This is a genomic window from Acinetobacter sp. ANC_7682, assembly GCF_056779795.1.
The window spans coordinates 1-55057 of sequence record NZ_JBWYIQ010000020.1 but is presented as its reverse complement, the minus strand read 5'-3'; the positions used below and the strand labels follow the sequence as shown (position 1 = coordinate 55057).

Genomic DNA, 55057 nt, shown 5'->3' with positions numbered 1-55057 from the left:
AGTGAAACCTCTTAGCGCTGATGGTAGTGTGGGGTTACCCATGTGAGAGTAAGTCATCGCCAGCTCATTATTCTAAACACCCCCTTCAATACAAGGGGGTGTTTTTTTATATCAAAAAATTGAATTTGAAAATAATTAAACCCTTGTAATTAAATAAGAAGCTCCATTCAGTTAATTTATGCCAAAAGATTGATGATTCTTGCAATTAAAAAAACAACAATAAATGTCAGTATGCCTATGAGGATTTAAATAATTTCAGGGACATAGTTGATGCAATACAATCCGATCTATTACACAGATGAACACTTTGCATTTGCAGATGCAGTAAAAAAATTTGTAGAAAAAGAAATTATTCCCTATGTAAATGAGTGGGATGAAGCCGAATCTTTTCCACGAGAACTCTACAAAAAAGCTGCAGAAGTTGGATTGATGGCATCAGGTTTTGATGAAAAATACGGTGGTATCCCTGATACAGATGCATTCTATACTTTATTGGGGTGTGTGGAGTTGGCAAAGGCTGCATCAGGAGGTTTAATCGCTTCATTACTTTCACATATGATCGGTGCACCGCCAATCAATCGCTTTGCAAGTGAAGAGGTGAAAGCAGAGGTTTTGCCACAAATCTTATCAGGTGAGAAGATTTCGGCATTAGCAATAACAGAACCGGGAGGGGGGTCTGATGTTGCAGCACTTAAAACAAAAGCAGTAAAAGAAGGTGATTACTATGTAGTCAGTGGCGAAAAAACCTTTATTACTTCTGGTATTCGCGCTGATTACTATACCGTTGCCGTTCGAACTGATCCTGAAGGAAAAGGACCCAATGGTATCTCAATGCTACTGATTGATGCCCATACACCAGGTATTACAAAAACGAAGTTAGATAAAATGGGATGGTGGGCTTCTGATACCGCTCATCTACACTTCGATCAAGTTAAAGTGCCTGCAAGAAATTTGATTGGTCCTGAGAATATGGGTTTCTTTGTTATCATGAATAACTTCAATATGGAACGTTTTTTCTTGGCTGCGAGTAGTTATGGTTATGCAAAAGTTTGTTATGAAGAAGCTCTAGATTGGGCTCAACAGCGACGTACTTTTGGTAAACGCTTGGTAGATCATCAAGTTGTTCGTCATAAATTGGTAGATATGGCAACACGTTTACAAACGACTCGCGCTTTACTTGAAGATACGGCATATAAAATGGGTCGTCCTGAACTTCAAGGGAATGAAATGATTGCACAAATTTGTATGCTCAAAAACGTAGCAACGCAAACTATGCAATTCTGTGCTGATGCAGCCGTTCAAACACTAGGTGGCATGGGCTTTATGCGTGGCATGAAATCTGAACGTATATATCGCGAAGTTAAAGTGAATATGATAGGCGGTGGAGCTGAGGAAATTATGAAAGATTTGGCAAGCCGACAGCTGGGCTTCTAAAAGAAATAAAAAGGTGGATTAAGCCACCTTTTTTAATTGATCAGATATAAAGTTAAGCATTCATTGCCATATCCCAGACGATATTGGTTAACTCATCAAGTGACATTTTCCCTTCTGGATTGTACCAAGTTACGGTCCAAGCGATTGACCCACCAATCAGTCTTCGCCAGATAAAAGGATCGTGCTTAATTTTGCCTTTGTCATGTAATACCTTGATGACACTCAGCCATATTCCTTCATAATCATTTCTTAATTTTAATAGTTTCTTCTGATTTTCCTCAGAAAGTGAAAACCATTCATAGACCAATACAGCCATAGCGGAACCTGTATCCCCAGAGATCGCATCGAGTTCAGCTTTAATCAGAGCCTTGAGTTGTTGCTCTGGATGGTCTGAAGTGGATATGGCACTTTCAAGGCAAGCGTGATTGTAAATGATGGTTTGTTCCATCACATGCGCCAAAATATCGTCTTTAGTTTTGAAATGATGAAATAAACTTCCAGATTGGATACCAATAAACTGAGCGAGTTCACGAACAGTGGTTTTGGCATAACCTTGTTTATGGAATAAATAAGCTGCCCCCAAAAGTAAACGACCACGTGGTGTATCGTCAAAGCAGGCTATTGGTTGAATTTGGTCAATAGAGGTCGCGATCATCTTGTTATTTTATCCTATTTTGTTTTCTAAACGCGTTGCTTCCATGCAAATTTTAGCGCAATAAGCAGATTTGCAAATAATAATAACATTTTGCACTTTACAAACCAAGCGCTTGCTTGGTAGATTAAGCTCAAATTCTAAACAGAATAATGAGATGGTTATGACAAATATTCAGGACGAACAAAAAATTGTAAAAATTGGCTGTGCTTCAGGTTTCTGGGGAGATACCAACACAGCTGCATTTCAATTGGTACACATGTCGGATATTAACTATTTAGTATTTGATTATCTTTCAGAAATCACCATGTCTATCATGGCAAAAGCCAAAATGAAAGATCCTTCTCATGGATATGCATTGGACTTTGTTAGTCGTGTTATGACACCGCTCATCAAAAAAATTGCGGACAAGAAAATCAAAGTTGTAAGTAATGCTGGCGGTGTAAATCCATTGGCATGCCGTGATGCACTTCAAGAAGTGATCAAAAATGCTGGTTTAGATTTGAAAGTTGCGGTGGTACTTGGTGATGATTTAATGGATCAGCACGTTGAACTTCAAAAACAAAATATAAAAGAAATGTTTAATGGTGAGGATCTTCCTCCACATATCGCAAGTAGTAATGCTTATTTGGGTGCTGTAGGGATTCGTGATGCTCTGGATTTAGGTGCAGACATTGTGATCACAGGTCGAGTGGTGGATTCGGCTGTGGTGATTGGGCCTTTATTGCACGAATACAAATGGGATTTAAGCGATTACGACAAATTGGCACAGGCGGCACTTGCAGGTCACGTGATTGAGTGTGGTGCACAGTGTACTGGCGGTAACTTCACAGATTGGCGTTTGGTTGAAGGCTTTGACAACATGGGCTTCCCTATTGTTGAAGTGAAAGCAGATTCATCATTTATCGTCACTAAACCAAATGGTACAGGTGGTTTAGTTTCTACAGGTACTGTGGGCGAGCAAATTGTGTATGAAATTGGTCATCCACAAGCTTATTTATTGCCTGATGTAACGGCTGATTTTAGCCAAGTAAAACTTGAACAAGTAGGCGAGCACCGTGTATTGGTGACAGGTGCAAAAGGTACAGCACCGACACAACATTACAAAGTCAGCACAACCTATCCTGATGGTAACCGTGTGTTGGTGAGTTTCTTACTTGCAGGCCAAGATGCAGAAGAAAAAGCTTATGCAGTATCAAATGCCATTTTAAATAAAGTTGAGCGTGTAATGGCACTGCGTTCGATTCCACCATTTACTGAAAAATCAATTGAGATTTTAGGTACAGAAACAACGTATGGCTCAAATCGTCGTGTGCAAAAACCTCGTGAAGTTGTGGTGAAAATTGCCGTTAAACATATGTTTAAAGAAGCATGTATGTTCTTTGCATCTGAGATTGCGCAAGCTTCAACAGGTATGGCACCTGCATTAACAGGGATTGTGGGTGGTCGTCCAAAACCATCTCCAGTGATTAAATTATTTTCGTTCTTGGTAGAAAAATCGAAATTAAATATCGAAGTGGATATCAATGGCGAGCGTCATAAAGTTGATGTTCCGCATGGTGAAGCACCACAAGAAATCCCAACCATTCCAGCAGGTGAAGTGGCAACTTTAACTGGTAACGAAATTGAAGTGCCATTGGTTGAAGTGGCACATGCACGTAGTGGTGACAAAGGTAATTACAGCAATATCGGTGTGCTTGCACGTAAACCAGAATTCTTACCTTGGATTCGTGCATCTTTAACGGAAGCCAATGTTGCTGAATATATGAAGCATGTATTTGAAGGCGGTGAAGGTGGCGAAGTTCGTCGCTATGAATTGCCGGGTTTAAATGCACTTAACTTCTTGTTAATTGATGCACTTGGCGGTGGTGGTGTTGCAAGTTTACGTATTGACCCACAAGGTAAAGCCTTTGCACAGCAATTGTTAGATATGCCAGTGAAAGTGCCAGCAGATTTACTGTAAGCACAGATTTGGGCATCGAGACGGTGCCCAATTCAAAATAATTTACATCAATTAAAAATGGAAATATGCGCAATGGGTTATCAATCAATTTTTAGAAATGATGCATTCGCTGGCAAAGTCGTGATTGTCACAGGTGGTGGCTCGGGCATTGGTCGTTGTACGGCGCATGAGCTTGCATCACTTGGTGCGCAAGTGGTGATTACAGGTCGTAAGATCGAAAAACTTGAAAAAGTGATTGCTGAAATCACTGAAGACGGTGGTCACGCACATGGCATCGTGTGTGATAACCGCGAAGAAGTACAAGTGAAAAACATGATTGCGGAGGTGATCGAAAAGTTCGGTCGCATCGATGGTTTAGTCAATAATGCAGGTGGTCAGTTCCCATCAACATTAGAAAGTATTTCTGCCAATGGTTTTGATGCGGTCATCCGTAATAACTTACATTCGACCTTCTATCTTATGCGTGAAGCCTATAACCAGTGGATGGCAAAAAATGGTGGAGCCATCGTCAATATGGCAGCAGATATGTGGGGCGGTATGCCGGGTATGGGGCACTCAGGTGCAGCACGTTCAGGTGTTCATAACCTGACCAAAACGGCTGCGGTGGAATGGGGCAAATCAGGTGTGCGGGTAAACTGTGTGGCACCGGGTTGGATTATCTCATCAGGGATGGATACCTATTCAGGCCCTGTCGCAGAATTCATTATCCCTAACCTTTCTAGCAATGTGCCTTTACAACGTATGGGAACAGAGTCGGAAGTATCTTCGGCGATTGTTTATCTATTATCTGACGCTGCTAACTTTGTTTCAGGGATGACAGTACGTATTGATGGTGCGGCTTCACAAGGTACACGCGTATTCCCATTATCATCTGCAGAAAATAGTGAGTCTTATAACGGCTTCCACCGTGCATTTATTCCAGATGTACTAAAGAAAAAAGACGAAAAGAATTAATCCAGATTATAAGGAACAAGGAGGAAACGGAATGGCAGTGATTCAGTCCGAAGTTGCAGTAGGAAGCGAAGTATTTGAACAGAATAAAGCGAAATTGCTCGAGCAAATCGAAGAGATTCGAGCGATTCAAAAAAGTGCGCTAGATCGTTCTTATAAAGCTAAGCCTAAGTTTGATAAAAAAGGAAAGATTTTACCGCATGAGCGTGTACGTATGTTGCTCGATGCAGATTCTCCATTTGTAGAGTTGTGTGGTCTTGTGGGTTACAAGATGCATGATGATAAAGATGGTTCAGAAGCAGGTGGCGGGATCATTGCAGGGATTGGTTTTGTAAATGGTACACGTTGTATGGTGGCTGCCAATAACAGTGCGATCAAAGGCGGTACGATTGCCCCAATGGGTGTACACAAAAGCCTTCGTTTACACCAAATTGCGTTAGAGCAAAAATTACCAATCATTACTTTAGCAGAAAGTGGTGGTGCAAACTTAAACTACGCAGCAGAAGTATTTACTGCCGGTGGTACAACATTTGCCAACCAAGCACGTTTATCTGCAAAAGGGATTCCACAAGTTTCTGTAGTCCATGGTAACGCAACAGCAGGTGGAGCATACCAACCGGGTTTATCTGATTACGTAATTACGGTACGTAAGCAAACCGAAATGTTGCTTGCAGGGCCGCCATTATTATTGGCTGCAACAGGTGAAGTGGCGACTGCTGAAGAATTGGGTGGTGCAGAAATGCATGCGCAAGTGGCAGGTACAGCAGAATACTTGGCAGAAAATGATGCTGATGGTATCCGTATCGCACGTGAAATATTTAAGCATTTAAACTGGAAAGAACAAGTGAAACTTGATATTCCAGAATATAAAGAGCCACGTTACTCGGCAGATGAGTTACTTGGCATCATTCCATCAGATCCAAAACAACCTTTGGATATGAAAGAAATCATTGCTCGTATTGTTGATGATTCTGATTTCTTCGAATTTAAAAATGAGTATGACTCACATACGGTATGTGGTTGGTCGCAAATTGGTGGTATGCATTTAGGCATCATTACCAATAATGGCCCAATTACCCCACAAGGTGCAGCAAAAGCAGCGCAGTTTATTCAGTTATGTGAACAAACACGTCGCCCAATTTTATTCTTGCATAACACCACAGGCTTTATGGTGGGTACAGATGCAGAACAAAACGGCATCATTAAACATGGTTCTAAACTGATCCAAGCTGTTGCGAATTCTACAGTGCCGAAGATTTCGATCATTGCACATGGTTCATACGGTGCTGGTAACTATGCAATGTGTGGTCGTCCACTTGGCCCACAATTTATCTTCTCATGGCCGAACTCTCGTGTTGCGGTGATGGGTGGTGCGCAAGCTGGTAAGGTACTTCGTATTGTTGCAGAGGCGAAACAACGTGAATCTGGCATGGAGCCCAATGAGCAAATGTTGGACTTCTTAGAACAATCAACAGCAATGAAATTAGAGTCACAATCTACAGCGCTATTTAATACTGCAATGTTGCATGATGATGGCATTATCGACCCACGTGATACACGTAAATTGCTGATTTTCTTATTGCAAACGATTAATGAATCACAAGCACGTGAACTAAATCCAACACGTTTTGGTGTACCAAGATTCTAATCAATCCCTCTTGCGGAATATATTCCTCATCCCTTTAAAAAGTGAGGAATACCCCCTCTTTTTAAAGAGGTGAGAAGCATGGATTCGCAAGGTAGATTAAAGATTAAAAAACAAATATTGAAATTTTAAGGAAGACAAAAAATGAAATTTACTGAAGAACATGAAGCGCTACGCCGTACAACACGTCAATTTGTAGAAAACGAAATCAACCCATTTACAGCAGAATGGGAAAAAGCGGGTCGATTCCCAATCCACGAAGTATTCAAAAAAATGGGTGATTTGGGTTTATTGGGTATCTGTAAACCTGAAGAAAACGGTGGTTTGGCACTCGATTATTCTTATAACCTTGTTGTTGCAGAAGAGTTAGGTCGTATCAACGTGGGTGGTGTTGCACTTGCGATGGGTGTACAAACTGATATGGCAACACCTGCGATTGCTCGTTTTGGTTCTAAAGAATTACGCGATGAGTTTTTAACACCAGCAGTTGCAGGTGAAAAAGTTGCAGCGATTGCGGTATCTGAAGTCCAAGCAGGTTCTGACGTTGCAGCACTTAAAACTACAGCTGTAAAAGATGGTGATGACTACATTATTAATGGTCACAAAATGTGGATTACGAACTCGCTTCAAGCAGACTTTTTCTGTTTGTTAGCGAATACCTCTGACGGTAAGCCACACTTTAATAAGTCAATGATTGTGGTTCCAGCAAACACACCGGGGATTACATTCTCTGAGCCATTAGATAAATTAGGTATGCGTTCTAGTACCACTGCACAAGTATTCTTTGACAACGTACGTGTGCCACAACGTAACTTAGTGGGTCAAGAAGGCATGGGATTTATGATGCAAATGCTTCAGTTCCAAGAAGAGCGTATGTGGGGGGCTGCAAACGCAATGGGCGGAATGTTGCAATGTATCGAAAAAACAATTCAATACACGAAAGAGCGTACCACATTTGGTCAGCCGTTAATTGACAACCAATATATCCATTTCCGTTTTGCCGAATTAATGACTGAAATTGAAGCGCTGAAAGCATTAACCTATCGTGCTTGCCAATTACATATCGAAGGCGAAAACGTAACGCAAATGGCGTCTATGGCAAAACTGAAAGCAGGTCGTTTAACACGTGAAGTTGCAGATAGCTGCTTACAATTCTGGGGTGGTAATGGCTTTATGGCAGACAACCCAGCAGCACAATTCTACCGTGATGGTCGTTTAGTTTCGATCGGTGGTGGTGCAGACGAAATCATGCTTGGCATTATCTGTAAGATGATGGACATCCTTCCTGGTAAGAAAAAATAAGCAGGAGATCTGATATGACATTATCAAGCTCAATTGCCAATTTAGAAGTTGATGGCAGCATCATCCTAGAGCAAGACGGTGGCATCTTAACTTTATGGTTAAACCATCCTGAAAGCCGTAATGCCATGAGCCTAAAAATGGTGGAATCCATTCAGGCTGTATTTACAGCAATTAAAGATGATGTGTCTGTACGTGCTGTAATTTTGCGTGGTAAAGGTGGTCATTTCTGTGCAGGTGGAAACATCAAAGATATGGCGGGTATCCGTGCTAAAGCCATGGAAGTCGGCAATAACACACCTTATACCGATTTTAACCGTACCTTTGGTGCAATGATTGAGCAAGTCGATCAAGCACCACAAACTGTAGTTGCTGTACTAGAAGGTGCGGTACTTGGCGGTGGTTTTGGTTTGGCATGTGTCTCTGATGTTGCAATTGCGCATGCGGAAGCACAATTTGGCTTACCTGAAACTGGCTTAGGGATTTTACCTGCACAAATCGCACCGTTTGTGGTGACACGTGTGGGCTTAACTCAAGCACGTCGTTTAGCCTTATTAGGTATGCGCTTTAAGGGTCAAACCGCTTTAGAGGTGGGGATTGTGCATCAAGTGGTTGCAGATGAAGTTGAACTTGCATCAGCACTTGAAGAAACCATTACCCAAATTAAACGCTGTGCGCCATTGGCATCGCGTGCAACCAAAGCATTATTACATCGTACCACCAAAGAAGAATTGGGGCCGTTACTTGATGATGCAGCACGTCAATTTGCAGATGCCGTGGCAAGTGCAGAAGGCATGGAAGGTACTATGGCGTTTATCCAAAAACGCCAACCAAGCTGGGCAGAATAAACCACATTCCAACGCCTGTATGAATGTGAATTAAAAAGGATACGCTCCTCAAGATCAGAGGAGCCTAAAAAATTGGTGGAACTATGGCGTTTACAAAAGTATTAGTTGCAAACCGTGGTGAAATTGCTGCTCGTGTGATGCGTACAGCAAAAGCCTTAGGTTACGAAACCGTTGCTGTGTATTCTGATGCCGACAAAAATGCGCGTCACGTACAAGTCGCAGATGAAGCGGTTTATATTGGCCCTTCAAAAGTATCAGAATCTTATTTATCGATTCCAAATATTATCGCAGCGTGTAAGAAAACGGGCGCAGATGCTGTGCATCCGGGCTATGGTTTCTTATCTGAAAATACAGATTTTGCCGCAGCATGTGCAGAAAATGGTATTACCTTTATTGGTCCGCCAGCAGGTGCGATTGAACTCATGGGTAGCAAGCGTTTGTCTAAAATCGCCATGATTGAAGCAGGCGTACCATGTGTACCGGGTTATGAGGGCGACCAACAAGACATCGACTTTTTAGCAGATCAAGCGAAAAAAGTAGGTTTCCCATTGATGGTGAAAGCATCAGCAGGTGGTGGTGGACGTGGTATGCGTCTTGTACATCAAGAAGCTGATTTGCTTGAAGCGTTAAAAACTGCCCGTTCTGAAGCAGAAAATGCGTTCGGTTCGGGTGAGCTGATTATCGAGAAAGCAGTGATTGCGCCTCGCCATGTAGAAATCCAAGTCTTTGGTGATACACATGGCAACTACGTGTATTTATTTGAACGTGATTGCTCGATTCAACGTCGTCACCAAAAAGTGGTTGAAGAAGCACCATGTCCAGTATTGACACAAGAAACACGTCAAGCCATGGGTGATGCCGCAGTTGCCGCAGCCAAAGCTTGTAACTATGTGGGTGCAGGTACGGTTGAATTCTTACTAGATCAATCAGGTGAGTTTTATTTCTTAGAAATGAACACACGTTTGCAAGTAGAGCATCCTGTAACAGAGATGATTACAGGTCTTGATCTTGTGGAATGGCAGCTTCGTGTGGCAAACGGTGAAACATTACCGCTCAAGCAAGAAGAATTGACTATGAATGGTCATGCCATTGAAGTGCGTTTATATGCAGAAGACCCACGCCAAGACTTCTTACCACAAACAGGCAAAGTATTGCGTTGGCAACCTTCGGATTTAGAAGGCGTACGTATCGATCACGGTATGATGCCAACTGATGAAGTTAGCCCATTCTACGATCCAATGGTGGCTAAAATCATCGTACATGGCAAAACACGTACCGATGCGATTCGTTTACTTGCACGTGCTGTAAATGATTCTGTACTGTTAGGTGTAAACAGTAATAAGGAGTTTTTAGTTAACTTATTACGTCATCCACTTGTGGTGGAGGGTGATGTGAACACTGGTTTTATTCAACAGCATTTCCAAAGTGATGTGAGTTTGAATAAACAGAGTCTAAATTTAGAAAGCTTAGCATTGATTGCAGCGTTGTTGATAAATGCATCTGCGCAAACAGATTGGAACACAGGAGTTTCTTCAGCATTACCACTGAAACTTCGATATGATGATCAAAAGTTAGATCTCATTGTGCATCGTGATGGTCGTTCAGTGAGTGTTGAAACCTGTGGTGAAAGCCAGTCGATTGAGGTTGTAGCGCAAAATACACAGCAATTGATTTATAGCATTAATGGAATTCGACGTCGAATCGACTATGTTCTTGATGGTAATTTTGTTTATTTAGATCGCGCGAATGGCAACGTCATGGTGGAAAATATTACCTATTTACCACCTGAGACTGCCGATGTGGCAGGGGATGGTAAAATTCGTGCCCCAATGGATGGTGCAATTATAAATGTCATTGCTCAACCTGGAGAGCGTGTAACTAAAGGACAAACATTATTGATTCTTGAAGCGATGAAAATCCAACAGCAAATTAAGTCAGATGTGGACGGTGTTGTGGGTGAAATCGTAGGACAAGTTGGTCAGCAAGTGAAAAAACGTCAAATCTTGATGAATATTGAGGTTGATGCTGAATAAGCAATAAAAAAAAGCCATCTAAAGATGGCTTTTTTTATGACCAGATTTATGCAAATACTGTTTGTACGGCACAGTAAAGCACCCAAAGAATTGCAATCGCAACTACAGGTTCTAAAACTTTTGCCCAAGTTGGTGTAGCCACTACTTCTGGCTCAGCAACATCGTGGTGATCATGTTGAACTTGATTGACCATGTCATGAAACTCCTTCATCGTTTGGTCTAATGATATCTCTTCTTGAATGACAGGTTGAGAACCAATCAACTCATTTAGGTTATTTGTTAGCCAAACCCAATCTTTTGCTTTACCAGAGAGATGTTCAACTTGACCCTGAAGTAATTCATTCATGCCTTGTAGTTGATAATGACCTGTTACATCAAGCTGTTTAAGTTCATTAAGCTGTAAGGTCAAAATCTCTGATGTCGCAGTTTCAAGTTCTTGATGAGACAGCGTAGACTGATTATGTTGAGATGTTGTCAAATGCCGTGCGACTTCTTGAATATAAAGTTGGTCAGCGGCATGAATTTCTTGGTAGATTTTTTTTTCGTCTTTACGCCATAGGCTGATGAGTTTGCCTAAAGCTAAGATATTTAATTCATTGAGATATTCATGCCGTTGTTCAGCTGGATACTGTTTCAACAGCTGAGGCTTTTGAATTTTGGTCTGCTCAACAAAATATTGTACTAAATCAAAAGCCATTCAACTCTCCTGTAAGTTTTTTCAATCCAAAATTCTTAAACTCGGTTTTTTCTTTGGTGCTTCATTTTCTTGATTTTGTTGCTGTTTAGATTCTATCGGATTTTCATCCGTTTGTGCATTGGCATATTCATCAGGATCAAAGAATAATCCTTGACCATTTTCTTTTGCATATAACCCGAGTACAGCATTGATTGGCACATAAATATCTTTGGAAACACCACCAAAACGTGCAGAAAAGGTAATCGCTTCATTGCTCATGTGTAGTTGATGCACAGCATGTGGCACGATATTTAAAACAATCTGACCGTCTTGAACGAACTGTGTAGGTACATCGGTATAAGGTTGTGTGGCATCTACCAGTAGATATGGGGTGAGATTGTTATCGCAAATCCATTCATAAATCGCACGTGCTAAATACGGGCGAGTTGGACTTAATTTGATTTCTTGATCAGACATGTGACTCACTCTTTTGCTTTTTTAAGCGGATTTTAATTCAGGACTATAACGATTTTTTTCCTGAACCGTCATGGACTTAATGAAGGCTGGACGACTGAAAACACGCTGGCAATATAAATAAAACGGGCGGCATTGTTGCTTTGGAAGCTCAATACCCATCGTTCTTAACCGTATAAAAATCGGTGCCAACATGCAATCTAAAATTGTAAATTGTTCAGACATGAAATAAGGATAGTGCTGAAACAAAGGTGTCAGCGAGATAAGCGTATCTTTTAACTTTTTTTGGGCTGCCTTTTGTGCGTCAACATCAAGTGTGTCTGGGTGGCGCAACATATCATCTGCAAGTTTTAACCAGTCATTTTCAAAACGCCATATATATTGGCGTTGTTCTGCACGTGGAGCAGGAGCATCTGAATATAACTTATTCTGACGATAGCGATCATCTAAATATTCAGAAATGATGGATGTATTGAAAAGTTTTAACTCATTTTCAATCATCATCGGGAGTCGATTGTATGGATTTAAACTCGCAAGATCCTCGTTGTCTTCGTCGATAATAAATAAATTGTGTTTAATTTGTTTTTCTGCCAGTAAGAAGCGAATCCAATGCGATCGAAAGTCATCTGCATGACTATAAATGGTGATGCCTTGTAATGGGGTGGTTTCGACTGACATATTCCAATCAAAGTATTAATGAATAGATAAGGATACTAAAAAAGCACGCTAAAATCATCGTTTAATGAGCGATGCATATTAAAACACTTGGATTTTATATTGATTCGTATTTATGTCTGGAACGTTTTTTATTAACTTCTATCCTTGCATTGTTGAAATTCAATCTTTAACTTTTTTATCCAAAGCGATGTAAAAAGCCGATCTTTAAATCGGCCTTGTGCACTAATGTATGATTCCACTCCACCATTGACGGACGTCGCGATTGTTAGTTAATGCACTTGTGTCGCCAGGTCTAAGTTTATAGCCACACTTGTAAACCACTGAGAATTTTTGACCTAAAGATCGATGTACCAGACTATTATTTTGTACAGGATATCCATCTGAGCATCCAACTAACTCTAATGCTTTATTTATGTTTTCATATGAAGACATTAATCTTTGTATAGGTCCATCACAAACATGCTTACCCGTATTGGATTGCCAGCACACGGCTAAAGCATCTATTGATTGTGAGTTATTTGCTTGTGCAATATTGGATGTACCGAATATTGTAGCGGCTACGGCGAATGATAAACATATTTCCCTATTTAACATTTTTATCCTCTTAATTTAAAAAACTGCATGAAAGTATTTTTTAATGAAGTTATAAAAGTTAACAATCCTCAAATTGGGATAGATGATTAAGCATATGTTTGTTTAAGTCAGTCAAAATAGAGCAATAAAAACTAGCGTCTTTTTATTGATATCAGAGTTTAATATTCATTTTAAAGTATCGTGTACGACTGATTTTCATGAGTAAGGGAAAATATAAAGATGAAAAAAAACCTTGGCATAAGCCAAGGTTTTTTTGTCCGAATTCGGAAAACGAATTAACGTTTAGAGAATTGTGGACGTTTACGAGCTTTACGTAAACCAAGTTTCTTACGTTCAACTTCACGAGCATCACGAGTAACGAAGCCAGCTTGACGAAGAGCAGGTTTTAAAGTTTCGTCAGCAGCGATCAATGCACGAGTAATACCGTGACGGATTGCGCCAGCTTGACCACCGATACCACCACCAGCAACAGTGATGTAAAGGTCATATTTCTCAGTAGCATCTAAAAGCTCAAGTGGTTGACGTACAACCATACGAGCAGTTTCACGACCGAAGTATTGTTCTAAAGAACGGTTGTTAATAACGAGTTTACCAGTACCAGCAGATAGGAAAACACGTGCAGTTGCGGTCTTACGGCGACCTGTACCATAGTTAGTAGCCATGTGCTGTATCCCTTAGATGTCCAAAACTTGTGGCTGTTGAGCTGTGTGAGGATGCTCAGCACCAGCATACACTTTCATTTTCTTGATCATAGCATAACCAAGAGGACCTTTTGGCAACATGCCTTTTACAGCACGTTGGAAGATTTCTTCTGGCTTGTGAGCAACTAATTTTTCAAAGTTAGTTTCACGGATACCACCAGGGAAACCAGTGTGGCGATAGTATTTCTTATCAAGTGACTTATTACCAGTTACTTGAACTTGCTCAGCATTGATAATTACGATGTAATCACCAGTGTCAACGTGAGGAGTATAAGAAGTTTTGTGCTTACCGCGTAAACGACGTGCGATTTCAGTCGCAAGACGACCTAAAGTTTTGCCAGAAGCATCAACAACGTACCAGTCGTGTTGAACTTCAGCTGGCTTAGCGCTGAGAGTTTTCATTAACCACTACCTATTATAGTTGGTTTGGACGGTGGAATCTGTCCAAACAAAAAGGAGAGCGAATTCTAGCGGAAAAACACTAGAACCACAATCAAAATATTAAGATTTCGAGGAGCATATTCTATTTAATTTAGATTGAAAAGTATAGCGGTTTATTTAATCAATTTCTTTTAGAATGAGGAAATAATCATAATAATAGCTCGGAGTTTTGATGAGTTCATTAAATAATAATGATCGTTTCTCTCCTCCTGTTCATCATTCAGATTTATCTTCACGCCATGATCAAATCAAAGTGAGCAAGGTGACGAAATTTTTGACCGGATTTTTATTCATTTTTCTCGGAATATATTTAGCGTTAGGCATGGTGTTTGGCACTATTTATGGAATCGATGTTTTAAGTGTCATTCTTATATATTCAATGTATGCACATTTTATGATTTTCCCTTGGATCATCTATTTAATCGGTGGCTTTGGTTTCTTGTGCATTAAAGATTCAGCATTTTATTCAGCGCGTTCAACGATTGGACGGATTCTTTTGTTGGGTTTGTTCTTCGTCATCGTGATTGTATGTGTATCCGAAGTCGCTCATGCTTTTGGTCTATTAGATGCAAGATTTCGTATGGATTGGCGCTAAAAGACTCAAAAGAACGATTAAAAAAATCAGAGGGCTAAGATTTTACCATTTTGGTATTGTTGAACATCGTACATTCGATCTGTATTAAAATAATAAAAATCCTTGAATGATGATAGTTATGCTTCCTTTGTATGTCACCAGCGGTGAGCCTGCTGGAATTGGTCCTGATATCTGTTTAAGCCTTGCGCAACGTTTGGATGAGCGTCCACTCGTCGTGCTTGCTGATATACAAATGCTCAATCAACGTGCAGAAAAACTTCATCTTGAAGTTGAAGTGATTGAGTATCAAGGGCAACAAACATCGTCAAAAGTGGGTCAGCTTTATGTGGAACATATTCCTTTAAATGAAAGAGTAGTACTGGGTGAGTTAAATGCTCAAAATGCGAGTTATGTCTTAGAGCAACTCCGCCGTTCTGCAGATTATGCGATGTCAGGTAAAAGCGTTGGCGTGGCGACAGCACCTGTACAAAAGTCAGTGATTAATGAGGCAGGTATTCATTTCAGTGGTCACACTGAGTTTTACCAAGAGTTTGCTGGTGTGTTACGCGTGGTCATGATGCTGGCAACCAAAACCTTACGTGTTGCACTTGCAACCACGCACTTACCCCTTCGTGCGGTTGCGGATGCGATTACAGCTGAGCGCTTGCATCAGGTCATCGAAATCCTGATTCATGATTTAAAATCAAAATTTAAAATCGAATCTCCCAAAATTTTGGTGTGCGGTTTAAATCCTCATGCAGGTGAAGATGGTTATTTAGGAGTGGAGGAGATCGAAGTGATTAATCCTGTACTTGAACGCTATCGTGCGCAAGGGATAGACATGAGTTTATGTCTGCCTGCAGATACCTTATTTACACCAGAAAATTTAAAAGATGCCGATGCAGTTTTAGCCATGTATCACGATCAGGGATTACCTGTGTTAAAATCGCAAGGATTTGGTGAAGCCATTAATATTACTTTGGGCTTGCCGTTTATTCGCACCTCTGTCGATCATGGCACAGCACTCTCCCTCGCAGGTACTGGACTTGCGAAAAGCTCGAGCTTACATGTGGCTGTGGACTTAGCGCTCGATTTAGCGCGTCAGTGATCTTGTCTTAATTACACGTTGGAAATCTTTATGTATCAGATTAATGCCTTAAACCCGAAAGATGAAGGGCATCACACGCGTAAGCGTTTTGGTCAAAACTTCTTACATGACCAACGTGTCATTGCCAAAATTGTGCGTTCGGTGAACCCGCGTACTGGTGACAATATTGTTGAAATTGGTCCAGGTCTTGCCGCTTTAACATCGCCTTTAATTGGTGAATGTGATGCTTTGACTGTCATTGAATTAGACCGTGATTTAGCAGCTGGATTACCCGGTCGTGTACCGCATCCTGAACGTTTAACTATTGTGGAAACTGATGCCTTACGCTACGATTTCACTGAACTGTTTGATGGTCGTCCGTTGCGTGTTGTCGGTAACTTACCTTATAACATTTCTACACCTTTGTTATTTCATCTCTTAGAGTTTGGTGACAAAGTCAAAGACATGCACTTTATGTTGCAAAAAGAAGTGGTCGATCGTATTACGGCATCACCAAATACCAAAGAATATGGTCGTTTATCAGTCATGATTCAGTATTACTGTAAACCAACATTCTTGTTTGAAGTGCCACCTGGTTCGTTCAACCCACCACCCAAAGTAACTTCTGCGGTATTTCGCTTAGAGCCGTATGATGTAAAACCAATAGTGGCGAAGAATGAAAAAGCCTTGGCACGTTTAGTCTCCCATGTATTTACACAACGCCGTAAGACACTTCGCAACAGTTTAAAAGGCATGTTGCAAGAGGAAGGATTTGAAAAAGCTGGTGTTGATCCAATGGCGCGTCCAGAAACATTAACACTTGCTCAATTTGTTGCACTTGCAGATCAAATGGTAGATGCATAAATGGCTGGTGAAAACATTCGATATAATTACGTGATTGGTGATGTTCAGGGCTGTTTTGAAGCTTTGAAAATGTTACTCAAGGAAATCAAATTTGATCCTGATCAGGATTTTTTATGGTTTGCGGGTGATTTAGTCGCACGTGGTGAAAACTCGATTGGCGCTTTACGTTTTATCAAGAAACTGGTCGATCGAGGCGTTGCTGCGACAGTCTTGGGTAATCATGATTTGACCTTGTTAGCGGGCGCAAGGGGCATTAAAGAGATTAAAGAGAAAGACAATACTCGTGATGTGATTGATGCGATTGACAGTGATGATTTAATCGACTGGTTACGCAAACAACCCTTATGTTTATGTCCAAATGAAAATATTGTCATTACACATGCGGGTATTCCACATATTTGGACAGTAGAGCAAGTGAAACAGTTTGCTCAAGAGGTTGAAGCGGTTATTGCGCATGATGATTTTGATGTTCTGGATGCATTTTTGAAAGAAATGTATGGTAAAGAACCTACATTATGGTCAGATGATTTAACAGGACATGAGCGCTTACGATGTATTGTTAATTATCTAACCCGTATGCGTTTGACTGATCCAGAGGGACGACTCGAATTTAGTTTTAAAGATGCTTTAGATGAGCCGATGCCAGCTGGCTATCAGCCATGGTTTGAATATGAGTCAAAAGCTGCCCAAACTCATCAAGTCATTTTTGGACATTGGGCTGCCTTACAGGGCAAAACAATATCTGAGCATATTCAGAATGTTGACGGTGGTTGTGTCTGGGGCAATCAATTAATGGCGTATCGTCTTGAAGATCAGCAAATGTTTGCTGTTGATAATCCTATGTTTGCATAGAATCTACTTTTGGTCGTTTTCGTCTAATAAAAAAGCCACTCATCAGTGGCTTTTTTATTTTCAGTTGTGGGTATATCAAGAGGTCGCTTTTAAAAAGTAAATAAAAGTAGGGAGCCAAACGGCTGTAAACGTTGCATTTACCGCCATACCAAATGCAGCATAACGACCAGCTACACTGCCTCGTTGCCAAGCTTGAGCTGTCCCAATTGCATGGGCTGCTAAACCGAGTGCTAAGCCTGAGGCACGCTCATCATTAATATGACGTAGTATGAGTGGTGAAAAAGCTGCGCCAATCACACCAGATAAAATGACGATTAGAATGGCTAAGCTAATTGGTGCATGGAGTAAGGTCGCAATATTAATTGCGATTGGTGTTGTCACTGCACGTGTAGCGAAAGCCATAATGGTCGAATCTGCCATATGCAGTAGATACGCTAAGCCCATAGGCAATGCGACAGCACTGACACTAGCAAACACTAATATTCCTAAAATGCCTTTTAGTGGTAAATCGTCATAACGCATCGCTGCAAGTGGGATCGCGAGAGCCACTGTGACGTATCCTAATAAATGATCAAAAATCGGATTGACATCTTTCATGTAGTGATCATAAGGAATACCAATAATCAGTAAGATGACGATCACAAAGAACATCCCGAACACAATGACAGGAATCTGTGGTACGACACGGTTACAGGGTTTTGAAATTAAATAGGCGAATAACGTAATAGCAAAGCCGATTAAAATTGCGAGCATATTTCTCTCCTATAACCAGCGTTTTGCCATTTTGGCGTAAACCCAAAGTGGAATAAGTGTACTTAACGTGAGTACGAGTAAAAAAAGAGGAATTTCTTTACCCATATGAACCAACATAACCAATGCCCCAGCACTAATTGGTAAAAATGCGAAAGCACTTTCTTTCATGATTTTATTATTTACATCGACAACTCTGGTTGGAAGAGTGCCAAATCTACGCCAAGCAAACAGTACAAATAGTAAGGAAAGCAACCCGACAAGATTGCCCAGTTCGGGATGATTCAATTGAGTCATAAGCCAAACTGAACCTTCTCGGAAGCCAATAATAAGCACTATGGTGCCAATCCATGCTGGCCAATCTATCGTTTTCATCCACTGCATCATGATTATACTTTTAACATTATTTATCACGTTTTAACTGATTTATGATTTGATTTCAAACTCTTCTAAAGGTCTTTTAAATTGTTGCGCCTTATCACCAAGAATTTGATCAATTGGTAAATGTGCTTGTTTTATAAGTTGCTCTAATTTATGTGGCGCAATTTGAATATTTAAAATCAAATGACCTAGATCATCATAATGTTCAGACTGAATCACATTTAATTCATACAGTTGATTGCGTAATTTGCCATATTCAGGTCTGAGTGTGAGTTCAAATTGTTGTATTTGCCCCATTAAACACTCTTGAACGGCTTGTCGCAGTAAATCTAAACCTTGACTTGAGTGTGCTGAAACATAGACTCGATCAGGCAAATTGGGAGAAGCATAAATGATTTTAGGTTCTTCACCCGTTTGATCAATTTTGTTGTATACGCGTAGTATTGGCACTTGAGCCCCAATTTCTTTTAGGACTTTTTCAACAGCATCAATTTGCTCAAGCTTTTCTGGACTATTTGAATCGATAACATGTAAAAGCAAAGTCGCCTCAAGTGTTTCTTCAAGGGTAGCTTTGAATGACTCTACTAATGAGTGTGCAAGATTGCGAACGAATCCGACTGTGTCAGCCAAGACCAATGTTCCAATGCCATCCCAATTTAATCTTCTTAAAGTTGGGTCAAGTGTTGCGAACAATTGATCTGCTGCATACACATCACTTTCAGCAAGAATATTAAATAGGGTGGATTTCCCTGCGTTGGTATAACCGACTAGAGACACTGTTGGAATAGACGCTTTTTGACGCGCTGCACGACCTTGAATTCGTGTTTGGCGGACTTTTTCAAGTTTGTCTTTGAGCTGGGTTATGCGGAGACGAAGTAAACGACGATCTGTTTCTAATTGTGTTTCACCTGGACCACGTAAACCAATACCACCTTTTTGGCCATCTAAGCCCATGCGACCACCCACTAAACGTGAAGCGAGATGGTCTAACTGAGCCAATTCAACTTGTAGTTTACCTTCATGTGTTCGTGCGCGTTGTGCAAAAATATCTAAGATAAGGCGAGTACGATCAATAACACGACATTGAATAACACGCTCGAGATTACGTTCTTGAGATGGTGTGAGGGAATGATCGAAAATGACAATATCAGCTTCTACCGCTGCAACAAATTCGGCGATTTCTTCAGCTTTACCCGAACCAATAAAAAATTTAGGGTCAGGTTTAATACGTTGAGCTTGTATATGTTCAAGAATTTCTGCACCAGCAGATTTGGCCAATAAACGAAATTCTTCTTGATCAAGATCTTCTAATATTTGGACATTAACACTCACCAAGACCGCACGTTCATTTGCTTGATTTTGTCCAGTAACTTCCACTCAGCTAACACTCCACATCAAAACTCTAGTGTAGAGGAAATTGAACAATTGAGGGAAATAGATTTAAATTAACCTAAAGCAGTTTTGAACATGAGTATAAACGCCAGCATAAATAAAAAGACGCCACTGACAATTGATGCCAATGAGAAGAGTGCCGACCAGATGGGAATGACTTGATTTGATGATTGAGTTGGAGTTTGCATAATTTTTCAATCTATAAATTCGATTTAAAAATTGTATTTTATTGGGTGTTTGAATTGAAATTGAATTTTCAAATCTATGTATACGGTTTTTATAATCAATGCATCTCTGGTGAGCTCAGTATAGAATGGAGCTATAGTGGATAACGCCTGTTATTATTTAGTGAAATAATTTATGACAACATTAACGCCTAAAAAACTCAATTTATTTTCAAAAACAGCGCTATATAGCCAAAAAATCATCTCAGGTACTGCTGCTGTCACTGAAGGGTTTTATTTAATTTTTAGGCATCAAATGTATAAAAATCCGAATAATCCAAACAATACTCGCTATGTACAACATTTTTGCCGTCGCTTATGCAAAGTTTTTAATATCGATTTACAAGTGCATGGCAACATTCCTCGTGAACCCGCATTATGGGTGAGCAATCATATCTCTTGGTTAGATATTCCTGTATTGGGTTCGAGTGCGCGTGTATTTTTCTTAGCAAAAGCAGAAATTGAAAATTGGCCGATTTTTGGGAAACTTGCCAAGGGGGGTGGAACACTGTTCATTAAACGAGGTTCAGGAGATTCGGTCCGTATTAAAGAGCAAATCACGGAATTTTTGAAGCAAAATATCCCTGTCTTATTTTTTCCAGAAGCAACCACGACTGATGGAACCAAGGTCAAAAAAGTGCATGGAAGAATTTTAGCTGCAGCTATCGAGGCTCAAAAACCAGTGCAAGTTTGTTTAATCTGTTATGTCAATCAAGAGGGGGAGTTAGATCAGGTTGCTCCCTTCATTGGAAATATCGGATTTGCCGCGCATCTCAAAGCGGTATTGGAAATGCCTCAAGTCGTTGCACATTTAACAGCCTTGCCCACGATTGATGTTACTGGGCATACAGTAGAAAGCTTAACGAGAGAAGTGCAACTCAGAATGCAGGAAGGATTGGAAGCATTACATCAAAAAGTACTCAAAGCTTAATCAGTAGAAGCAAAGCAGGGATGATGATGATCCCTGCTTTTTACATGAATCCTTCGATTGGCAACCACGAGATAACTTTCAAGCTTGCTTTTTGCCACCATTTCATTTTTGGTTCTTTGGTATAGATTTTAATACCTTCAGGTGTCGCTTGTTTCCAATTAATATTATTTTGTGAATCTAGAACTAATTTATAAGCATATTTTTTTAGGTTCTGATCCATGGTTTTATGGACAGCTTGCGCTAGGGGCTGGCTGTTTAAAATGACGCCAATTTCAGTATTTAAATTGGCTGAACGTGGATCAAAATTAAATGATCCGATAAATACTTGCTTATCATCCAAAGCCATCATTTTTGCATGCAGGCTTGAGCGACTCAGCCCTTTAAGGCTCACTTTGGACTGCTTAGAAATTTCAATATTATTTTTATTTTGGAATTCTTCTGGCAAAGCAGGGAGGAACTCATATAACTCTACGCCGTTTTGCAGTAAATCTTGTCGGTATTTCGCATAAAACGCATGTACAAGTGCAACATCATTGGCTTTAAAAGAGTTGGTCAGTACGCGAACTTTAATACCATCTTGTGCGATCGCACTTAAGCGTTGCTCACCCTTGCGTTCAGGAACGAAGTAAGCGGAAATGATATCGACACTTTTTTCTGGTTTCTCTAAGCGTTCAACCAGTTGAAAGTTGAGATGTTCCTCTTTCTTTGCTTTCGCTTTGATTTTTTCTGGTGAATCTTTGATGACTTCTGCTTTCACCCAATCCAGCTTAATTTCTTGATTGAGCCAACGATCAAAATCATGAGATTCACGAGTAATTTCAACATAACTACGTACAGCACCATCATCAAAGTGTTCTTGCAGTTGCTGTTTTAAACCGTCATAGCGCAATGTATATTGTTGATGATTGACAATATTTTTAACTGGATAGGCATATCCATGATTCCAGTACTCATCAAATGAGTGTGTAATATCACTTACTGCATGACCGACAAGCATGACATCGACATCTGAAAATTGATATCGGTCACTGACATTGTAGTATTGATTACTCATATTTCGGCCGCCAATCAGGGTAATTTGATTGTCAGCTGTAAACGTTTTGTTGTGCATCCGTCGATTGATACGTTTCAGATCCAAAATCATATCAACGGGTCTAAGGCGTCGGAATTTATAAGGATTGAATAACTTTACGTCAATGTTTTGATGTTGATCCAGCGCGAGATAAATACTTTCCATCGTCTTAGCGTTATTGTCATCCATTAACAATCTGACTTTTACACCACGATCAGCAGCTTGAATGATTTTATAAAGAGCCAATGCACCTACACGGTCGTTATCCCAAATGTAATATTGAAGGTCGAGTGTTTTCTCAGCTTTCTCAATTAATTGAAAACGTGCAGCTATCGCTTCGATTGGATCATATAAAACATGAAAACCTGTTAATTCAGGATTCTTAATTTTCAAAGGTTCGACAATTTGCGCCAATGAAGTGTCATGAGTGTCGATGTCGTACGCATATTGAGGTGCAATAGCTTGTTGAGTAGGTAAAGTTGAGCATGCAGGTAAAGCAAGAACCAAACATGAACTCATGATGAAGCGCATTTTAAAAGATGTTCTCTTTTGGCGATTCAATTGTTGAGATTGATTCTTTTTCATGTGATTTGCTTGCATAATCTATTCTTTGAACTCAGTGTGCTAAAGTATAAAGAGCACCATTTAAAAGATAAATGAACCACTCAGATTATTCGTCTGATTTAATGAAAGAGATTGAATATGTGGACAACAAATAACATCCTTGCTGCGTTCTATATTATTTTCTCGCTCTTCGCTATTTGGGGAGTCACGCAAGCATGGATGAGCCAATCTCGAACTGAAACCATACATCCATTTAAAGCCTTTGTTCATCTCTTGGCATTTTATCTTTCTTATTTACTTGTTCCGTTGTGGTTTTTTAGTATTTTTGCTACTTGGCAAGGTATATTTTCATTGCATGAAGGTGTGTTTATTTTCTTGTTGAGCAGTGTATTGATTTATGCACGTTTCATTGAGCCACATCGTGTAGTAGTGAATAACCTGAGTTACAAGTTAAGTTCGGCGCAACCCTTTAAACATCCGATTAAAGTGGCATTAATTGCAGACTTACATATTGGATTGTTTTCTGGGCATGAAAGACAACTGAAAATTATCGTGAATAAGATTAATCAAGCTCAACCAGATTTAGTAGTTGTGGCAGGAGATTGGACCTATGAACCAGAAAATAAGCTGGCAGAAGAGCTCCGAGTATTAAGAGAAATTCAAGCGCCTGTCTATTCTGTGAATGGTAATCATGATGAGCAATATCCAGGTCCACCAATTCAGGCATTATTAAAAGATGCGCTAGCTTCAAATCAGGTGATGGATATTGAAGGTAAGATTGTTGAGTTTGATGAGTTTAGATTGATTGGTGTGGGGGATTTGTGGGCAGGTAAGGCTGACATGCGGGATATGCCTGATTTACCACAAGATAAGCCGTGGTTAATTCTGTCACATAATCCGGATACGGTGGATATGGTGCCAAAATTGCCAACTCATCCGTTGATGTTGTCAGGGCATACACATGGGGGACAAGTGGAGCTTCCGTGGTTGACAGATTACATCATGAAAAAAGTATCTATCTTGGGTCATAAACGTGGTTTATATAAGCATGAACATGCCAATGTTTATGTGTCCGTAGGTACTGGCATGGTAGGTGTTCCATTCAGATTCAGAGTACCACCGATGATTGATATCATTGAGCTCAGCTAATAAAAAAACCGGCTTAAGCCGGTTTTTTTATTAGCTGAAAGCATCAAATTTGATTATTCACATCATCATGTTTCGTTTCGCGAATCATCAGGAAAGCAATCAGTGAAAGGATTGATGCAGCCGTCAAATAATAGCCTACTGCAGACAAACCATATTCAGTTGCTAATTTCGTTGCAATCAAAGGTGCGAAAGATGCACCAAAAATACCAGCAAGGTTAAATGTTAACGCTGAACCAGTATAACGCACCGATGTCGGGAAGATTTCTGAAAGTACCGTACCGATTGGACCATAGGTTAAGCCCATAATCGCAAGACCAATACATAAGAATAAGAACACAATCAGTGTGCTTCCTGACTCCAACATGTCCGCAAAGAAAATACCAAAAATAGCAGAAATTACACACACCGCAATCGAAGTGGTTTTACGACCGAACTTTTCCGCAAAAATTGCAGAAAGGGGAATAAATGCTGCAAAACAAAGCGTTGCAACCAACTGAAGTTGTAGGAACTCTTCACGAGAGTAACCTAATTGTTTTGTACCCCATTGCAATGCAAATACGGTGGTTAAGTAAAAAACTACGAAAGTACAAATGGCTGCAATCGTTCCGAGTACAAGCATTTTTGAATGCTTTTTAAAAACTTGTACAAAAGGGACATTCACTTCTTTTTGTTTATCCAGCACGTTTTGGAATGCTGGCGTTTCATGCAACTTTAAGCGAATCCACAAGCCTACAATCACCAATAAGGCACTTGAAATAAATGGAATACGCCATCCCCATGACATGAATGCTTCTTCACTCATGAATGCCCCAAGCGTAAGGAAAGAGCCTGTGGCAAGGATGAAGCCGATTGGTGCACCAAGTTGAGGGAACATACCGTACCAAGCACGTTTGCCTTCTGGCGCATTTTCAGTTGCGAGTAGAACTGCACCTGACCATTCGCCACCTAAACCTAAGCCCTGACCTAATCGGCACAAAGCTAAAAGTAAGGGTGCCACAATGCCAATTTGCGCATAGGTTGGAAGTAAACCAATCGCAACGGTAGAAAGTCCCATGGTTAGCAAGGCTGCCACTAAGGTTGCTTTACGACCGATTCGATCTCCCAAATGACCGAATAGTGCGGCGCCGATAGGACGTGCGATGAATGCGATTGCAAAAGTTGCTAATGATTGAATCGTTGCTGTCATAGGATCTGTACTTGTTGGAAAGAACAAGTAGGGGAAAATAATGACTGCAGCTGTTGCGTAAATATAAAAATCGAAGAACTCGATGGTTGTACCAACGAGACTTGCAGTTAATACCCGAGTTTTAGAGTTTGCGGGTTGAGCTTGTTGTGATGCTGTATTAGACGCCATGAGAGACCTTACACTTACTAAAAATAAAAAACTTAGATTTAATAGCGTAATCTTTTTAAAAAAGGCGTAATTTCTTAAAAAAATACGAAATACCAACTCGCTCTACGGTGTTAGGGTTGCTAGACGATGTAGTTGAAGTGGTTATAGCACGTAAAGATAAATAGACAAGAAATGTGATCCTGCACCTATCAATACAAAAATATGCCAGATAGCGTGAGTGTATCTTACCTTTTTTAAAGCATAAAACAATGCGCCTATGGTGTAAGCAAGGCCACCAATTATAAGCAAGGTTAAACTTTGATCAGATAAATATGTGCGCATATCATCAATCACAAGTAATGCTAACCATCCCATTGCGAGATAGGCAAAAAGCGATATTTTTTGAAAATGGTGAATAAACACCAATTTGAATAAAGTCCCAATCGCCGCAATTGCCCAAAGCGCAATTAATAAATAGTGAGCTTTTTGCGTTGGTAAAGCTATAGATAGAAAAGGCGTGTATGTTCCTGCGATGAGATAATAAATAGCCGTGTGGTCCAATTTTTTAAACCAACCCCGACGCTCAGGTGTTTCCGCAAAATGATAAAGACTAGACGCAGTAAAGAGTAGAACTAAACTAAGTCCATAGACCCAAAGCCCGATCCATTGTGCCATAGGATAAGCAGCACCTTTTATAATCAATAAAATGGCACCGATGACGGCCAAGACAGCACCAATGGCATGACTGATGAAATTAATTTTTTCTTCTAATGGATCATACGAAGCAGGAGATGCTTTCATTGTTCACTTACACATTTAATTATACATCTGTATCGTAATTGAATTTTGCTTTTCGCGTAAGACGCATTAAAATTTAATAGCATTTCTTTTTTTGGCACTGTTTATGACCGTTTCGGCATCCTCCACACCGCAAGAGCAACAATTTCTTGAAGCATTTCATCAAGCATTAGCTTCTCAGCGTTTTGATCGTATGATTCTGAGTCAGTATCAGGGCGAGATAGAAGCTTTAGAGAAGATGACTTTACGCATGATTCGATTACAAGATGAATGGATGCTGAATGTTCTGTATCGCTTTAAAACTCAAGATGTGACCAAAAATTTTCCAATTGATGAAGCTGATCCGTTGGTGAGTAAATTGGTCAGTGAATGCAAACAAGCCAATCTTTTTACATTGGACAGCGAGTTACAGCTCAAGAAAAATAAGAAAAAAGCGATCTTAACTCAAAGTAAAAAGGCTTCAGTCTCCAAGATCATTGAAAAATCACACGACCGTCAAAAACACCGTTTTGTTGAGCAAGAAAGTTATTTTCTTCAACCGTTGGGTATTACGGATCAAAAAGAACAAATTATTCCAAGCATGGCGCGTAAGTGGAAACAGATTAATAAATTTGTTGAGATTTGCTCAGGCGCATTAAACCAAATTCAAGTTGATCAGCAGCTCAACGTTGTCGATTTTGGCTCAGGTAAAGGTTATCTCACCTTTGCACTGTATGACTACTTACAAAAAAATGATTATAATCCTTATGTTACAGGTGTGGAACTGAACGAGAAAATGGTTCAATTCTGTCAAGATGTTGCCCGTAAATCAGATTTTAAGCATTTAGATTTTTTCCAAGGAGATGTACGAACTTACTCGCCTGAAAAACTCGATGTCATGATTGCGTTGCATGCCTGTGATGTAGCAACTGATTTTGCGATTCATACCGGTATTCGATTGAATGCGCAAATGATTATGTGCGCGCCGTGCTGCCACAAAGAGTTGAGACCTCAAATGCAAAGTCCCTCTGTATTAAAACCAATGTTGCAGTTTGGTATTCATGAGGGGCAACAAGCTGAAATGCTGACAGATACAATTCGAGCGCTATTGTTAAAAGCCTATGGTTACGAGACTAAAGTTTTTGAATTTGTGGCTTTGGAACATACCAGCAAAAATAAAATGATTTTAGCCACCAAGCGCAAAGATTTGAATGCACCAGATCAGCAAGTGTTAGATCAAATAATTGCATTAAAAAATATGTATGGTATTCAAAAGCACTCATTAGAGTTGCTTCTAAAAGGAGAGTGGGAGCAACAAAATATTGGTGAAAAGTGCTAACACACCTTTGGGAATTAACACATGAGTAATGTCTTCGATGTTCAAGTAGGTTCATGGTCGCAATTAAAGTGCTACGCGATGCAGATACGAGAGCAAGTATTTATTCTGGAACAACAAATTTCACCTGAAGACGAATGGGATATGGAAGATGAGACATCGATTCATTTCGTTGTTTTCCATGAAGGTGAGGCAATCGCCACGGCTCGACTACTTCAAAACCATAGTATTGGAAGGGTAGCAGTCATAAAGGCTTATCGAGGAAAAGGTGTTGGGTTTGAGCTCATGAAATTTATAATTGAGTTTGCTCAAAGGGAAAAGCGACCAACCTTGAATCTTTCTGCTCAAGTTCATGCATTACCATTTTATCAACGTTTAGGGTTTGAGCCCCAAGGTAAGGAATACTTAGATTGTGGTATTCCTCATGTTTATATGACGATGCAGCTTGAATAAAAAAACGGAGCCAATGCTCCGTTTTTTCATCACAAAATCAATGACTATGTGAACTTGATTCACCATCATGTGTATGACTATGTTCGCCCATTGCTGCGTGTTCTTCTTCAGTCATATTGTGTCCAGTTGCACTAGCTTGAGCAGCTTTGTTGGCTTCGATTTTTGCTGCTGCTTCTTCAGACATCACAGGTGATGCTTTGAATGCATGATGTTCACTGGTTTCTGTTCGTTGTTTACTTGGCATATAGTCAGGTTCATTTTCAATGGCTACATAGAAAATCACCATAAATATAATACTTAAAATGATCGCGATAATTAGCGCTTTCCAACCCCAAGGAGATTTTTCTGGTGAAGAATGATCAGTCATAATGCTATACCAAGTTGGGTAAAATGAATCTGAGAATATGTTACTTTATAACACATATTTATCGACAAGACCGAAAAAAACCTCTCCTAAGAGAGGTTTTTAATTTATATCAATCAGATTGATTGACCAGACTGAACTTTGTCCTTGAGGAGTTGAGGTGCTTTAAAACGCTCACCATACTTCGCTTCAAGCTGATTCGCGCGCTCAAGCGCTTGTGCGAGTCCATATTGATTGAGGAACTGTAAAGCGCCGCCAGTCCAAGGGGCGAATCCTATGCCAAAAATAGAACCGATATTTCCATCAATGACAGACTCTAAAACACCCTCTTCAAGACAACGTAAGGTATCTAAAGATTGCACAAACAAGAAGCGATCAATCATTTCTTGCTCAGAAATATCAGTCTCTTTCGTCCAATGGTTTAAACCATCCCAAAGGTATTTTTTACCACTTTCAGGATATTCATAAAAACCAGCACCAGCAGCTTTCCCTTTACGCCCAAACTCATGGATCATTTGCTTTAAAACATCTTCAGCAGGGGAGTGTGGTAAATCTTTGCCTTCAGCCTGAAGCGCTTTACGCGTTTCGTTGGTCACATGCTCAGACAAGGTTAATGCGACTTCATCTTGGATTGCTAATGGACCGACTGGCATACCTGCTTTTAAAGCAGCCATTTCAATTTTGGCTGGATGTACTCCCTCAGCCAGTAAACGCAAACCTTCGTTGACAAAAGTACCAAATACGCGGCTGGTGAAGAAACCACGACTATCATTCACAACGATAGGTGTTTTTCCAATTTGTTGAACATAATCATAGGCTTTAGCTAGTGTCTCAGCTGAAGTCTCTTTACCTTTAATAATTTCAACCAACTGCATTTTATCAACAGGGCTAAAGAAATGCAGTCCAATAAAGTTTTTCGCATCTTTGCTTGCTGTTGCAAGACCTGTGATCGGTAAGGTGGATGTATTAGAAGCCATCACACCGCCGTCAACCAAATATTGCTCAGCTTCTTGAGTTACTTTGGCTTTGAGTTCTTGATTTTCGAATACAGCTTCAATGATTAAATCACAGCCTTGTAGATCGGATGCATTTGCTGTAGGGGTAATGAGAGATAAAATTTGTTCGCGCTTTTCAGCAGTCATTCGACCTTGTGAAACACGTTTATCTAACAGTTTTTGACTATATGCCTTACCTTTTTCTGCATTTTCAATCGATACATCTTTAAGGACGACTTGAATCCCCTTAATCGCTGTCGAGTAGGCAATGCCAGCGCCCATCATTCCAGCGCCTAAAACACCTACTTTCGTCGCTTGCCATTTTGCAGGCTCTTTAGGGCGGCTTTCACCTGATTTGATTGCATTCAGTCCATGCCAGAAAGTACCAATCATGTTTTTCGCAACTTGACCAGTTGCCAAATACGTAAAATAGCGAGATTCAATGGTTAATGCAGTATCAACATCTACCTGAGCACCTTCAACGGCAGCAGCCATAATGGCTTCAGGGGCTGGATAGCAACCTTTTGTTTTATCACGCAGCATCGCTGGTGCAATCGCAAGGACTTGAGCCACTTGAGGTGATGATGGCGTACCACCTGGAATTTTGTATCCTTTAACATCGAATGGTTGTTGAGATTTTGGATTTGCTTTAACCCAAGCAATCGCTTTATCCATGAGCTCTTGTTCAGAATCAGCCGTATCTTGAATTAAGCCTAGAGATTTTGCTTTTTCTACACCAAATTGTTTACCTTCCATCAAGAAAGGAAAAGCATTCTGCAAGCCGAGCAGTCGTACCATACGCACGATACCACCGCCACCTGGTAACAATCCTAAGGTAACTTCAGGTAGACCAAATTTCGCTTTAGGATCATTTAATGCAATACGAGCATGACAGCCTAGTGCGATTTCCCAACCACCACCGAGAGCTGTTCCATTTAATGCAGCAACAACAGGTACACCCAAGGTTTCAATATAGCGGAATTCCGCTTTCATTTTTTGGATCATGTCAAAGAATTCAGTGGCGTGTTCTGGTTGAGCTTGAATCAACTCATCCAAATCACCGCCTGCAAAAAAGGTTTTCTTTGCAGATTTAAAAATGATACCTGTAATGCCAGATTCGGCTTTCAGTTTTGTTACCGTCTCTTCCAAAGCAACTCGGAAATCTGCATTCATGGTATTGGCAGACTGATTAGGTGAGTCTAAGGTGAGAATAACAATGCCATCAGCATTTTTTTCAAATTGAATTGCACTCATTATTCTTCTCCTTATACCAATTCAATGATCGTTGCGATACCCATACCACCACCTACACACAGTGTAGCCAAGCCACGTTTTTTACCTTGACGCTCAAGTTCATCGAGCAACGTACCTAAAATCATGGCACCTGTCGCACCGAGTGGATGACCCATTGCAATTGCACCACCATTTACATTGACTTTTGCAGGATCGACATTGAGTTCATTAATAAAGCGCATTACTACAGCCGCAAACGCCTCGTTCACTTCAAATAAATCGATATCATCAATGGTTAAGCCAGCTTTTTCCAAAGCTTTGCGTGCCGCAGGTGCTGGACCAGTTAACATGATTGTTGGATCAGTTCCGACAAGCGCAGTTGCTAATACTTTGGCACGTGGTTTTAAGCCTTGTTCTTGAACCGCTTTTTCAGATGCAAGTAGAACAACAGCAGCGCCGTCTACAATGCCTGAAGAGTTTCCTGCATGGTGAACGTGATTAATCTTCTGAGCTTCTGGATATTTTTGTAATGCGACTGCATCAAATCCCATACCGCCCATCATTTCAAAGCTTGGATTTAATTTGGCTAAGCCTTCAACGGTAGTCGTTGGTTTGATGAACTCGTCTTTATCTAAAACGACAACGCCAGCTTTATCTTTTACTGGTACAACTGATTTATTGAAGTAACCATTCGCTTGAGCCGCTGCTGCTTTCTTTTGTGAATCTGCAGCAAAAGCATCTACATCAGCACGAGAGTATCCATCTAAAGTTGCGATTAAATCAGCACCAATCCCTTGTGGAACAAAGGTAGATTTCAGGTTTGTTTCTGGATCGAGTGCCCATGGTCCACCATCGGAGCCCATTGGAATACGCGACATTGACTCTACACCACCTGCAACGACAACATCTTCCCAGCCTGAACGAACTTTCTGTGCAGCAAGATTGACAGCTTCTAGTCCTGAAGCACAAAAACGGTTGATTTGAACGCCTGCTACATCATCATTCCAGCCTGCAGCAATTGCAGCAGTTTTAGCAATATCACCGCCTTGATCACCAATTGGAGTTACACAACCCAGCACGATGTCATCGACTTTAGAAGTATCGAGTTGATGGCGAGTTTGAAGTTCATTTAACAGCGTTGTGAGTAATGTGATTGGTTTTACTTCATGTAAAGAACCATCTTTTTTTCCTTTTCCGCGTGGTGTGCGAATGGCATCAATGATGTAAGCCTCGCTCATAATAGTTCCTTTTTTATAGGTTGAAATTGTTATGGTGTTTTGAGTGTAGATGATCTATGTGATTGTGCAATGACGAGAACGGATGAGTCGTTTGATATTTTTGGTCACTGAAAAATTAAGTGTTTTAAATTGTGAAATGAAAGTTTTTGACGAATTAAAAAAATTTGTATTGCGAATGCTTTGATTATAATTTTGCTATATCAAATCTTTGGCGCTTGATATGGCAAGCTTTACACCATAAGAACCTTCATCATCTTTATCAACATACCAACCACCGTTAATTACAGCGGGCACTTTTTTATTGATAATCTGCCCTTTCAGCTTCTAATTTACTTAAATAGCCAACTGTTAATCCGTTGATTTCAACTTTGATTGCATTTGGATCGTATTGGTTAAATGGTTCTGACAGAACATGAGCAGTACATTCATGAAATTTAGATACAGCTTTTTTTTGACCAGCTATTTTAAGTAAATTTTTTTTGATATGCATTTTCTCCGACGATATTATAAGTGTACTGTATATCAGCTTGAGGTCGAGAGCTGTGCGATTTTACACTGTAAAAATAAATTGCTATTCCAATCAAAATTGAGATTAAGATTGCAGTAAGTGTCATCTTATTATTCCTTTAAATATTACGAATATTTTAATTTCAACTTGAATATTTTTGTTAAATAAGCACTTAAATCCATATGTAAAAAAAAAGCCTGAACAATGTCAGACTTTTTTATGTTTGACTAAATTAATGATAACCATGTAATTGACGATACAGTCCTGGTGTTACCCCTGTCCACTTTTTAAATGCTCGGTGGAAGGTACTGGTTTCACTAAAGCCGACTTGTTGTGCCACATCTTCTAAAGTTAAAGATGGGTTTAACAGTAAGTGAATTGCAGCGTCTCGACGTAAGGCATCTTTTACACCTTGATAGCTCTTACCTTCAGCAGCTAAGCGACGGCGAAGCGTCTGTGGTGATAAATAAAGCATGGCTGCAACATCATTTAATGTTGGCATTTCTTCACCAATTTGGCTCTTCAATACTTCACGAATACGTGATGTGAGCGAATTGGTATTTTTGAATTTCACCAACAGTTTCGCTGGAGCACCTTTTAGAAACTCTTCCAAGGTGTTTTCATCTTGGCGAATTGGAAGATCTAAGTAGTCTGCAGCAAATGTGATTTCAGTACGAGCTGAATCAAATTGGATTACTGGCGCAAAAAATAACGCATCATATTCATCTGCATGTTGTGGGCGTGGATATGAAAAATGTACACGCTCTAACGGGATACGACGCTCAATGAGCCACGATGCCAAACCATGCCAGATCATGAGCATACTTTCAGTAATGAAATGGTCAGGATCCATTGTTTTTGGAATGAGTGGAACTAAGCGTGCTTCATGCTTATCGCGCTCTAAAGTCACAGACCACTCATCACCAAATAACTTGTAGAACTGTGATGATAACTCAAGCGCATCACCTAAAGTTTTGGCATGTATGATCAATTGACACATGATCGCAAAGGTCCCTAAGCGACGTGGCTGGATATCAAAACCAACGTGTTCATCTTGGGTGACCATCCACAGCATTTTAACAAAGCGTGTGTACTGCTCAGGAGAAATACGTGCTTTAGGTTGGCGGAGTAGTTCAGCTTCAATGCCGACATGTGAAAGTAAAGTGTCAACATCCATCCCCAGACGTTTTACCCCAGTCAGGGCTGCATTCACAAAATGGATACTTATCGTATCGCGACTCATGTTAAATCCTTCAGTCTCTTTGATGTTCACTGCTACTTGACCTAAATGACACAAAAAATAATTTAATTGGCAATTATCACTAGAGTAATTGCTCTTTTACATCATAAATTGCCGAAATGATCAAGGTAAATGGCTGAACATGACATTGTTAATCTTGTTTTATATTTCTATTATGGGTGAAAAATCAACATATTCTTGGTGAAAATAACAATGACAGCTGCATTAAAGGGATTGAAAGTTTTAGATTTTTCCACATTATTACCCGGACCCTTTGCGACCTTGTACTTAGCAGATCTAGGGGCAGAGGTGGTCCATATAGAGTCACCAAATCGACCAGACCTTGTCAGAATGTTGCCACCTTATGCAAATGGTCAAGCCACGGCGCACAGTTATTTGAATCGCAACAAGCAGTCGATTGCTCTAGATTTAAAAGATAGTCAGAGTATTGAACTCATTAAATCAAAAATTTCAGAATACGATATCGTGATTGAGCAGTTCCGTCCTGAAGTGATGCGACGTTTAGGACTCGACTATCAAACTTTATCTGAAATAAACCCACGTCTGATTTATTGTTCAATAACAGGATATGGGCAAACAGGTCCTTATAAAGATAAAGCGGGACATGACATTAACTATGTATCGCTCTCAGGGATTGCTGGGCATTCAGGTCGGCAGGAAAGTGGACCACCACCTATGGGGATTCAAATTGCTGATGTCGCAGGCGGTTCTTTACACGCAGTGATCGGCATTTTAACAGCCGTGATTGAAAGGCAACGGAGTGGTTTAGGTCAATATATTGATATCTCTATGACGGATTGTGCGGTGACCTTAAACAATATGGCCGCGGCAGCTGTACTTGCAGGTGGGCAGAATCAGTACCCTGAAAATGAACATCTGAACGGGGGAACATTTTATGACTATTATCAAACGCAAGACGGGCGCTATATCTCAATTGGAAGTTTAGAACCTCAATTTATGACAGGTCTGGCAACTGTATTAGAACTGCCTATCTTATTGGAAAAAGGAACTTCATTTGATGTTGAAGATCGAAAAGCAGTCAAGACTGCCATCGCTGATAAAATCAGGGAAAAAAGTTTTGATGTATGGCGTAAAACATTTTCTGAATTAGACGTATGTGTAGAACCTGTGTTAAATCTAGACGAAGCTCTGACGTCAGATTTGGCTCAACAACGTGCTTGGACAGTAGATGTACCTCTAAGGAAAGATGCAAATGAGGTAGAAAAACAGTTGGCTTGTCCAATTAAATTTTCAAGATCCAAGGCACAATATCATTATATCGGCCAAACACTGGGTGAAGGGAACTGGTAGTCAAAGTATTGAATATATAAGAAAAAAGAGGCGGTCTGTATCGGTTCTTTAATCTATGTTTTCATACAGTAAATGAAATACTTTAGACTAAAGTCTATAATTGTCATGGAATGAAATTAGGCTGAGTCCCAATGGATTTAATTCAAGTAAATGGTCAACCGCGCTATGGGCGTTTTACAGAATTGCCAAGTGCAATTTCTGTCTCAAAATATATTTATAAAACGCCATATGGCAAAGTGCTCAAAGGATGGAGAAAAAAACTTAAATATAAGAAATTTAAGTTTTGTAGTATCCAACATGAGCATTACAGCATTGGGATGGCTATCGTCGATATCGCTTGGGCGGGACATGGTTTCATCTATATTTATGACCATAACACCGGACAAGTCGTCGAGTGGAATGCGATTAATGTATTGGCGCTCAGTACGGTTCTAGATGAACAGCCACTATTTAATCATAGCCATTTTCAACATGGAAAAATCCAACTCGATATCCAACATGCCAATGGTGTTCGTTATATCAAAGTGATCAAACATGGTGAAGAAAAACTGTCTGCGCGAATCTTTTGTGCTGGAACAGATCCTTTGTCGATGTGCAGTCCTACTGGGATTAATGGTTGGACCTATACTCAGAAACTAACTACATTGGCCGTTGAAGGGTATTTCATTAATAAACAAAAAGAAAAAATTGAATTTAACTCACGAACTTTTGCTTCGCTTGATGATACTTGCGGTTTTCTAAGACCTGAAACGGCTTGGTTTTGGCTATCTTCTAATTTTTGGGATGCGCAAGGAAACCGTGTGGGTTTGAATCTTGCCTCTGGCGTGAATGAAAGTTTTGGCAATGAAAACTGTTTGTGGATTAATGGGCGCCTTTATGCGTTGACGGATGTTCTTTTTGAAATGCAAAATGATCAGATGTGGACCATACGATCTATGGATGACAAATTACAATTGACCATTGAAACAGGCTGGCGTCGTTATGAAAATCTTAATCTTAGAATGGTAGGCAGCCAGTTCAGTCAGTGGCAATCTAAAATTACGGGTTTTATTATTTCAGATGATGGTCAGCATATTGAGCTTAATCAAGAGTATGGACTATTAGAGCAACATTACGCTAAATGGTAATGGCGTCCTAACAACAAAAAAGTCCGATTGATCGGACTTTTTTTACATTCTTTTTTATATCGCAGCTTGCCAAAAAGCTTCACCTGCTTCAATTGGATCTTGAGTTTCAGCGAGCGTATCAACCCAAACTTGGTATTGATGAATAATAGGGTGTTGGTTTGGGTGAAAATCAGGTTTAAACCAGTCTAAATATTCTCGTTTTTTTGCCGTTAAAATGCCATCTTTTCCAAGCAGCCATTTCAAGCCCTGAGCAAACATTTTTAACCTTTCAATTCGAGTAAAACCATCTTGTTTGAGAAGTCCATGTGTTCTTTGCATGGTAAATCCAAACATCATAAGCGTAACTAAAACCAAGGCGGTATAACGTGTAAGGTTTGAAGTCTGCGCTACCTCGATCATGACATCATAAGCTACATCGCGATGTTCCATTTCTTCAATACTATGCCATGCAAATAAACCACGGACAAAAGGATGTGCATGGGCCATCGTACTTTTATGACTGAAAAATGTCGTTGCCATTAAAGCGGTTAAGTGTTCGCATGAAGCGGTGATCGCAATATTAAAACGATCAGGATACCTTTTTAACGCATGTTTGAAACGTTGATTGACTTGATGAATATATTTTTCAATCGGCATACCTTGCTCAATTAAAATTTTATTCATTTTGTCATGGGCAATACCGTGTTGCGCTTCTTGTTGAATAAAGTCTTTCACACGTTTGGCTAAGACAGGATCTTGAATATGCGGTTGAAATAGTCGGACACACTGTATGAAATATCGTTCTCCATCTGGAAATGTCAAACTCAAAGCATCAAATACACGTGTTTTAAAAGGATCGTTGTTAAACCAAAATCGTGGTACTTCGTTAAGTCGGAAATCAAGGTGCTTACGAATCACTGGATGGTATGTGGTAATTGCATTCATTTTATTTTTTATCACTTATGCTGAAAGAACAAGTATGTAAAAAAATCACATTGAGGTCATTATCTCTACAGGACAAAAGAAGAGAGAAGGAGATTAAAACTGTAAGTAATGTCGGCTAAATCATCCGAATAAAAATGATTTAGCCGGCGATAGGAATATTATCGAGCTGCTTGCCAGAATGCTTCACCAGCTTGAATTGGATCATTGGTCTCGGCTAATGTTTTTACCCAGACATCATATTGGGCAATCACAGGATGTTGGCTTGGATGGAAGTCTTTTTTAAACCAATCTAAGTATGGACCTTTCATTCTCGTTAACATGCCATTTCGACCGATAAACCATGGAAGTCCTTTGACGGTCATTTTGAAACGGTCTAAACGACTAAATCCGTCATACTTCAACATGATATTGGCACGATAAGTTGTAAATCCAAGCATCATGAAAGTTGTAAATGCCAAAGCAAATTGTCGAGTAAGTTCTGGAACATCACCGACTTGTTTCATGACATCAAAAGCCACATCACGATGCTCCATCTCTTCGATAGCATGCCATGCTAAAAGCGCGCGCACATAGGGGTGAGCATCTTCAAGGGTTGCTTTTTGACTATAAAAAGTATCAGCCATTAATGCAGTTAAGTGTTCGGCTGCAGCAGTCATGGCAATATTATATTGAGGTGAACGACGTGTCAGTTCGAATTTAAAAATTTTGTTAAGAACCTTAATAAATTGATCGACAGGCATACCTTGATCTTTCATGACCTGATTCATCTTGTCATGCGCAATTCCATGCTGTGCTTCTTGTCGAATAAAATCTGCGACGCGTTTTTGTAATTCAGGGTCTTTGATTTTATCTCTAAATAATCGAACTGATTCAATGAAGTAGCGCTCTCCGTCTGGGAAAGTTAGACTCAATGCATCAAACATACGGGTTTTGAATGGATCTCCACCAAACCAAAAACGAGGAATTTCTGAGAGCTTGAAATTGAGATTCGTGCGTACGACAGGATCAACCTGATATTTTACCAATGCGTTCATCTTATTTTCATTCATCCGCTTTAGATCGTTTAAGTATGTATGGCATTGGTCTGATTGTTTTGACAGTACTTGCCATTTTTTATACATTTTACGACAAATGAAAATGAATAAAGTCAAATTTGCCTAAAGGAATAGTGCATCGTGAAAGATATTCAAATACCCAATGGATATTTCCATTTATGGCAAACATTTATTCAAGTGAAACAGCTCGATAAAGAGATAAAGACTGCATTAAATCAGGATGTTGATACGCTGAATAAGATTTTGGCAGCACCGATTGCCATGCAATCATCTTATTCTTTTTTCTTAAAGCTTAATTCTCTCACGCAGGTTTATTTGAATCGCGCCAATTATATTTTTGAAATGGCTCAATATGTGAAACCTGAGCATTTTGGTGTGCTTGGATATATGGCTACACGAAGTGAGACGGTGGCGGAAGCACTGAACTATATTTTAAGATTTAGCCGCTTGGTGATTGATGGTGAAGAGATTACACCCATGCAGATCCATCAGGACGGTGATATACTGATTTTAAGCTGGCCGTTTATTTGTGATGACTATAATTTTATCAATGAGTTGACGAATGCCATGATGGTCTCATTGGCGAAGCAAATATTAGTGCATGATACCTTTCCACTGTATAAAGTGATCATGGCGCATGAAGCTATCGCACCATTGTATGAATATCAAAAGTTCTATGGTTGTCAGGTAGAGTTCAGCCAAGTTGAATATCAGTTTCAAATTCGCACTCAGGGGTTGCAGCTAAAACCCCAACAAGCAGATCCTTCACTTATGCAATTGTTGGTTCAACAAGCGGAAGAGGCGATTGCATCAAAACCAGTGCAATCGAGTCTTGATCGGCAACTCCACTTAATTATTGCTGAGTATTTGCGTATTCGTCACGAAGCGCCAAAGATTGAAGATATTGCGACAGAATTATGTTTGTCGGTGAGGACTTTGCAACGACAATTAAAAGATCGCGGAACATCATTTAAACGCATACTTGAGCAAGAGCGGATGTCACAATGTGAGCGCCTATTAAATCAGGGGCTAGAGTTAACGGATATCGCAGTGCAACTCGGTTACTCAGATCAGTCTGCGCTTGCTAGAGCATTTAAAATGTATAATGGAATAACGCTGTTGCAGTTTAAAAAACAACTTAAACAACGACCAACTCACCACCATAATCTAAGTTAGATTATGGAAATAAAAAAGGTAAGCATGTAGCTTACCTTTAAAGACTTAATTTTTATGCCAGTCTAAAATTGATTCATCTGTATTTTGGGATATCTAAAAGCAATGGAGAGTATAGCAATCACCGCTAAGATCCAGCAGTAATAAACGTTTTGGATCATTTCCATTGGCGATAATTTTGCAATTGAACACGCCAATAATAATTGTGCGCCAAACGGAATTAAGCCTTGAACAACACAAGAAAAAATATCCAACAAAGCAGCCGAGCGTTTTGGGTCAACACCATATTCTTTAGCAACTTCACGAGCCATATCGCCAGATAGAATAATGGCAACCGTATTATTTGCCACAAAGAAATTAGACAAGATTACCAGAAGGCAGATTCCGATTTCACCAGCTCTTTGCGTTCCCACTTTGAATAAACGCGTAAGTTGATAAATGCGTTGTATTAGCCACTCTAAGCCACCTTCTTTTTGCATAATGGCTGAAATACCACCGAGTAACATTGAAAGAAGCGCGACTTCAAACATGCCCACAAATCCATCGTAAATGGCACTGTTTAATTTAAGTAGGTTAAAGTCGGGGGCTTGAATCAGACCTACAAGTCCAGATATAACAATGCCCAGCATAAGTACAGCCAACACATGTAATCGGGTAAAAGCCAAAGCAAATACAGCTAAATAAGGCAAAATCAGCCAAAAATTATAGTCATTGAAAGAGATTTGTTGCGTATCACGACTCATCACAAAATAAATCAAAATCGTGAAAAGTGCTGCTGGTACTGCAATCCATACATTGACTTTAAATTTATCTTTTAGTTCTACACGTTGACTACGAGTTGCGGCGATAGTGGTATCTGAAATCATAGACAAGTTATCACCAAACATGGCTCCTCCAACCACAGCACCAATCGCAACAACAGGATTTATATCGGTGACTTGAGTGAAGCCAAATGCGATCGGCGCACAAGCAGCAATAGTACCCATCGAGGTGCCCATCGCAGTAGCAATAAACGCTGAAATAACAAAGAGCATTGGCAGGACAAAAGCCGAAGGAATGAGAGATAAACCTAATTGTACTGTTGCATCAACACTACCAATGGCACTACTAATACTGGCAAAAGCACCTGCCAGCATAAAGACCATAAACATTAAAATAAGATTAGGATGGCTTGCCCCACGGAGAAACTCATCTATACCTGTGTTTAATTTGCCACGATAAAGTAATACCGCAAGAATGAGGGCAGGGATAGCAGCAATGGGTGCTTTAATTTGGTAGAAGGCAAACTCAGTGCCAATCAGAGTGTGATAAATACCGCTGCCCAAAAAAATGGCTAAAAACACAATAAGCGGTAGAAGGGCAAGCGCTCGCGGAGAAGCTTTGCCTGGGGAGATTGTGGTCATAACATAAGAAATAAAAGAGTAAGCATGTATAGTATAGAACAGCTTTGGCTAATTCAGAAAAGTTAAAATGTAAGTGCTAAGCTATTTGTTTTTAAACATTTTTAATCAATAAACATAAGTTCATATAAATATTCATGATTTAGAAAAAACAGAAAAAATCGAGCTTTTTGATCATTGTTAAAAAAATCAAAACATTGATAAATATGCACTTGGAATACTTAACTGAAAAGAGTGTTTGGTGCTTTTCATCACACTCTGTTCAATGAGTAAAAAATAGCGTTACAATGGGCCGTCTTGTATTTTACAAAACCAACTCCTCAATTCTATACAATTCAAGGAAAGTACATCCCTATGTCACGTTTAGCCACACGATTTGCACAGCTTAAATCTCAACAGCGTAAGGCTCTAGTTTCTTATGTCATGGCAGGTGACCCTCATCCACACGTAACGGTTCCTTTGTTACATCAAATGGTGGAAGCAGGTGTGGATGTAATTGAACTTGGCTTACCATTTTCAGATCCAATGGCCGATGGTCCAGTGATTGCACTTGCGGCTGAGCGTGCATTGGCAGCCGGTACAAATACATTGGATGCATTGGAAATGGTCAAGCAATTCCGTGAAAAGGACACAGATACACCAGTGGTGTTGATGGGTTATTTGAATCCTGTAGAAGTCATTGGATATGAAAAATTTGTATCAACTGCTCATGACTGTGGTGTGGACGGTATTCTGTTGGTGGACTTACCACCTGAAGAAGCACAAGCGCTCGATGTTGTCTTGAAAAAGTTTGATATGGATCAGATCTTCTTGTTGGCGCCAACATCTACAGATCAACGTATTCAACATGTCGCTAATCAAGCGAGTGGTTTTATTTACTACGTGTCTTTGAAGGGTGTAACAGGTGCAGCGACTTTAGATGTGAATGAAGCTGCTCAACGCATCGAAAAAATCAAGTCGATGACGGATGTACCTGTTGGTGTAGGTTTTGGTATTAGTGATGCAGCCTCTGCAAAAGCAATCGGAAGCGCAGCGGATGCGGTCATTGTTGGTAGTGCTTTTGTTAAACCATTTGCACAGACAACTCCTGATCAAGCAGTTGAACAGGCGGTCAATAAAGTCAAGGAGCTTCGAGCAGCGCTCGATGAGTTAGTATGAATCAAGAAGTTAAATCAGGGAAAACTTTAGCACCTGCAACACCTTGGACGGATCGTTCAGTACCAGGTATTCAAATCCCTGATCAACAGCAATCGTTAAAAGCGACGTTTACTGAGCCTACGATTGAATGTCCAGAATGTCATGCTCTGGTGACTCGTACGGCGATGTCTTTCAATGCTTATGTTTGTCCTCAATGTGATGAGCATTTAAAAATGAAAGCACGTGACCGCTTAAATTGGTTCTTTGATCAAACCGCAAAAGAATTAGGTCAAGAGTTTGTTGCAAAAGACCCACTCAAGTTTGTGGATAGCAAAGCTTATCCTGTGCGTATGAAAGAAGCACAAGAGAAAACTGGCGAAACTGAAGCACTTGTGGTGATGGAAGGACAAATCAAAGGTTTATCTTTAATCGCTTGTGCATTTGAATTTGATTTCATGGGCGGTTCGATGGGTACTGTAGTTGGTGATCGATTTGTACAAGCAGCAGAGCGTGCGATTGAAACCAAACAGCCAATGATTTGTTTTGCTGCCTCTGGTGGTGCTCGTATGCAAGAAGGAATGTTATCTTTAATGCAAATGGCACGTACATCAGCTGCGATTCAAAAAATGAAAGATGCTCGTATTCCGTACATTGTTGTATTAACTCATCCAGTATATGGTGGTGTGACCGCATCTTTAGCCATGTTAGGTGATGTGCATATCGCTGAGCCTAAAGCAATGATTGGTTTCGCTGGTAAACGTGTCATTGAACAGACTGTACGCGAAAAGTTAGAAGAACCGTTTCAACGTGCTGAATTCTTGCTTGATCATGGTGTAGTCGATCAAATTGTTCATCGTCACGCATTACGTGATACAGTTTATCGTATCGTAGCGAAATTGATGAATTTGCCTTGAACCTCACTGCTCCACTCAGTACAGATAATTTACAAACATGGCTCGATTATTGGAGCCATGTTCACGTTACAGGAATTGATTTAGGGCTTGAACGCGTCATTCCTGTGGCTGAAAAATTGGGCGTTACACATCCGCAAGCGAAAGTCATTACCGTTGCTGGTACGAATGGTAAGGGTTCAACAACCACAACCTTAGCTTCTATTCTGAATGCTCAAGGATATCAAGTCGGTCTGTATCAATCTCCGCATATCTATCGTTTCAATGAGCGTGTAAAACTCGCAGGTCAGGAAGTTTCAGATGAGCTTCTGATCGAAGCATTCGTTCAAGTTGATCAAGCACGACGTGAATGTGATTTAAGTTTATCTTTCTTTGAAGCAACAACCCTTGCAGCTTTTGTCATCTTCAAACAACAGAAATGTGATGTTTGGGTATTGGAAGTTGGACTTGGGGGACGTTTGGATGTTGTGAATGTCGTTAATCCAAATGTTGCGGTCATTACCAATATTGGATTGGATCACACAGATTGGCTGGGTGACACCATTGAAAAAATTGCTTTTGAGAAAGCGGGTATTATTCGTCCAGATATTCCAGTCATTTTTGGTGGGCAACAAATACTTCCAACATCAATTCAGGATAAAGTCATTGCATGTAATGCGACGCTGTCATGTCTAAATCAGGATTATTTTTATCAAGCAAATGGTGATGGTAAAACTTGGACATTTTCAAGTTCAGCACTGACCTTAAAATTACCATGTGGTCAGTTGGCCCTAGATAATGTTTCTACTGCCGTGGCTGCATTATTGGTCAGTGGATTGAAAATTTCTCAAACTGCACTAGAGCAGGGCATTATTCAAGCACATTTACCAGGTCGATTTGAAATAAGGGAAATCGCAGGAAAAACAGTGATTTTCGATGCGGGACATAATCCGCATGGTGTAGAATTTTTGTTAAAGCAATTGCGAAATTATTTAGAATACAATAAACAGTACACAGAAGTGATCGCTGTGTTTTCGATGTTAGCGGATAAAGATATAGATTCAGTCGTTAATTTATTGAAAAACACGGTATTTATGTGGAAAATTGCGCCGATGGATGTGCCTCGTGCAGCACCATTAAAACAATTAGAGTCAGCGCTTCAAGGTGAGACAGTACAACAGTATTCAAATGTACAGGTCGCATTTAAATCAGCACTTGAAGAAACAAAAAATAATCAGCTGATTTTGGTGTGTGGTTCGTTTCATACCTTAGAAGCGGTCTGGGAGTATTTAGAGAATGTCAATGAATAACAAACAACGCTGGATGGGTGGTGTTGTTTTATTGGGTGGTGGTGTTTTATTGGCAGCATTACTTCTAAAAGGCAAAGAAGAGATCCACCAAAATAATGTTGAACAACCGGTTGAAGCTGTTCAACAAAAAAATAATGAACCTGAAGCAGTACAACTTCAACCTCTCACAGTTGATGTGGAAACTGAAAAGCATTTACTTGAAGAGCAACGACGTGCTCGTGAGAAAGCTGTGGCAGAGCAAGAGGCTCGTGCTGCTGAATATTTAAGAATGCAACAAGAGGCCGAAGCTGAAGCCGCACGTCGCGCTGCTGAAGAATATGCTGCAATGAATGCTCGTCGAAACGCTGCTCAGCAAAGTTCAGACAATATTCCTCCTGAATTGGTTGAGGATGAAGCTGAAAAGAAAAAGCGTTTGGCTGAAGAAAAACGCATAGCTGAACAGAAGCGTTTAGCTGAGCAAAAAGAACAACAGGCGAAATCCTCAGAAGAACAAAAGCGTAAAGCCGAAGCAGAAAAACGTGCAGCTGAAAAGAAAGCAACAGAGCAAAAAGCTGCTGAGGAAAAACGTAAAGCAGAAGAAGCGAAGAAGAAAGTTGAAGCTGATAAAAAAGCTGCAGAAGAGAAAAAACGCAAAGCTGCTGAAGAAGCGAAGAAAAAAGCTGAGGCAGAAAAAGCTCGTGATCTGCTGGAAAATGGAGATCGTCAATGGATGGTTCAAGTGGCATTGGCTGCGAATGAGGCGAATGCAGATGCGCTTGCGGCTAAGCTTCGTGCCAAAGGATATAAGGTAACGAAGAGTCCAACGTCGAAAGGTATTCGAATTATGGTTGGTCCATCTAAAGATCGTGATTCGGCAGATGTGTTACGTAAGAAAATTAACAGTGATGCAAGTTTAAATATGAAATCAGCATGGGTGATTGATTGGGTACCACTGGATAAGCGTCAATAGTTTCTTGCTTTGTTTTAGAAAAAAGGATTCAAACTATAATTTGAATCCTTTTTAAATCAATACGTTAAAGATTATAAGTCATAATCAAAAAAAAAGCCTATCTGAGGATAGGCTGAACGCTGAAACTTGATGGCTCGTCAAAATTAATCAAGATCAGGTTGAGGTGTTAAACGTAGATAAGGTGTCACTGCCTTGTACCCTTTAGGGAAGCGTTGTTGAATTTCATTTTCGTCTTTAATAGAGGGAACAATCACAACATCTTCACCATGCTGCCAGTTTGCAGGGGTTGCCACTTTATAGTTATCTGTTAACTGTAATGAATCTATAACACGTAAAATTTCATGGAAATTGCGACCAGTTGACGCTGGATACGTAATAATCAAGCGTACTTTTTTATTTGGATCAATGATCACAAGAGATCGGACGGTTAGGGTCTCGCTGGCATTGGGATGGGTGAAATCATATAAAGTCGAAACTTTACGATCCTGATCAGCAATGATTGGGAAATTTACCGTGGTAGACTGAGTTTCATTGATATCTTTAATCCAACCATGATGTGATTCAACATCATCTACAGAGAGAGCAATCGCTTTAACATTACGTTTTTCAAACTCGTTTTTTAGCTTTGCTGTAAAACCTAATTCCGTCGTACATACGGGAGTGTAGTCGGCAGGGTGTGAAAATAAAACTCCCCAATGATCTCCTAGAAAATCATAAAAATTAATTACTCCTTCACTTGATTGCTGTTCAAAGTCTGGAGCGGTGTCACCTAAACGTAATGCCATATAAACCTCTATTTTTATCAAAACCTTAATGTGCTGAAATTAATATGGCGGAAACTCTTTATAATTAAAAATAGTGTTTTTTTATTTAGTTATGAAAAAAACAGATTTATTTGAATGTCTGAAGGCAAATAAACGTTCATAAATTTGAATTTGAACGATATATATTTCTGATCAAATTTGCTACATTAACTCGCCGTTGCTCATGCGTCATGGAAAATAATCCAGAAATTTTTTGATTGCATTTGTTTAAAACCCTTGTACTTCAAATTTCTAGCACCATAATAACGTTTGAGAAAAATCATTTTGATAAGTAAGTTTTAGAGAGTCTATATGTTGGCAAGTCTGATCGGAGGAATCTTCGGTACTAAAAACGAGCGCGAATTGAAGCGTATGCGTAAAATTGTCGAGAAGATCAATGCGCTCGAGCCGACGATATCTGTGTTAAGTGATGCAGACTTATCTGCAAAAACTGAAGAATTCAAACAACGTTATAAAAACGGCGAAAGTCTTGATCGCTTGTTACCAGAAGCTTTCGCAGTATGTCGTGAAGCTGGTAAGCGTATTATGGGTATGCGTCATTATGACGTACAGTTGATTGGTGGTATTACCCTACATGAAGGTAAAATTGCAGAAATGCGTACAGGTGAAGGTAAAACCCTAATGGGTACTTTGGCTGTATATTTAAATGCAATTAGTGAACAAGGTGTTCACGTTATTACTGTCAATGATTATCTGGCGCAACGTGATGCTGAGTTAAACCGTCCACTTTATGAATTTTTGGGATTATCTGTTGGGGTGATCTACTCCATGCAGAATCCTGTCGAAAAAGCAGAAGCTTATCGAGCAGACATTACCTACGGTACAAACAACGAATTTGGTTTCGACTATCTTCGTGACAATATGGTGTTCTCGTTAGCCGAGAAAAAACAACGTGGTCTTGCCTATGCGATTATCGATGAGGTTGACTCAATCTTAATTGACGAAGCACGTACTCCACTTATTATTTCGGGTCAAAGCGAAGATTCCTCACAACTTTACGCGGCAATGAATGCGATTCCGCCAAAGTTACATGCTCAAAAAGAAGAAAAAGTTGCAGATGGTGGGCACTTCTGGATCGATGAAAAGCAACGTTCAGTCGAAATCACAGAAGCTGGTTTTGAAGCCATTGAAAGTGAACTTATTGCGATGGGATTATTGGCAGAAGGTGAGAGTCTATATTCTGCAGCCAACTTAAATCTTGTTCATCATGTGACAGCTTCTATTCGCGCACATTACTTGTATCAACGTAACGTGCATTATATTGTCCATGACGGTGAAGTGATTATTGTCGATGAAAATACAGGTCGTACGATGCCTGGTCGTCGTTGGTCTGAAGGTTTACATCAAGCGGTAGAAGCGAAAGAAGGTTTAGAGATTCAACCTGAAAACCAAACGCTTGCAACGACCACATTCCAAAACTATTTCCGTTTATACCGTAAACTTTCAGGTATGACAGGTACAGCAGATACTGAAGCTGCTGAAATGAAAGAAATTTATGGCTTAGATGTGGTGTTGATTCCAACCCATCGTCCAATGATTCGTAAAGATCTGAATGACTTAATTTATTTGAATCGTAATGGTAAATACAATGCGATTATTGAAGAAATTAAGAAAATTCATGAAGCTGGTGTTGCACCGATTTTGATTGGTACGGCAACAATTGAAGCTTCTGAAATCTTATCGGATAAACTGAAAGAAGCGGGTATCGCACACGAAGTACTAAATGCCAAACAGCATGAGCGTGAAGCGGATATTATTGCGCAAGCAGGCTCTCCACGTGCGGTGACCATCGCGACCAACATGGCAGGGCGTGGTACGGATATCTTGCTCGGTGGTAACTGGAAAGCGAAACTGGCAAAAATTGAAAATCCAACTCCTGAAGATGAAGCACGTTTAAAAGCAGAATGGGAACAAAATAACCAACTGGTGCTGAATTCTGGTGGTTTACACATCATTGGTTCTGAACGTCATGAATCTCGTCGTATTGATAACCAATTACGTGGTCGTTCAGGTCGTCAAGGTGATCCAGGTGTTTCGCGTTTCTTCTTATCGTTAGAAGATGATTTGATGCGTATCTTTGCGGGTGATCGTGTCGTCGCAATGATGCGTGCAATGGGTCTGCAAGAAAATGAAGCCATTGAACATAAAATGGTATCTCGTTCGATTGAAAACGCGCAACGTAAAGTTGAAGCGCGTAACTTCGATATTCGTAAGAACCTGTTGAAGTATGATGATGTAAATAACGAACAACGTAAAATTATTTACTCACAGCGTGATGAAATTCTGGCAGAAAGTACTTTGCAAGAATACATCGAGTCAATGCATGAAGAAGTGATGAAAGGGGTGATTGAAACGTATATCCCACCTGAATCTATTCATGATCAGTGGGATGTCCCAGGTCTTGAATCTGCATTACGCTCAGACTTTAATATTGATCTTCCTGTACAACAATGGTTGGACCAAGATCGTCGATTAGATGAAGAAGCATTAGCACGTCGTATCACTGATGAGGTTTTACAACGTTATCGTGCACGTCGTGAACAAATGGGTGCTGAATCTGCAGCAGTGTTAGAACGAAACTTTATGTTAAGTTCTTTAGATCGCCACTGGAAAGATCATTTAGCAGCGATGGATTATTTACGTCAAGGTATTCATTTACGCGGTTATGCGCAAAAGAATCCTGAGCAGGAATATAAGAAAGAAGCATTCAATCTGTTTGTAAATATGTTAGCTGTCATTAAGTCTGATGTTGTGACAGATCTTTCATTAGTACGTTTACCAACGCCTGAAGAGCTGGCAGAAATGGAAGCACAGCAGCAAGCTCAAGCTGAAGCGATGCAACTTTCACTTTCTCATGCTGAAGTTGATGGTTTAACAGGTGAGCAAACAGTTAATACTCAAGAATTGGATCAGAATGAAGTTGAGATTACGCCACCTCAAAGCCGTAATGCACCTTGTCCATGTGGTTCTGGTTTAAAATACAAGCAGTGTCACGGTAAAATCTAAATTTCATGAAGCAGAACTTAGGTTCTGCTTTTTTTATTTTATTATAGTGCTTGGTCAGTTCATGTGAATAAGCATTGCCAATTTTCTCAGTTAATGCTATTTAATTTTGCATGATTGAATATATGGAAGCGACAATGAAAAAAATACTAAAACCGGCTCTATTTGCAGTTTTTGCTTTACCAGCTTTTGCATTTGCCAATGCTGATACGAAAACTGTACCTCTAGCGAAAGTTCAAGCAGCTGCGGGTGTTACTCAAGCACAAACTGAAGTTAAAAATGACTCCACAACGGTGATAAGTCCACGCACTGGTATTCGTTACACACTTGGTAATACAGCTGGTCGACCAATTATTCTTCAAACAGCTGCAATTGCACCAGCAACTCCAGCTACAGCAAATCGTATTGTTGCATCAAATCCAGCTCTTTCAAGTTCAAGTCAAGAAAAAGCAAAACAAGCTTTATTAGAACAAACTGTCTCTAATTAATTTTAGAATTTCGTACACAAGCCAGTCTTTGACTGGCTTTATTGTTTTTAGGGATCGATATTTATTTCAAATCATTCATTTCAATCAACCCTAATGCCTTATTCACTCGATTTTTTTTCTAATTTCTAATAAGCTTAGCCATCATTTTTTTTAATTCGGACAATCAAAAATGGCGGTGGGTGACGTATCAATGCCACAAATGCATGTGGTAAAGGGTGTGAAAATTGGCTCAGCAGAAGCGTATGTACGTTACCCAAATCGACGTGACTTGGTTGTATTTGAATTCGCACAAGGCACTCAAGTTGCAGGTGTATTTACCCAAAATGCTTTTTGCGCAGCGCCAGTACATATTTCAAAACTACATTTGTCTCAAATGAATCCACGTTACCTTGTAATTAATACAGGCAATGCGAATGCAGGTACTGGTCCTACAGGTATGAAAAATGCAAAGGACACTTGTGCTGAATTTGCCAAAATTGCTGGTGTAAATGAGAACGAGGTTTTGCCATTCTCAACAGGCGTAATTGGTGAACAATTACCCATGGAGCGTTTGATTGCTGGGCTAAAACCAGCATTTGAGAGTCTTGAAGATGATGTATGGCCTCAGGCAGCATCAGGTATTATGACGACCGATACTTTGCCTAAGGGCGCTTCTGAACAATTTGAAATTGACGGGGTTGTTTATACAATGACGGGTATTTCAAAAGGTGCAGGAATGATCCGTCCTAATATGGCAACAATGTTGTCCTTCGTAGCGACAGATGCGCCTATTGCTCGTGAATTGGTTCAAAAACTACTAAAAACCACGGTTGAACAATCATTTAATCGCATCACAATTGATGGTGATACATCTACTAATGACTCTTGTATTTTTGCAGCAACTGGTCAAGCAGGTGGTGCTGAAATTACATCTAAAAAAGATGCTCGTTACTCTGTTGTTTTAGATGTACTTACACGTGTCATGAAGCGCTTGGCTCAGTTGATCGTTCGAGATGGTGAAGGTGCAACCAAATTTATAACTGTTTCAGTTGAAGGTGGTGCAAATACGCAAGAGTGTTGTGATATCGCTTACAGTATTGCACATTCACCTTTGGTAAAAACAGCGTTCTTTGCTTCTGACCCTAACTGGGGGCGTATCTTGGCTGCAATTGGTTATGCTGGTGTCCCAGATTTAAATGTCGACAAAATTCAAGTATGGTTAGATGATGTCCAGATCTGTAAAGATGGTGGTGCAGCGGCAGATTACACAGAAGAGGCTGGTGCTAAAGTAATGAATCAATCAGAAATTACAATTCGCGTTGATTTGGGCCGTGGTTCTGCCAAAGATACGGTTTACACCTGTGATTTGTCATATGATTATGTCAAGATCAACGCAGATTATCGTTCTTAAATAAATTAAGCCTCCCTGTTGAGGCTTTTTATTTATCAAATTTTAATGATTGGTCAAATCCAATCGGTGTGTAATTGCTTATATTGATAAGCGCTATGGATAGAGATGCAAATAATGAATGATGCAACCAATTTAATTGCAAATGATGCGAAAGCAATTGTTCAAGCTCATTTAGACCTGATTGGTGAATCTAACAATCAAGATTTAACACCAGAGTTAAAGCAGCAAAAATTTGCTGAGATCCAAGCCGAATTGGAAAAGCGTAATGCGGTATTGGTTGCTCATTATTATTGTGATCCAGTCGTACAGGAGCTTGCGGAGCTGACTGGTGGTTGTGTTTCAGATTCACTTGAAATGGCACGTTTTGGGCGTGACCATGATGCGACAACACTCGTTGTGGCTGGTGTGAAGTTTATGGGTGAAACCTCTAAAATTTTATCACCTAACAAAACCATTTTAATGCCTACTTTAGAGGCAACTTGTTCACTCGATCTAGGGTGTCCTGTAGATGAGTTTACCAAGTTCTGTGATGCTCATCCTGATCATACTGTTGTGGTTTATGCAAATACCTCAGCTGCGGTAAAAGCACGTGCAGATTGGGTGGTGACATCAAGTTGTGCTGTCGAAATTATTGAGCATTTAGGTAGTTTAGGTGAAAAAATTATTTGGGCACCTGATCAGCATTTAGGACGTTACATTCAAAAGAAAACTGGAGCGGATATGTTGCTCTGGGATGGTTCTTGTATCGTACATGAAGAATTTAGAGCACGTGGCATCGCTCAGATGAAGGCCATCTATCCTGATGCTGCAGTTTTAGTCCATCCTGAATCTCCAGAATCAGTTATTGATGTTGCTGATGCAGTAGGAAGTACTTCGCAATTGATTAAGGCTGCAAAAGAACTACCGCATGAAACAATGATTGTTGCGACCGATCGCGGTATTTTTTATAAGATGCAGCAAATGGTGCCGAATAAAACTTTGATTGAGGCTCCTACGGCAGGTGAGGGAGCGACTTGTCGTTCTTGTGCACACTGTCCATGGATGGCAATGAATGAATTGGATGGCATTTTGCATGTTTTACGACATGGTGATCAAGAAGTGCATGTTGATCCCGCTTTAGCAGAGCGCGCTAAATTACCATTAGATCGAATGTTAAACTTTAGTGCGTCATTAAAGCGTTAATATTAGTCAAAATGCTTGATAAATATACATTTGAAGTGTTTTTTTGATTTTTTTTGAAGATAGGTGTTGACGTTATCCAGCGTCACGCCTAGAATGCACACCGTACCGAACGATACATCAAACGATAAGTTGAGCGGTACAAAAGCTGAGATGAATCGGAGTATAGCACAGCCTGGTAGTGCACCTGGTTTGGGACCAGGGGGTCGTAGGTTCGAATCCTACTGCTCCGACCAATTCTTCAAGGCAAAGGTTTTCCAATGATCTCGCAATCATGGGTAATGCGCCTGTAGCTCAGTTGGATAGAGCATCCGCCTTCTAAGCGGATGGTCACAGGTTCGAATCCTGTCAGGCGCGCCATTGGTCGCTTGATTTTATAGAACCAAATTTTGTGATGGTGGATGTAGCTCAGTTGGTAGAGCCCCGGATTGTGATTCCGGTTGTCGCGGGTTCGAATCCCGTCATTCACCCCAACACAAACCGATGTAATCGGAGTATAGCACAGCCTGGTAGTGCACCTGGTTTGGGACCAGGGGGTCGTAGGTTCGAATCCTACTGCTCCGACCATTTATTTCATTATAAATGGTCAGATAAAATATACCGCGTTAAGCGGTTTTTTTATGTCTGATTTTTGCTGTTAAAAAAAGATCCTATCAGGATCTTTTTTTGTTGAATGTTTAAGGCACGATAATAACAGCAACGCGTCTATTTTCTGCATGGGCAGCGTCAGTATTTGCAGTATTAATAGGTTGGGTTGAACCGCGACCAATGGTTTGGATATAAGCAGGGTTAAAACCCTCTTCGATAAAAATAGTGCTTACGCTTCGGGCACGGCTTTCAGAAAGTTTAAAATTATAATCTGGATTGCCAATAAGATCGGTATGACCGACGATACGGACTTTCTTTAAATTGTATTTTTGTAGTTGTGCTGCGAGATGTTGAATCTGTTCACGATTTTTTTGAGAGATTTCAGCCTGATCGAAATCGAAAAGAAGTCGTTCGGGTAGTCCTAAACTCCAACCTTCCTCTGTGAGAACAAAACCTTGTTGTTTTAACATTTTTACCTGTTTATAGCTTAAAGATCCCATACCCAAGCATGCACTTAATCCTATACAAAGAATGCTCATGATAAAAAGTTTGAAACTACGGTTGAGCATAGGTATTAATCCTCAGTAAAAATTCTATTGTTGAAATATGTGCCAATGATGTTTTAGATTCTTCGCTTTGTACATCGCTTGGTCTGCTTGAGAAATTAAGTCCTCTGGGTTATGAGCTTCTTTAGCCAAAGCAATACCAAGACTAAAACTAAAATGAATTGATTGTCCGTTATATTTTAATGGCTCATCAGAACATTCTATAAGATTTTCGGCGATCGAAATTAAGTGATCAACCTGACTGACTGGACTTAAGATAATTGCAAATTCATCACCACTTAATCTTGCGACAAAATCATTTTGACGAGTGTTTTGTTTTAATCGGTTTGCCATCTCTTTCAACACTTCATCCCCCACTAAATGACCATATTGATCGTTAATAGACTTAAATTTATTGTTATCTATAAAAATCAAAACAGTATTTTCACGTTTATCGGGCTGATCGAAAAGGTTACACAAAACTTTATAAAAGTAATGTCGGTTTGGTAATTGTGTTAATTCATCATGTTGTACTTGATAATTCAGCTGCGTATTTTCAGACTGTAATTGGTTGTGCCAAGATTGAATTTCTTCTAACAGTTGATTAAATACTGAGTTTAGATGATGAAATTCTTGAATATCATTTTTTGGAAAGCGGAGATTATATGCTTTTTGTTGACTCACTAATTGTGCTGTATGAATAATCGGTGATATAGAATTCATAATATGACGATAGGTTGCATTGACCGACCACCATAGGGCGAAAATCATAAAAAGCATACCTAAGATCAAGGCTAAGCAAATCTTGATAATGAATAAAATGATATCTTGAGAACTGCCGAATAGATGAAGCTCACCGACTAATTGTCCATTGTGAGTAACTTCAATTTGAATCGGCTTAGAAAAAAATAATCCATCAAACCAAGTTTGAAGTTCTGAATGGCGATCTATCAGTTTGCTGCTTTCAGTGATTTTAACTTTATTACTATCCAATACTTGGATAAGGCGAATTGAATGTTGTTGTGTGTACTCGTGTAAAATATTGTCTAAAGTGTATTTATCTTGGAAAACAAGAGCAGGTTGAATGCGTTCCGCAATTGTGCGACTCACTAAGGTTAAGTTTTGATTGGCGTATGATTTCACCGTAAAAATTGAAATCGTTGCAAAAATTAAAGTGCAGATCAAAAAAGTAATCGCAAAAATTAAAAATTGTGATCTTCTAAATAGTGATTGGAGTGAAGTTAATCCAAAAAATTTATCAATCATCTGAATTACTCCATATTCTGTGCAAGAAGTAATACACGAGGATCAACGTGGATTTTGGTTTTTGCAAGACTGTCTAAATTGACTTTAAATTTCGTAATACCTGCTTTATTGCTATAGAGACAGAAAACACTTCCAACCTCGCAATCTTCATTATTTGTTGAAAATGAGAGAATTGACTTATTTAGTGATTCTCGGATGAGTTTTTGTTCGACTGTTGGAGAAGATTTAGAGAAAAATATAACATCACAATTGGTCTTGTTTAATTCATAATCATGAATATTTTGTGCTTTGATATTTGAATTTTGCTTTTGAATAGTTTGATTAAACTCTGCTAATGCCACAGTGTTATCAATTAGACATAAATCTGGTTGTGGAGATGAAATTTTGGCATAGCTCAAAATAGATAGAGTCATTTGATAAATGTTCTGGTTGGAATTGGCATGGCTAAAGCTGCACATCAAAAGCAGTAGGGAGATCAATACGGCTTTTTTGATTTTAAATATAGCCATTTAGTAACATAGTTCTAGTCAGTTAAATAATAGTGACTATTCTAATCTAATTTTAATAAAGTTAAAGTGTTCGATTTTTTATCAATATCATACTGAATGATGTGAATTTGATTATTAAATATCCACTCAATACACATAATTTAAAAAAAATCTAAAATATTTAAAAAAGTAGTTGCATTGGATATGAAATACTGTAGAATGCACATCCATCGGCGGTGATGTTGATTAAAACTTGTTGAAAAACAAGGATTTAGCTGAATAG

Annotated in this window: 51 protein-coding genes and 4 tRNA genes; 30 read left to right on the top strand and 25 right to left on the bottom strand. The window is 39.8% G+C overall.

Annotation, left to right across the window (positions count from 1 at the left end):
• The first annotated feature begins 270 nt into the window (after window positions 1-270).
• On the top strand, window positions 271-1434 hold the full coding sequence (locus tag AC1M9D_RS09360) for an acyl-CoA dehydrogenase family protein (protein ID WP_481612013.1): 1164 nt from the start codon (window positions 271-273) through the stop codon (window positions 1432-1434).
• A 52-nt stretch (window positions 1435-1486) separates the two neighbouring features.
• Here the strand turns inward: AC1M9D_RS09360 and AC1M9D_RS09355 are convergent, their stop codons facing one another.
• Complete coding sequence (locus AC1M9D_RS09355) at window positions 1487-2089, bottom strand: TetR/AcrR family transcriptional regulator (protein ID WP_035269534.1); 603 nt, start codon at window positions 2087-2089, stop codon at window positions 1487-1489.
• Window positions 2090-2243: 154 nt separating this feature from the next.
• Between AC1M9D_RS09355 and AC1M9D_RS09350 the strand changes: the two genes are divergently transcribed.
• The 6 genes from AC1M9D_RS09350 to AC1M9D_RS09325 all read left to right on the top strand — a co-directional run bounded on the left by AC1M9D_RS09350 (window position 2244) and on the right by AC1M9D_RS09325 (window position 10825).
• Window positions 2244-4049 (top strand): acyclic terpene utilization AtuA family protein, encoded by a 1806-nt coding sequence (locus AC1M9D_RS09350; protein WP_481612012.1) that lies wholly within the window; start codon window positions 2244-2246, stop codon window positions 4047-4049.
• A 72-nt stretch (window positions 4050-4121) separates the two neighbouring features.
• Window positions 4122-5003 (top strand): SDR family oxidoreductase, encoded by an 882-nt coding sequence (locus AC1M9D_RS09345; RefSeq protein WP_481612011.1) that lies wholly within the window; start codon window positions 4122-4124, stop codon window positions 5001-5003.
• 31 nt (window positions 5004-5034) lie between these two features.
• Window positions 5035-6648, top strand: coding sequence for an acyl-CoA carboxylase subunit beta (locus AC1M9D_RS09340; RefSeq protein ID WP_481612010.1), 1614 nt, complete (start codon window positions 5035-5037; stop codon window positions 6646-6648).
• Window positions 6649-6789: 141 nt separating this feature from the next.
• Window positions 6790-7947 (top strand): acyl-CoA dehydrogenase family protein, encoded by a 1158-nt coding sequence (locus AC1M9D_RS09335; protein WP_179999830.1) that lies wholly within the window; start codon window positions 6790-6792, stop codon window positions 7945-7947.
• 14 nt (window positions 7948-7961) lie between these two features.
• Window positions 7962-8792 carry an enoyl-CoA hydratase/isomerase family protein gene (locus tag AC1M9D_RS09330; RefSeq protein ID WP_481610385.1) on the top strand — a complete coding sequence of 277 codons (831 nt, stop codon included), beginning with the start codon at window positions 7962-7964 and terminating at the stop codon, window positions 8790-8792.
• Between the two features lie 83 nt (window positions 8793-8875).
• Window positions 8876-10825: an acetyl/propionyl/methylcrotonyl-CoA carboxylase subunit alpha gene (locus AC1M9D_RS09325; protein WP_481612009.1), complete on the top strand. Its 1950-nt coding sequence runs from the start codon at window positions 8876-8878 to the stop codon at window positions 10823-10825.
• Window positions 10826-10871: 46 nt separating this feature from the next.
• Here AC1M9D_RS09325 and AC1M9D_RS09320 read toward each other — a convergent pair whose 3' ends face one another.
• The 5 genes from AC1M9D_RS09320 to rplM all read right to left on the bottom strand — a co-directional run bounded on the left by AC1M9D_RS09320 (window position 10872) and on the right by rplM (window position 14350).
• On the bottom strand, window positions 10872-11522 hold the full coding sequence (locus tag AC1M9D_RS09320; RefSeq protein WP_035269490.1) for a hypothetical protein: 651 nt from the start codon (window positions 11520-11522) through the stop codon (window positions 10872-10874).
• Between the two features lie 21 nt (window positions 11523-11543).
• Window positions 11544-11978 (bottom strand): ClpXP protease specificity-enhancing factor, encoded by a 435-nt coding sequence (locus tag AC1M9D_RS09315; protein ID WP_035269488.1) that lies wholly within the window; start codon window positions 11976-11978, stop codon window positions 11544-11546.
• A gap of 21 nt (window positions 11979-11999) precedes the next feature.
• Window positions 12000-12653, bottom strand: coding sequence for a glutathione S-transferase N-terminal domain-containing protein (locus tag AC1M9D_RS09310; protein ID WP_481612008.1), 654 nt, complete (start codon window positions 12651-12653; stop codon window positions 12000-12002).
• Between the two features lie 869 nt (window positions 12654-13522).
• Window positions 13523-13909 carry a 30S ribosomal protein S9 gene (gene rpsI, locus AC1M9D_RS09305; protein WP_035270019.1) on the bottom strand — a complete coding sequence of 129 codons (387 nt, stop codon included), beginning with the start codon at window positions 13907-13909 and terminating at the stop codon, window positions 13523-13525.
• Between the two features lie 12 nt (window positions 13910-13921).
• Window positions 13922-14350 (bottom strand): 50S ribosomal protein L13, encoded by a 429-nt coding sequence (gene rplM, locus AC1M9D_RS09300; protein ID WP_035270016.1) that lies wholly within the window; start codon window positions 14348-14350, stop codon window positions 13922-13924.
• A gap of 211 nt (window positions 14351-14561) precedes the next feature.
• On the opposite strand from rplM, the gene AC1M9D_RS09295 reads away from it, so the two are divergent.
• From AC1M9D_RS09295 to AC1M9D_RS09280, 4 genes are all read left to right on the top strand, one after another.
• Window positions 14562-14984: a hypothetical protein gene (locus AC1M9D_RS09295; RefSeq protein ID WP_481612007.1), complete on the top strand. Its 423-nt coding sequence runs from the start codon at window positions 14562-14564 to the stop codon at window positions 14982-14984.
• Between the two features lie 106 nt (window positions 14985-15090).
• Window positions 15091-16071 carry a 4-hydroxythreonine-4-phosphate dehydrogenase PdxA gene (pdxA, locus tag AC1M9D_RS09290; RefSeq protein WP_481612006.1) on the top strand — a complete coding sequence of 327 codons (981 nt, stop codon included), beginning with the start codon at window positions 15091-15093 and terminating at the stop codon, window positions 16069-16071.
• A 30-nt stretch (window positions 16072-16101) separates the two neighbouring features.
• Entirely contained in the window at window positions 16102-16914 is an 813-nt protein-coding gene (rsmA, locus tag AC1M9D_RS09285; protein WP_035270009.1) for a 16S rRNA (adenine(1518)-N(6)/adenine(1519)-N(6))-dimethyltransferase RsmA, read from the top strand.
• Window positions 16915-17766 carry a symmetrical bis(5'-nucleosyl)-tetraphosphatase gene (locus tag AC1M9D_RS09280; RefSeq protein ID WP_481612005.1) on the top strand — a complete coding sequence of 284 codons (852 nt, stop codon included), beginning with the start codon at window positions 16915-16917 and terminating at the stop codon, window positions 17764-17766.
• Window positions 17767-17841: 75 nt separating this feature from the next.
• On the opposite strand, the gene AC1M9D_RS09275 is transcribed toward AC1M9D_RS09280, so the two are convergent.
• The 4 genes from AC1M9D_RS09275 to AC1M9D_RS09260 all read right to left on the bottom strand — a co-directional run bounded on the left by AC1M9D_RS09275 (window position 17842) and on the right by AC1M9D_RS09260 (window position 20477).
• On the bottom strand, window positions 17842-18519 hold the full coding sequence (locus tag AC1M9D_RS09275; RefSeq protein WP_481612004.1) for an LrgB family protein: 678 nt from the start codon (window positions 18517-18519) through the stop codon (window positions 17842-17844).
• Window positions 18520-18528: 9 nt separating this feature from the next.
• The gene (locus AC1M9D_RS09270; RefSeq protein WP_481612017.1) at window positions 18529-18900 is read right to left on the bottom strand and encodes a hypothetical protein; all 372 of its coding nucleotides are present in this window, start codon (window positions 18898-18900) and stop codon (window positions 18529-18531) included.
• Between the two features lie 42 nt (window positions 18901-18942).
• Window positions 18943-20274, bottom strand: coding sequence for a ribosome rescue GTPase HflX (gene hflX / locus AC1M9D_RS09265; RefSeq protein ID WP_092768502.1), 1332 nt, complete (start codon window positions 20272-20274; stop codon window positions 18943-18945).
• A 68-nt stretch (window positions 20275-20342) separates the two neighbouring features.
• Window positions 20343-20477, bottom strand: coding sequence for a hypothetical protein (locus tag AC1M9D_RS09260; RefSeq protein WP_481612003.1), 135 nt, complete (start codon window positions 20475-20477; stop codon window positions 20343-20345).
• A gap of 172 nt (window positions 20478-20649) precedes the next feature.
• Between AC1M9D_RS09260 and AC1M9D_RS09255 the strand changes: the two genes are divergently transcribed.
• On the top strand, window positions 20650-21444 hold the full coding sequence (locus tag AC1M9D_RS09255) for a lysophospholipid acyltransferase family protein (protein WP_481595104.1): 795 nt from the start codon (window positions 20650-20652) through the stop codon (window positions 21442-21444).
• A gap of 40 nt (window positions 21445-21484) precedes the next feature.
• On the opposite strand, the gene AC1M9D_RS09250 is transcribed toward AC1M9D_RS09255, so the two are convergent.
• Entirely contained in the window at window positions 21485-23119 is a 1635-nt protein-coding gene (locus tag AC1M9D_RS09250) for a phospholipase D family protein (protein ID WP_481612016.1), read from the bottom strand.
• A gap of 99 nt (window positions 23120-23218) precedes the next feature.
• Here AC1M9D_RS09250 and AC1M9D_RS09245 point away from each other — a divergent pair, with 99 nt between their 5' ends.
• Window positions 23219-24229, top strand: coding sequence for a metallophosphoesterase (locus AC1M9D_RS09245; protein WP_035270000.1), 1011 nt, complete (start codon window positions 23219-23221; stop codon window positions 24227-24229).
• A gap of 43 nt (window positions 24230-24272) precedes the next feature.
• Here AC1M9D_RS09245 and AC1M9D_RS09240 read toward each other — a convergent pair whose 3' ends face one another.
• Both AC1M9D_RS09240 and trhA read right to left on the bottom strand, forming a co-directional pair.
• Window positions 24273-25583 carry an MFS transporter gene (locus tag AC1M9D_RS09240; protein WP_035267948.1) on the bottom strand — a complete coding sequence of 437 codons (1311 nt, stop codon included), beginning with the start codon at window positions 25581-25583 and terminating at the stop codon, window positions 24273-24275.
• 141 nt (window positions 25584-25724) lie between these two features.
• Complete coding sequence (trhA, locus tag AC1M9D_RS09235) at window positions 25725-26363, bottom strand: PAQR family membrane homeostasis protein TrhA (RefSeq protein ID WP_481612002.1); 639 nt, start codon at window positions 26361-26363, stop codon at window positions 25725-25727.
• A gap of 103 nt (window positions 26364-26466) precedes the next feature.
• Between trhA and AC1M9D_RS09230 the strand changes: the two genes are divergently transcribed.
• Both AC1M9D_RS09230 and AC1M9D_RS09225 read left to right on the top strand, forming a co-directional pair.
• On the top strand, window positions 26467-27678 hold the full coding sequence (locus AC1M9D_RS09230; RefSeq protein WP_481589547.1) for a class I SAM-dependent methyltransferase: 1212 nt from the start codon (window positions 26467-26469) through the stop codon (window positions 27676-27678).
• Window positions 27679-27699: 21 nt separating this feature from the next.
• Window positions 27700-28128, top strand: coding sequence for a GNAT family N-acetyltransferase (locus tag AC1M9D_RS09225; protein ID WP_092768513.1), 429 nt, complete (start codon window positions 27700-27702; stop codon window positions 28126-28128).
• A 37-nt stretch (window positions 28129-28165) separates the two neighbouring features.
• Here AC1M9D_RS09225 and AC1M9D_RS09220 read toward each other — a convergent pair whose 3' ends face one another.
• The 5 genes from AC1M9D_RS09220 to AC1M9D_RS09200 all read right to left on the bottom strand — a co-directional run bounded on the left by AC1M9D_RS09220 (window position 28166) and on the right by AC1M9D_RS09200 (window position 33709).
• Window positions 28166-28495, bottom strand: coding sequence for a hypothetical protein (locus tag AC1M9D_RS09220; RefSeq protein WP_092768515.1), 330 nt, complete (start codon window positions 28493-28495; stop codon window positions 28166-28168).
• 113 nt (window positions 28496-28608) lie between these two features.
• A complete protein-coding gene (locus tag AC1M9D_RS09215) occupies window positions 28609-30741 on the bottom strand; it encodes a 3-hydroxyacyl-CoA dehydrogenase NAD-binding domain-containing protein (protein WP_481612001.1) in 2133 nt (710 codons plus the stop codon).
• An 11-nt stretch (window positions 30742-30752) separates the two neighbouring features.
• On the bottom strand, window positions 30753-31958 hold the full coding sequence (locus tag AC1M9D_RS09210) for an acetyl-CoA C-acetyltransferase (RefSeq protein WP_035267939.1): 1206 nt from the start codon (window positions 31956-31958) through the stop codon (window positions 30753-30755).
• Window positions 31959-32256: 298 nt separating this feature from the next.
• Complete coding sequence (locus tag AC1M9D_RS09205; protein ID WP_481612000.1) at window positions 32257-32448, bottom strand: hypothetical protein; 192 nt, start codon at window positions 32446-32448, stop codon at window positions 32257-32259.
• Between the two features lie 250 nt (window positions 32449-32698).
• The gene (locus AC1M9D_RS09200; RefSeq protein ID WP_092768523.1) at window positions 32699-33709 is read right to left on the bottom strand and encodes an AraC family transcriptional regulator; all 1011 of its coding nucleotides are present in this window, start codon (window positions 33707-33709) and stop codon (window positions 32699-32701) included.
• Window positions 33710-33919: 210 nt separating this feature from the next.
• Here AC1M9D_RS09200 and AC1M9D_RS09195 point away from each other — a divergent pair, with 210 nt between their 5' ends.
• Together AC1M9D_RS09195 and AC1M9D_RS09190 are read left to right on the top strand one after the other, a co-directional pair.
• Window positions 33920-35038, top strand: a complete 1119-nt coding sequence (locus AC1M9D_RS09195; RefSeq protein WP_481611999.1) for a CaiB/BaiF CoA transferase family protein — start codon at window positions 33920-33922, stop codon at window positions 35036-35038.
• Between the two features lie 131 nt (window positions 35039-35169).
• A complete protein-coding gene (locus tag AC1M9D_RS09190) occupies window positions 35170-36165 on the top strand; it encodes a DUF2804 domain-containing protein (protein ID WP_035267932.1) in 996 nt (331 codons plus the stop codon).
• A gap of 54 nt (window positions 36166-36219) precedes the next feature.
• On the opposite strand, the gene AC1M9D_RS09185 is transcribed toward AC1M9D_RS09190, so the two are convergent.
• Together AC1M9D_RS09185 and AC1M9D_RS09180 are read right to left on the bottom strand one after the other, a co-directional pair.
• Window positions 36220-37089 (bottom strand): metal-dependent hydrolase, encoded by an 870-nt coding sequence (locus tag AC1M9D_RS09185; RefSeq protein ID WP_481611998.1) that lies wholly within the window; start codon window positions 37087-37089, stop codon window positions 36220-36222.
• Window positions 37090-37247: 158 nt separating this feature from the next.
• A complete protein-coding gene (locus tag AC1M9D_RS09180) occupies window positions 37248-38123 on the bottom strand; it encodes a metal-dependent hydrolase (protein ID WP_035267930.1) in 876 nt (291 codons plus the stop codon).
• Between the two features lie 141 nt (window positions 38124-38264).
• Between AC1M9D_RS09180 and AC1M9D_RS09175 the strand changes: the two genes are divergently transcribed.
• Entirely contained in the window at window positions 38265-39320 is a 1056-nt protein-coding gene (locus AC1M9D_RS09175) for an AraC family transcriptional regulator (RefSeq protein WP_481611997.1), read from the top strand.
• Window positions 39321-39382: 62 nt separating this feature from the next.
• Here the strand turns inward: AC1M9D_RS09175 and AC1M9D_RS09170 are convergent, their stop codons facing one another.
• Entirely contained in the window at window positions 39383-40720 is a 1338-nt protein-coding gene (locus AC1M9D_RS09170; RefSeq protein ID WP_481611996.1) for a Na+/H+ antiporter NhaC family protein, read from the bottom strand.
• Between the two features lie 351 nt (window positions 40721-41071).
• On the opposite strand from AC1M9D_RS09170, the gene trpA reads away from it, so the two are divergent.
• The 4 genes from trpA to AC1M9D_RS09150 are packed head-to-tail and all read left to right on the top strand — an operon-like array spanning window position 41072 to window position 45003.
• Entirely contained in the window at window positions 41072-41875 is an 804-nt protein-coding gene (trpA, locus tag AC1M9D_RS09165) for a tryptophan synthase subunit alpha (protein WP_035267926.1), read from the top strand.
• Window positions 41872-42768, top strand: coding sequence for an acetyl-CoA carboxylase, carboxyltransferase subunit beta (gene accD, locus AC1M9D_RS09160; RefSeq protein ID WP_035267924.1), 897 nt, complete (start codon window positions 41872-41874; stop codon window positions 42766-42768). Before trpA ends, accD begins: the two co-directional genes overlap by 4 nt.
• On the top strand, window positions 42765-44054 hold the full coding sequence (gene folC, locus AC1M9D_RS09155; RefSeq protein ID WP_481598014.1) for a bifunctional tetrahydrofolate synthase/dihydrofolate synthase: 1290 nt from the start codon (window positions 42765-42767) through the stop codon (window positions 44052-44054). The genes accD and folC overlap by 4 nt, the downstream gene beginning before the upstream one ends.
• Window positions 44041-45003: an SPOR domain-containing protein gene (locus AC1M9D_RS09150; RefSeq protein ID WP_481611995.1), complete on the top strand. Its 963-nt coding sequence runs from the start codon at window positions 44041-44043 to the stop codon at window positions 45001-45003. Before folC ends, AC1M9D_RS09150 begins: the two co-directional genes overlap by 14 nt.
• A 143-nt stretch (window positions 45004-45146) precedes the next feature.
• Here AC1M9D_RS09150 and AC1M9D_RS09145 read toward each other — a convergent pair whose 3' ends face one another.
• Window positions 45147-45788, bottom strand: a complete 642-nt coding sequence (locus AC1M9D_RS09145; RefSeq protein WP_481611994.1) for a peroxiredoxin — start codon at window positions 45786-45788, stop codon at window positions 45147-45149.
• Between the two features lie 330 nt (window positions 45789-46118).
• Here AC1M9D_RS09145 and secA point away from each other — a divergent pair, with 330 nt between their 5' ends.
• The 8 genes from secA to AC1M9D_RS09105 all read left to right on the top strand — a co-directional run bounded on the left by secA (window position 46119) and on the right by AC1M9D_RS09105 (window position 52454).
• Window positions 46119-48833 carry a preprotein translocase subunit SecA gene (secA, locus tag AC1M9D_RS09140; protein WP_035267914.1) on the top strand — a complete coding sequence of 905 codons (2715 nt, stop codon included), beginning with the start codon at window positions 46119-46121 and terminating at the stop codon, window positions 48831-48833.
• Between the two features lie 134 nt (window positions 48834-48967).
• Window positions 48968-49318, top strand: a complete 351-nt coding sequence (locus AC1M9D_RS09135; RefSeq protein ID WP_035267951.1) for a hypothetical protein — start codon at window positions 48968-48970, stop codon at window positions 49316-49318.
• 169 nt (window positions 49319-49487) lie between these two features.
• Window positions 49488-50708: a bifunctional glutamate N-acetyltransferase/amino-acid acetyltransferase ArgJ gene (argJ, locus tag AC1M9D_RS09130; RefSeq protein ID WP_481611993.1), complete on the top strand. Its 1221-nt coding sequence runs from the start codon at window positions 49488-49490 to the stop codon at window positions 50706-50708.
• A 114-nt stretch (window positions 50709-50822) separates the two neighbouring features.
• The gene (gene nadA, locus AC1M9D_RS09125; protein WP_481612015.1) at window positions 50823-51890 is read left to right on the top strand and encodes a quinolinate synthase NadA; all 1068 of its coding nucleotides are present in this window, start codon (window positions 50823-50825) and stop codon (window positions 51888-51890) included.
• A gap of 156 nt (window positions 51891-52046) precedes the next feature.
• Window positions 52047-52123: transfer RNA gene (locus AC1M9D_RS09120), tRNA-Pro, on the top strand.
• 47 nt (window positions 52124-52170) lie between these two features.
• Window positions 52171-52247: transfer RNA gene (locus AC1M9D_RS09115), tRNA-Arg, on the top strand.
• A 37-nt stretch (window positions 52248-52284) separates the two neighbouring features.
• Window positions 52285-52360, top strand: a tRNA-His gene (locus tag AC1M9D_RS09110).
• A 17-nt stretch (window positions 52361-52377) separates the two neighbouring features.
• Window positions 52378-52454 (top strand) — tRNA-Pro (locus AC1M9D_RS09105).
• A gap of 110 nt (window positions 52455-52564) precedes the next feature.
• Here the strand turns inward: AC1M9D_RS09105 and yfiB are convergent.
• Genes yfiB through yfiR form a run of 3 tightly spaced genes read right to left on the bottom strand, consistent with a single transcriptional unit; the run spans window position 52565 to window position 54744 of the window.
• Complete coding sequence (yfiB, locus tag AC1M9D_RS09100) at window positions 52565-53044, bottom strand: outer membrane lipoprotein YfiB (protein ID WP_481611992.1); 480 nt, start codon at window positions 53042-53044, stop codon at window positions 52565-52567.
• A gap of 24 nt (window positions 53045-53068) precedes the next feature.
• Complete coding sequence (dgcN, locus tag AC1M9D_RS09095; RefSeq protein WP_481611991.1) at window positions 53069-54286, bottom strand: diguanylate cyclase DgcN/YfiN; 1218 nt, start codon at window positions 54284-54286, stop codon at window positions 53069-53071.
• A 5-nt stretch (window positions 54287-54291) separates the two neighbouring features.
• Complete coding sequence (yfiR, locus tag AC1M9D_RS09090; protein ID WP_481612014.1) at window positions 54292-54744, bottom strand: regulatory sequestration protein YfiR; 453 nt, start codon at window positions 54742-54744, stop codon at window positions 54292-54294.
• Window positions 54745-55057: the final 313 nt, after the last annotated feature.

Bases quoted from the DNA above. Each gene is read 5' to 3' on its own strand.
- AC1M9D_RS09360 (WP_481612013.1), top strand. From the start codon at position 271: ATGCAATACAATCCGATCTATTACACAGATGAACACTTTGCATTTGCA.
- AC1M9D_RS09355 (WP_035269534.1), bottom strand. From the start codon at position 2,089: ATGATCGCGACCTCTATTGACCAAATTCAACCAATAGCCTGCTTTGAC.
- AC1M9D_RS09350 (WP_481612012.1), top strand. From the start codon at position 2,244: ATGGTTATGACAAATATTCAGGACGAACAAAAAATTGTAAAAATTGGC.
- AC1M9D_RS09345 (WP_481612011.1), top strand. From the start codon at position 4,122: ATGGGTTATCAATCAATTTTTAGAAATGATGCATTCGCTGGCAAAGTC.
- AC1M9D_RS09340 (WP_481612010.1), top strand. From the start codon at position 5,035: ATGGCAGTGATTCAGTCCGAAGTTGCAGTAGGAAGCGAAGTATTTGAA.
- AC1M9D_RS09335 (WP_179999830.1), top strand. From the start codon at position 6,790: ATGAAATTTACTGAAGAACATGAAGCGCTACGCCGTACAACACGTCAA.
- AC1M9D_RS09330 (WP_481610385.1), top strand. From the start codon at position 7,962: ATGACATTATCAAGCTCAATTGCCAATTTAGAAGTTGATGGCAGCATC.
- AC1M9D_RS09325 (WP_481612009.1), top strand. From the start codon at position 8,876: ATGGCGTTTACAAAAGTATTAGTTGCAAACCGTGGTGAAATTGCTGCT.
- AC1M9D_RS09320 (WP_035269490.1), bottom strand. From the start codon at position 11,522: ATGGCTTTTGATTTAGTACAATATTTTGTTGAGCAGACCAAAATTCAA.
- AC1M9D_RS09315 (WP_035269488.1), bottom strand. From the start codon at position 11,978: ATGTCTGATCAAGAAATCAAATTAAGTCCAACTCGCCCGTATTTAGCA.
- AC1M9D_RS09310 (WP_481612008.1), bottom strand. From the start codon at position 12,653: ATGTCAGTCGAAACCACCCCATTACAAGGCATCACCATTTATAGTCAT.
- rpsI (WP_035270019.1), bottom strand. From the start codon at position 13,909: ATGGCTACTAACTATGGTACAGGTCGCCGTAAGACCGCAACTGCACGT.
- rplM (WP_035270016.1), bottom strand. From the start codon at position 14,350: ATGAAAACTCTCAGCGCTAAGCCAGCTGAAGTTCAACACGACTGGTAC.
- AC1M9D_RS09295 (WP_481612007.1), top strand. From the start codon at position 14,562: ATGAGTTCATTAAATAATAATGATCGTTTCTCTCCTCCTGTTCATCAT.
- pdxA (WP_481612006.1), top strand. From the start codon at position 15,091: ATGATGATAGTTATGCTTCCTTTGTATGTCACCAGCGGTGAGCCTGCT.
- rsmA (WP_035270009.1), top strand. From the start codon at position 16,102: ATGTATCAGATTAATGCCTTAAACCCGAAAGATGAAGGGCATCACACG.
- AC1M9D_RS09280 (WP_481612005.1), top strand. From the start codon at position 16,915: ATGGCTGGTGAAAACATTCGATATAATTACGTGATTGGTGATGTTCAG.
- AC1M9D_RS09275 (WP_481612004.1), bottom strand. From the start codon at position 18,519: ATGCTCGCAATTTTAATCGGCTTTGCTATTACGTTATTCGCCTATTTA.
- AC1M9D_RS09270 (WP_481612017.1), bottom strand. From the start codon at position 18,900: ATGCAGTGGATGAAAACGATAGATTGGCCAGCATGGATTGGCACCATA.
- AC1M9D_RS09260 (WP_481612003.1), bottom strand. From the start codon at position 20,477: ATGCAAACTCCAACTCAATCATCAAATCAAGTCATTCCCATCTGGTCG.
- AC1M9D_RS09255 (WP_481595104.1), top strand. From the start codon at position 20,650: ATGACAACATTAACGCCTAAAAAACTCAATTTATTTTCAAAAACAGCG.
- AC1M9D_RS09245 (WP_035270000.1), top strand. From the start codon at position 23,219: ATGTGGACAACAAATAACATCCTTGCTGCGTTCTATATTATTTTCTCG.
- AC1M9D_RS09240 (WP_035267948.1), bottom strand. From the start codon at position 25,583: ATGGCGTCTAATACAGCATCACAACAAGCTCAACCCGCAAACTCTAAA.
- trhA (WP_481612002.1), bottom strand. From the start codon at position 26,363: ATGAAAGCATCTCCTGCTTCGTATGATCCATTAGAAGAAAAAATTAAT.
- AC1M9D_RS09230 (WP_481589547.1), top strand. From the start codon at position 26,467: ATGACCGTTTCGGCATCCTCCACACCGCAAGAGCAACAATTTCTTGAA.
- AC1M9D_RS09225 (WP_092768513.1), top strand. From the start codon at position 27,700: ATGAGTAATGTCTTCGATGTTCAAGTAGGTTCATGGTCGCAATTAAAG.
- AC1M9D_RS09220 (WP_092768515.1), bottom strand. From the start codon at position 28,495: ATGACTGATCATTCTTCACCAGAAAAATCTCCTTGGGGTTGGAAAGCG.
- AC1M9D_RS09215 (WP_481612001.1), bottom strand. From the start codon at position 30,741: ATGAGTGCAATTCAATTTGAAAAAAATGCTGATGGCATTGTTATTCTC.
- AC1M9D_RS09210 (WP_035267939.1), bottom strand. From the start codon at position 31,958: ATGAGCGAGGCTTACATCATTGATGCCATTCGCACACCACGCGGAAAA.
- AC1M9D_RS09205 (WP_481612000.1), bottom strand. From the start codon at position 32,448: ATGCATATCAAAAAAAATTTACTTAAAATAGCTGGTCAAAAAAAAGCT.
- AC1M9D_RS09200 (WP_092768523.1), bottom strand. From the start codon at position 33,709: ATGAGTCGCGATACGATAAGTATCCATTTTGTGAATGCAGCCCTGACT.
- AC1M9D_RS09195 (WP_481611999.1), top strand. From the start codon at position 33,920: ATGACAGCTGCATTAAAGGGATTGAAAGTTTTAGATTTTTCCACATTA.
- AC1M9D_RS09190 (WP_035267932.1), top strand. From the start codon at position 35,170: ATGGATTTAATTCAAGTAAATGGTCAACCGCGCTATGGGCGTTTTACA.
- AC1M9D_RS09185 (WP_481611998.1), bottom strand. From the start codon at position 37,089: ATGAATGCAATTACCACATACCATCCAGTGATTCGTAAGCACCTTGAT.
- AC1M9D_RS09180 (WP_035267930.1), bottom strand. From the start codon at position 38,123: ATGAACGCATTGGTAAAATATCAGGTTGATCCTGTCGTACGCACGAAT.
- AC1M9D_RS09170 (WP_481611996.1), bottom strand. From the start codon at position 40,720: ATGACCACAATCTCCCCAGGCAAAGCTTCTCCGCGAGCGCTTGCCCTT.
- trpA (WP_035267926.1), top strand. From the start codon at position 41,072: ATGTCACGTTTAGCCACACGATTTGCACAGCTTAAATCTCAACAGCGT.
- accD (WP_035267924.1), top strand. From the start codon at position 41,872: ATGAATCAAGAAGTTAAATCAGGGAAAACTTTAGCACCTGCAACACCT.
- AC1M9D_RS09150 (WP_481611995.1), top strand. From the start codon at position 44,041: ATGTCAATGAATAACAAACAACGCTGGATGGGTGGTGTTGTTTTATTG.
- AC1M9D_RS09145 (WP_481611994.1), bottom strand. From the start codon at position 45,788: ATGGCATTACGTTTAGGTGACACCGCTCCAGACTTTGAACAGCAATCA.
- secA (WP_035267914.1), top strand. From the start codon at position 46,119: ATGTTGGCAAGTCTGATCGGAGGAATCTTCGGTACTAAAAACGAGCGC.
- AC1M9D_RS09135 (WP_035267951.1), top strand. From the start codon at position 48,968: ATGAAAAAAATACTAAAACCGGCTCTATTTGCAGTTTTTGCTTTACCA.
- argJ (WP_481611993.1), top strand. From the start codon at position 49,488: ATGGCGGTGGGTGACGTATCAATGCCACAAATGCATGTGGTAAAGGGT.
- nadA (WP_481612015.1), top strand. From the start codon at position 50,823: ATGAATGATGCAACCAATTTAATTGCAAATGATGCGAAAGCAATTGTT.
- yfiB (WP_481611992.1), bottom strand. From the start codon at position 53,044: ATGCTCAACCGTAGTTTCAAACTTTTTATCATGAGCATTCTTTGTATA.
- dgcN (WP_481611991.1), bottom strand. From the start codon at position 54,286: ATGATTGATAAATTTTTTGGATTAACTTCACTCCAATCACTATTTAGA.
- yfiR (WP_481612014.1), bottom strand. From the start codon at position 54,744: ATGTGCAGCTTTAGCCATGCCAATTCCAACCAGAACATTTATCAAATG.